At 68.3% G+C, this 56,150-nt stretch carries 52 protein-coding genes and 2 pseudogenes (2 of these 54 cut by a window edge); 24 read left to right on the plus strand and 30 right to left on the minus strand.

From position 1 onward, the window contains the following. From ACIA5H_RS11800 to ACIA5H_RS11830, 7 genes are all read right to left on the minus strand, one after another. On the minus strand, window positions 1-522 hold the 5' portion of the coding sequence (locus ACIA5H_RS11800; RefSeq protein WP_397075743.1) for an acyl-CoA dehydrogenase family protein. The gene continues 672 nt to the left of window position 1, outside the view; the window shows 522 of its 1,194 coding nt (coding positions 1-522); its start codon is at window positions 520-522; its stop codon lies beyond the left edge, outside the window. A 22-nt stretch (window positions 523-544) separates the two neighbouring features. Beyond that, window positions 545-997, minus strand: a complete 453-nt coding sequence (locus tag ACIA5H_RS11805) for a MaoC family dehydratase (protein WP_397075745.1) — start codon at window positions 995-997, stop codon at window positions 545-547. A 17-nt stretch (window positions 998-1,014) separates the two neighbouring features. Further along, window positions 1,015-1,776 (minus strand): 3-oxoacyl-ACP reductase FabG, encoded by a 762-nt coding sequence (gene fabG, locus ACIA5H_RS11810; protein WP_355074091.1) that lies wholly within the window; start codon window positions 1,774-1,776, stop codon window positions 1,015-1,017. Window positions 1,777-1,817: 41 nt separating this feature from the next. Beyond that, the gene (locus tag ACIA5H_RS11815) at window positions 1,818-2,801 is read right to left on the minus strand and encodes an NADPH:quinone oxidoreductase family protein (RefSeq protein WP_356964570.1); all 984 of its coding nucleotides are present in this window, start codon (window positions 2,799-2,801) and stop codon (window positions 1,818-1,820) included. 10 nt (window positions 2,802-2,811) lie between these two features. After that, on the minus strand, window positions 2,812-3,567 hold the full coding sequence (locus tag ACIA5H_RS11820) for an SDR family oxidoreductase (RefSeq protein WP_379253576.1): 756 nt from the start codon (window positions 3,565-3,567) through the stop codon (window positions 2,812-2,814). A 25-nt stretch (window positions 3,568-3,592) separates the two neighbouring features. Further along, complete coding sequence (locus ACIA5H_RS11825; protein WP_355074087.1) at window positions 3,593-4,810, minus strand: acetyl-CoA C-acetyltransferase; 1,218 nt, start codon at window positions 4,808-4,810, stop codon at window positions 3,593-3,595. A gap of 643 nt (window positions 4,811-5,453) precedes the next feature. After that, window positions 5,454-5,957: an SPW repeat protein gene (locus ACIA5H_RS11830; protein ID WP_379253578.1), complete on the minus strand. Its 504-nt coding sequence runs from the start codon at window positions 5,955-5,957 to the stop codon at window positions 5,454-5,456. Window positions 5,958-6,085: 128 nt separating this feature from the next. Here ACIA5H_RS11830 and ACIA5H_RS11835 point away from each other — a divergent pair, with 128 nt between their 5' ends. The 7 genes from ACIA5H_RS11835 (at window position 6,086) to ACIA5H_RS11865 (ending at window position 12,232) form a co-directional block, all read left to right on the plus strand. Beyond that, entirely contained in the window at window positions 6,086-6,523 is a 438-nt protein-coding gene (locus tag ACIA5H_RS11835; protein WP_379253579.1) for a MarR family winged helix-turn-helix transcriptional regulator, read from the plus strand. A 282-nt stretch (window positions 6,524-6,805) separates the two neighbouring features. Then, window positions 6,806-7,648, plus strand: a complete 843-nt coding sequence (locus ACIA5H_RS11840) for an ABC transporter permease (RefSeq protein WP_379253580.1) — start codon at window positions 6,806-6,808, stop codon at window positions 7,646-7,648. Then, entirely contained in the window at window positions 7,649-8,377 is a 729-nt protein-coding gene (locus ACIA5H_RS11845) for an ABC transporter ATP-binding protein (RefSeq protein ID WP_355074080.1), read from the plus strand. Beyond that, window positions 8,374-9,963 carry an FAD-dependent oxidoreductase gene (locus ACIA5H_RS11850; RefSeq protein ID WP_397075750.1) on the plus strand — a complete coding sequence of 530 codons (1,590 nt, stop codon included), beginning with the start codon at window positions 8,374-8,376 and terminating at the stop codon, window positions 9,961-9,963. Before ACIA5H_RS11845 ends, ACIA5H_RS11850 begins: the two co-directional genes overlap by 4 nt. Further along, window positions 9,963-10,304: a 4Fe-4S dicluster domain-containing protein gene (locus tag ACIA5H_RS11855; protein WP_397075752.1), complete on the plus strand. Its 342-nt coding sequence runs from the start codon at window positions 9,963-9,965 to the stop codon at window positions 10,302-10,304. Before ACIA5H_RS11850 ends, ACIA5H_RS11855 begins: the two co-directional genes overlap by 1 nt. A gap of 16 nt (window positions 10,305-10,320) precedes the next feature. Beyond that, window positions 10,321-11,322, plus strand: a complete 1,002-nt coding sequence (locus tag ACIA5H_RS11860) for an ABC transporter substrate-binding protein (RefSeq protein ID WP_397075754.1) — start codon at window positions 10,321-10,323, stop codon at window positions 11,320-11,322. Window positions 11,323-11,461: 139 nt separating this feature from the next. Then, window positions 11,462-12,232 carry a 2-phosphosulfolactate phosphatase gene (locus ACIA5H_RS11865; RefSeq protein ID WP_397075755.1) on the plus strand — a complete coding sequence of 257 codons (771 nt, stop codon included), beginning with the start codon at window positions 11,462-11,464 and terminating at the stop codon, window positions 12,230-12,232. 13 nt (window positions 12,233-12,245) lie between these two features. Here the strand turns inward: ACIA5H_RS11865 and ACIA5H_RS11870 are convergent, their stop codons facing one another. From ACIA5H_RS11870 to thrS, 6 genes are all read right to left on the minus strand, one after another. Then, window positions 12,246-12,863 (minus strand): TetR/AcrR family transcriptional regulator, encoded by a 618-nt coding sequence (locus tag ACIA5H_RS11870; protein ID WP_397075757.1) that lies wholly within the window; start codon window positions 12,861-12,863, stop codon window positions 12,246-12,248. Window positions 12,864-12,924: 61 nt separating this feature from the next. Beyond that, window positions 12,925-14,433, minus strand: a complete 1,509-nt coding sequence (locus tag ACIA5H_RS11875) for a flavin-containing monooxygenase (protein ID WP_397075759.1) — start codon at window positions 14,431-14,433, stop codon at window positions 12,925-12,927. Next, window positions 14,430-15,287 carry an SDR family NAD(P)-dependent oxidoreductase gene (locus ACIA5H_RS11880; RefSeq protein WP_356964416.1) on the minus strand — a complete coding sequence of 286 codons (858 nt, stop codon included), beginning with the start codon at window positions 15,285-15,287 and terminating at the stop codon, window positions 14,430-14,432. The genes ACIA5H_RS11875 and ACIA5H_RS11880 overlap by 4 nt, the downstream gene beginning before the upstream one ends. Further along, entirely contained in the window at window positions 15,271-16,176 is a 906-nt protein-coding gene (locus tag ACIA5H_RS11885; RefSeq protein WP_397075761.1) for an alpha/beta fold hydrolase, read from the minus strand. Before ACIA5H_RS11885 ends, ACIA5H_RS11880 begins: the two co-directional genes overlap by 17 nt. After that, window positions 16,173-17,516, minus strand: coding sequence for a cytochrome P450 (locus ACIA5H_RS11890; RefSeq protein ID WP_379254505.1), 1,344 nt, complete (start codon window positions 17,514-17,516; stop codon window positions 16,173-16,175). Before ACIA5H_RS11890 ends, ACIA5H_RS11885 begins: the two co-directional genes overlap by 4 nt. Window positions 17,517-17,626: 110 nt before the next feature. Further along, complete coding sequence (gene thrS, locus ACIA5H_RS11895) at window positions 17,627-18,847, minus strand: threonine--tRNA ligase (protein WP_397075764.1); 1,221 nt, start codon at window positions 18,845-18,847, stop codon at window positions 17,627-17,629. A gap of 251 nt (window positions 18,848-19,098) precedes the next feature. Between thrS and ACIA5H_RS11900 the strand changes: the two genes are divergently transcribed. From ACIA5H_RS11900 to ACIA5H_RS11925, 6 genes and pseudogenes are all read left to right on the plus strand, one after another. Then, window positions 19,099-20,397, plus strand: coding sequence for an ABC transporter substrate-binding protein (locus ACIA5H_RS11900; RefSeq protein WP_397075766.1), 1,299 nt, complete (start codon window positions 19,099-19,101; stop codon window positions 20,395-20,397). Next, window positions 20,394-22,208 carry a hypothetical protein gene (locus ACIA5H_RS11905; protein WP_397075768.1) on the plus strand — a complete coding sequence of 605 codons (1,815 nt, stop codon included), beginning with the start codon at window positions 20,394-20,396 and terminating at the stop codon, window positions 22,206-22,208. The genes ACIA5H_RS11900 and ACIA5H_RS11905 overlap by 4 nt, the downstream gene beginning before the upstream one ends. 31 nt (window positions 22,209-22,239) lie before the next feature. Beyond that, window positions 22,240-23,946 (plus strand): tetratricopeptide repeat protein, encoded by a 1,707-nt coding sequence (locus ACIA5H_RS11910; protein WP_397075770.1) that lies wholly within the window; start codon window positions 22,240-22,242, stop codon window positions 23,944-23,946. Window positions 23,947-24,046: 100 nt separating this feature from the next. Further along, a pseudogene (locus tag ACIA5H_RS11915) lies at window positions 24,047-25,033 on the plus strand (formyltransferase family protein); the annotation flags it as partial. A gap of 106 nt (window positions 25,034-25,139) precedes the next feature. Then, window positions 25,140-26,081, plus strand: coding sequence for an RNA polymerase sigma factor SigJ (gene sigJ / locus ACIA5H_RS11920; RefSeq protein ID WP_397075772.1), 942 nt, complete (start codon window positions 25,140-25,142; stop codon window positions 26,079-26,081). Window positions 26,082-26,162: 81 nt separating this feature from the next. Further along, window positions 26,163-27,350 carry an NAD(P)/FAD-dependent oxidoreductase gene (locus tag ACIA5H_RS11925; RefSeq protein WP_397075774.1) on the plus strand — a complete coding sequence of 396 codons (1,188 nt, stop codon included), beginning with the start codon at window positions 26,163-26,165 and terminating at the stop codon, window positions 27,348-27,350. A gap of 489 nt (window positions 27,351-27,839) precedes the next feature. Here the strand turns inward: ACIA5H_RS11925 and ligD are convergent, their stop codons facing one another. The 9 genes from ligD to ACIA5H_RS11970 all read right to left on the minus strand — a co-directional run bounded on the left by ligD (window position 27,840) and on the right by ACIA5H_RS11970 (window position 36,325). Beyond that, complete coding sequence (gene ligD / locus ACIA5H_RS11930; RefSeq protein WP_397076041.1) at window positions 27,840-28,781, minus strand: non-homologous end-joining DNA ligase; 942 nt, start codon at window positions 28,779-28,781, stop codon at window positions 27,840-27,842. Window positions 28,782-28,897: 116 nt separating this feature from the next. Then, a complete protein-coding gene (locus ACIA5H_RS11935) occupies window positions 28,898-29,557 on the minus strand; it encodes a TetR family transcriptional regulator (protein ID WP_379254496.1) in 660 nt (219 codons plus the stop codon). Then, the gene (locus ACIA5H_RS11940; protein WP_397075777.1) at window positions 29,451-30,959 is read right to left on the minus strand and encodes an MFS transporter; all 1,509 of its coding nucleotides are present in this window, start codon (window positions 30,957-30,959) and stop codon (window positions 29,451-29,453) included. The genes ACIA5H_RS11935 and ACIA5H_RS11940 overlap by 107 nt, the downstream gene beginning before the upstream one ends. A 287-nt stretch (window positions 30,960-31,246) precedes the next feature. Beyond that, on the minus strand, window positions 31,247-31,519 hold the full coding sequence (locus ACIA5H_RS11945) for a hypothetical protein (RefSeq protein WP_397075779.1): 273 nt from the start codon (window positions 31,517-31,519) through the stop codon (window positions 31,247-31,249). Between the two features lie 166 nt (window positions 31,520-31,685). After that, window positions 31,686-32,582: an RNA polymerase sigma factor SigJ gene (gene sigJ / locus ACIA5H_RS11950; RefSeq protein WP_356964400.1), complete on the minus strand. Its 897-nt coding sequence runs from the start codon at window positions 32,580-32,582 to the stop codon at window positions 31,686-31,688. Further along, window positions 32,579-33,763, minus strand: coding sequence for an NAD(P)/FAD-dependent oxidoreductase (locus ACIA5H_RS11955; RefSeq protein WP_397075781.1), 1,185 nt, complete (start codon window positions 33,761-33,763; stop codon window positions 32,579-32,581). The genes sigJ (ACIA5H_RS11950) and ACIA5H_RS11955 overlap by 4 nt, the downstream gene beginning before the upstream one ends. A gap of 83 nt (window positions 33,764-33,846) precedes the next feature. Continuing rightward, window positions 33,847-34,305, minus strand: coding sequence for a Tn3 family transposase (locus ACIA5H_RS11960; RefSeq protein ID WP_397075783.1), 459 nt, complete (start codon window positions 34,303-34,305; stop codon window positions 33,847-33,849). 312 nt (window positions 34,306-34,617) lie between these two features. Then, window positions 34,618-35,823, minus strand: a complete 1,206-nt coding sequence (locus ACIA5H_RS11965) for a site-specific integrase (RefSeq protein ID WP_355074040.1) — start codon at window positions 35,821-35,823, stop codon at window positions 34,618-34,620. A gap of 241 nt (window positions 35,824-36,064) precedes the next feature. Continuing rightward, window positions 36,065-36,325, minus strand: a complete 261-nt coding sequence (locus tag ACIA5H_RS11970; RefSeq protein WP_397075786.1) for a transposase — start codon at window positions 36,323-36,325, stop codon at window positions 36,065-36,067. Between the two features lie 427 nt (window positions 36,326-36,752). On the opposite strand from ACIA5H_RS11970, the gene ACIA5H_RS11975 reads away from it, so the two are divergent. Beyond that, window positions 36,753-38,303, plus strand: a complete 1,551-nt coding sequence (locus ACIA5H_RS11975) for a carboxylesterase/lipase family protein (RefSeq protein ID WP_397075788.1) — start codon at window positions 36,753-36,755, stop codon at window positions 38,301-38,303. 105 nt (window positions 38,304-38,408) lie between these two features. On the opposite strand, the gene ACIA5H_RS11980 is transcribed toward ACIA5H_RS11975, so the two are convergent. The 3 genes from ACIA5H_RS11980 to ACIA5H_RS11990 all read right to left on the minus strand — a co-directional run bounded on the left by ACIA5H_RS11980 (window position 38,409) and on the right by ACIA5H_RS11990 (window position 40,246). Continuing rightward, window positions 38,409-38,630, minus strand: a complete 222-nt coding sequence (locus tag ACIA5H_RS11980; RefSeq protein WP_397075790.1) for a hypothetical protein — start codon at window positions 38,628-38,630, stop codon at window positions 38,409-38,411. A gap of 236 nt (window positions 38,631-38,866) precedes the next feature. Further along, window positions 38,867-39,550 carry a type 1 glutamine amidotransferase domain-containing protein gene (locus ACIA5H_RS11985; protein WP_355074036.1) on the minus strand — a complete coding sequence of 228 codons (684 nt, stop codon included), beginning with the start codon at window positions 39,548-39,550 and terminating at the stop codon, window positions 38,867-38,869. A gap of 114 nt (window positions 39,551-39,664) precedes the next feature. Next, complete coding sequence (locus ACIA5H_RS11990) at window positions 39,665-40,246, minus strand: TetR/AcrR family transcriptional regulator (RefSeq protein ID WP_397075792.1); 582 nt, start codon at window positions 40,244-40,246, stop codon at window positions 39,665-39,667. 61 nt (window positions 40,247-40,307) lie between these two features. Between ACIA5H_RS11990 and ACIA5H_RS11995 the strand changes: the two genes are divergently transcribed. After that, window positions 40,308-41,591: an NADH:flavin oxidoreductase/NADH oxidase family protein gene (locus ACIA5H_RS11995; protein ID WP_397075794.1), complete on the plus strand. Its 1,284-nt coding sequence runs from the start codon at window positions 40,308-40,310 to the stop codon at window positions 41,589-41,591. A gap of 166 nt (window positions 41,592-41,757) precedes the next feature. Here ACIA5H_RS11995 and ACIA5H_RS12000 read toward each other — a convergent pair whose 3' ends face one another. From ACIA5H_RS12000 to ACIA5H_RS12010, 3 genes are all read right to left on the minus strand, one after another. Continuing rightward, window positions 41,758-42,699: a sigma-70 family RNA polymerase sigma factor gene (locus ACIA5H_RS12000; RefSeq protein ID WP_397075796.1), complete on the minus strand. Its 942-nt coding sequence runs from the start codon at window positions 42,697-42,699 to the stop codon at window positions 41,758-41,760. A gap of 10 nt (window positions 42,700-42,709) precedes the next feature. Continuing rightward, window positions 42,710-43,900 carry an FAD-dependent oxidoreductase gene (locus ACIA5H_RS12005; RefSeq protein ID WP_355074030.1) on the minus strand — a complete coding sequence of 397 codons (1,191 nt, stop codon included), beginning with the start codon at window positions 43,898-43,900 and terminating at the stop codon, window positions 42,710-42,712. Window positions 43,901-44,121: 221 nt separating this feature from the next. Continuing rightward, window positions 44,122-44,796 (minus strand): GntR family transcriptional regulator, encoded by a 675-nt coding sequence (locus tag ACIA5H_RS12010; RefSeq protein WP_397075799.1) that lies wholly within the window; start codon window positions 44,794-44,796, stop codon window positions 44,122-44,124. Between the two features lie 80 nt (window positions 44,797-44,876). Between ACIA5H_RS12010 and ACIA5H_RS12015 the strand changes: the two are divergent. The 6 genes and pseudogenes from ACIA5H_RS12015 to ACIA5H_RS12040 form a co-directional block, all read left to right on the plus strand. Continuing rightward, window positions 44,877-45,404 (plus strand): annotated as a pseudogene (locus tag ACIA5H_RS12015) (YbhB/YbcL family Raf kinase inhibitor-like protein); the annotation flags it as partial. 572 nt (window positions 45,405-45,976) lie between these two features. Beyond that, window positions 45,977-46,150 (plus strand): phosphotransferase, encoded by a 174-nt coding sequence (locus ACIA5H_RS12020; RefSeq protein ID WP_397075801.1) that lies wholly within the window; start codon window positions 45,977-45,979, stop codon window positions 46,148-46,150. 362 nt (window positions 46,151-46,512) lie between these two features. Continuing rightward, the gene (locus ACIA5H_RS12025; RefSeq protein ID WP_397075803.1) at window positions 46,513-47,448 is read left to right on the plus strand and encodes a hypothetical protein; all 936 of its coding nucleotides are present in this window, start codon (window positions 46,513-46,515) and stop codon (window positions 47,446-47,448) included. Between the two features lie 148 nt (window positions 47,449-47,596). Continuing rightward, window positions 47,597-48,229, plus strand: a complete 633-nt coding sequence (locus ACIA5H_RS12030) for a 1,4-alpha-glucan branching protein (RefSeq protein ID WP_379254473.1) — start codon at window positions 47,597-47,599, stop codon at window positions 48,227-48,229. 92 nt (window positions 48,230-48,321) lie between these two features. Beyond that, entirely contained in the window at window positions 48,322-48,918 is a 597-nt protein-coding gene (locus ACIA5H_RS12035) for a DUF308 domain-containing protein (RefSeq protein WP_379254472.1), read from the plus strand. A gap of 44 nt (window positions 48,919-48,962) precedes the next feature. Beyond that, window positions 48,963-50,393 carry a S8 family peptidase gene (locus ACIA5H_RS12040; protein ID WP_397075806.1) on the plus strand — a complete coding sequence of 477 codons (1,431 nt, stop codon included), beginning with the start codon at window positions 48,963-48,965 and terminating at the stop codon, window positions 50,391-50,393. A gap of 269 nt (window positions 50,394-50,662) precedes the next feature. On the opposite strand, the gene ACIA5H_RS12045 is transcribed toward ACIA5H_RS12040, so the two are convergent. Both ACIA5H_RS12045 and ACIA5H_RS12050 read right to left on the minus strand, forming a co-directional pair. Then, window positions 50,663-51,499 (minus strand): alpha/beta fold hydrolase, encoded by an 837-nt coding sequence (locus ACIA5H_RS12045; protein ID WP_397075808.1) that lies wholly within the window; start codon window positions 51,497-51,499, stop codon window positions 50,663-50,665. Next, window positions 51,496-52,080, minus strand: a complete 585-nt coding sequence (locus ACIA5H_RS12050) for a TetR/AcrR family transcriptional regulator (RefSeq protein ID WP_379254468.1) — start codon at window positions 52,078-52,080, stop codon at window positions 51,496-51,498. Before ACIA5H_RS12050 ends, ACIA5H_RS12045 begins: the two co-directional genes overlap by 4 nt. 194 nt (window positions 52,081-52,274) lie before the next feature. On the opposite strand from ACIA5H_RS12050, the gene ACIA5H_RS12055 reads away from it, so the two are divergent. The 3 genes in view from ACIA5H_RS12055 to ACIA5H_RS12065 are tightly spaced (each overlapping or abutting the next) and all read left to right on the plus strand, a layout consistent with a single transcriptional unit that may run on beyond the window. Continuing rightward, window positions 52,275-52,772: a MarR family winged helix-turn-helix transcriptional regulator gene (locus ACIA5H_RS12055; protein ID WP_379254466.1), complete on the plus strand. Its 498-nt coding sequence runs from the start codon at window positions 52,275-52,277 to the stop codon at window positions 52,770-52,772. Further along, complete coding sequence (locus tag ACIA5H_RS12060; RefSeq protein WP_397075811.1) at window positions 52,765-55,353, plus strand: MFS transporter; 2,589 nt, start codon at window positions 52,765-52,767, stop codon at window positions 55,351-55,353. The genes ACIA5H_RS12055 and ACIA5H_RS12060 overlap by 8 nt, the downstream gene beginning before the upstream one ends. Further along, window positions 55,350-56,150 carry the 5' portion of a YceI family protein gene (locus ACIA5H_RS12065; protein WP_397075813.1) on the plus strand. It continues 21 nt past the right edge of the window, so the window shows 801 of its 822 coding nt (coding positions 1-801); its start codon is at window positions 55,350-55,352; the stop codon falls past the right edge of the window. Before ACIA5H_RS12060 ends, ACIA5H_RS12065 begins: the two co-directional genes overlap by 4 nt.

The raw sequence follows: 56,150 nt of genomic DNA on the forward strand, positions 1-56,150 counted from the left end.
CCCCGCATGCTTGGGCCGGCTGGGGTCGGTGCGTGCCACGAGGATCGCCAATTGCGCTTTGTGCGCGACCGAAGTCCACACTTTCTGCCCGTTGACGACCCAGTCACCGCCGTCACGCACTGCCCTGGTGGCGATCGCGGCCAGGTCCGAGCCTGCCCCCGGTTCACTGAACAGCTGGCACCAGATCTCCTCCCCGCTCCACAGCGGACGCAGGAAGCGCTGCCGTTGTTCCGTCGTGCCGTGGGCGAGGATCGTCGGCGCGGCCATACCCAGACCGATACCGTTGATCGCCGCGTTGTTGTCCGGAGATCCGGCCTGCTCGAACAGGGCGTCGACGAACGGTTGCAGTTCCCGGTCGACGGCCCGGCCACCGAGCCCGATCGGAAAGTGAACCCAGGCCAGGCCCGCGTCGAACCTGGCTCGGTGAAAGGTCACGGCATCGGTGGTGGCCGGATCGTGCTTTTCGAGTACGGCTTCCACCCCGCGCCGCAGATCGTCGCGGACCGCGTCGGGTCGAGTCATCTGTCATCCTTCTGATCGGCCGTCACGGCACCAGCATCGCGACCGTCTCGGCCACACACGCGGGCTTGTCCGAGCCGTCGAGTTCCACGGTCACTCGGAGCACTGCTTGCGACCCGATCGTGCCCGGCACGAGCGAGACCAGTTCGACACCGGCTCGGACCCGGGATCCGGCCGGGACCGGAGTGGGGAATCGCACCTTGTTGGTGCCGTAGTTGACACCCATGGACAAGCCCCGCACGGCGTATACCTGACCGGCCAGCATCGGCACCATCGAGAGGGTGAGAAACCCGTGTGCGACGGTGGTGCCGAACGGTCCGGCGGCGGCTTTCGCGGGATCCACATGGATCCATTGGTGATCCCCGGTAGCTTCGGCGAAGCGATCGATCTGTTCCTGGGTCACCGTGTGCCAATCGCTGTATCCGAGGTGGGTGCCGACCGCGGCCTCCAGCTCGGACAGGCCCTGGAATATCTGCACAGCTCTCCTTCCTCCGTTCAGTTCCGTGGGCCGCCGGCCACGTAGATCACCTGGCCGGACACGAAGCCGGCCCCCTCGCTCACCAGGAACGACACGGTGTGCGCGATGTCGGCGGGAGTGCCGGTACGGGCAACCGGAATCTGGGCGGCCATCGCCGCCTTGAGCTCCTCGAAGGAGATGTTCATCCGGGCGGCCGTGGCCGCGGTCATCTCCGTCTCGATGAAACCCGGGGCGACCGCGTTCGCGGTGACGCCGAACTTGCCGAGTTCGAGTGCGAGCGTCTTGGTGAATCCCTGCAGCCCGGCCTTGGCGGCCGCGTAGTTGGCCTGGCCACGGTTGCCGAGCGCCGAGGTGCTGGACAGGTTGACGATGCGACCCCACTTCTGCTCGATCATGTGCGCCTGCGCTGCCCGGGCCAGCAGGAACGAACCGCGCAGGTGCACGTTCATGACGGCATCCCAGTCGTCGGCACTCATCTTGAACAGCAGATTGTCACGCAGGATCCCGGCGTTGTTGACCAGCACCGTCGGTGCGCCGAGTGCGGCGGCCACGCGATCGACCGCCTGGGTAACCGCGGCCTCGTCGGAAACATCGACACCGACCGCGAGCGCGCGTCCACCGGCTGCCTCGATGTCGTCGACGACCGTCTTGCAGGCGGCCTCGTCCAAGTCGAGCACGGCTACTGCCATACCGTCGGCGGCCAGCCGCCGGGCGACAGCGGCGCCGATTCCGCGAGCCGCGCCGGTGACGATGGCGGTCCGCTGTGTCGGATCGGTCATGAATACTCCTCGAAGATGTGATTGCGGGGGAATTGCTGAGTTCAGGGGGTGTAGACCACGCGACCGACGGTCTTGCCGTCCGCGAGTCGCTGCACGGCGCCGGCGACCTCCTCCAGTCCCAGCCGCGCGCCGACCAGAGGACGGATCGCGCCGTCGGCGGCAAGTGCGGTCAGCGCGCGATGGCATTCGGCGACGGCGCCCGGGTCCTGGGTGTTGTACAAACCCCAGTGCAGGCCGAGGATCGAATAGTTCTTGACCAGCGCATGATTCAATGCCGGTGCTTGGATCTCGCCGCCGGCGAATCCGACGACCACGATGCGGCCCTCGAAGGCGATGCATTTCGTGGACCGTTGGTACACCTCGCCGCCGACCGGGTCGTAGATCACGTCGGCGCCACGACCGCCGGTTACGTCCTTCACGACGTCGACGAAGTCCAGCTGATGCCGATCGATGACCACGTCGGCGCCCAGATCCTCGGCGTAGGAGGCTTTTTCGGCGCCACCGACAACTCCGATCACCCGGGCGCCCGCGGCCTTGCCGAGCTGGATCGCGGCGCTGCCCACGCCACCTGCCGCGGCATGCACCAGGAGGGTCTCGCCCGCGGTCAATCCGGCGCGCCGATGCAAGCCGAACCAGCCGGTCTGGTAGCCGATGAACAGCGAGGCCGCCTCCGCGTCATCCAACGACGGCGGCGCTGGGAAGGTCTGGGCGGCCTCCAGCACGGCGAATTCCGCGAAACCACCGTGCGGCAGCGCCGCGCCTCCGAGCACCCGGTCACCGGCAGCGATCCCGGCCACGTCGGCACCGACCGCCACCACTTCGCCACACAACTCGACGCCGGGCGTGAACGGCAACGGCGGCCGGACCTGATAGAGGCCGCGGCACATCAGTACATCGGGAAAGTTCGCCGCGGCGCCGCGGACCCGCACGACAACCTGGCTCGGGCCGGGCTCCGGAACTTCCACCTCCTCCAGCCGCAGCACCGTGCCCGGTTCGCCCAGCTCATGGACTCGCCACGCTTTCATCCGCGCCATGTCAGATTCCGCCTGTCAGCGTGACGCCGCCGTCCACGACCAGCAATTGCCCCGTCAGCCAGCTCGCGTCGTCGGAGAGCAGAAACGCCACCACACTGCCGATGTCCTCGGGCACGCCGAGCCGCTTCAGCGGGTACGCCGCGGCGACCTCGTCCTCCCTGCCGTCGTAGAGAGCAGTGGCGAACTTCGTCTTCACCACCGCCGGGGCGACGGCGTTGACCCGTAGGTTCGGGCCGAGTTCGACCGCGAGTTCCTGAGTGATGTGCGTGAGCATCGCCTTGCTCGAACCGTAGAAGCCGATGCCCGGCGCCGGCTTGAGACCTGCGACCGACGACACGTTCACGATCGCGCCGCCGAAGTCCTTCATCCAGGCCCGATACGCCTGCTGCACCCACGACAGCGCGGCCAGGCAGTTGACCTCGACTATCTTGCGGGCCACGTCCAACGGCAGATCGACCATCGGCCCGAACGCCGGGTTGATGCCGGTGTTGTTGACGAGGAGGTCGGCGCTACCGAACGTGTCGATCGCGCGAGCGACGGTCTCCGCCTGGTGCTCGACGTCATCGGCACGGCCCGCGACGGCCAGCGCGCGGGCCGGCCCGCCCAGTGCTTCCACCGCTTCGTCGAGCGCGTCCTGTTTGCGGGCGGTGATCACGACTCGCGCCCCCTCGTCCACCAAGCGCTGCGCGATGCCGAGCCCGATGCCCCGGCTCGCACCGGTGACTATCGCTGTCTTGCCTTCGAATCTGTTCATCATTGAGTCCCTTTCGCGGAGTCAGCGGTTACGACAGGCGCTCCAGCACCATCGCCATGCCCTGACCGCCGCCGACGCACATCGTTTCCAAACCGATCTGCTTGTCATGGAACTGCAGGGAGTTGATCAGGGTGCTGGTGATGCGGGCGCCGGTCATGCCGAATGGGTGACCCACCGCGATCGAGCCGCCGTTGATGTTGAGCTTGTCGAAGTCGACGCCCAGCTCCCGCGCCGAGGGGATGACCTGGGCGGCGAAGGCTTCGTTGATTTCGACCAGGTCGATGTCATCGATGGTCATCCCGGCCCGGGCCAGCGCCTGCTTCGACGCCTCCACCGGCCCCAGGCCCATGATCTCCGGCGACAGCGCGCTGACTCCCGTCGCGACGATCCGAGCCAGTGGCGTCAGGCCGAGTTCGGCGGCCTTGGTGTCGGACATGATGACGACCGCGGCGGCGCCGTCGTTGAGCGGGCAGCAGTTCGCGGCCGTCACCGTCCCGTCGGGCCGGAACACCGGCTTCAGTTCGGCGACCTTCTCCAGGGTGACTCCAGGCCGCGGGCCGTCGTCGTGCGAGACGACACTGCCGTCGGGCAGGGTGATCGCGGTGATGTCGCGCTCCCAGAATCCGTTGGCGAGGGCGGCCTCGGCGAGGTTCTGGCTGCGGACACCGAAAGCGTCCTGTTCGGCACGGCTCACACCGCACAGTTGCGCCACGTTCTCCGCGGTCTGCCCCATCGCGATATAGACGTCCGGCAGTAGATCCTCGGTGCGCGGGTCGGTCCAGGCCTCGCCGCCCGCAGCGAATTTCGCCGTACGGCGCACCGCGTCGGCGAATACGGGGTTCTCGGTGCCGGGCAGGCCGTCGGCACTGCCCGTGACGTAGCGGCTCACGGTCTCCACGCCGGCGGAGATGAAGACGTCTCCCTCGCCGGCCCGGATGGCGTGTAGCGCCATGCGGGTCGTCTGCAAACTGGACGAGCAGTACCGGTTGACCGTTGTGCCGGGCACCCGATCCAGGCCCGCCAGAATCGCCACGACTCGAGCGAGGTTGAAGCCCGACTCACCGGCGGGCTGGCCACACCCGAGCATCAAGTCGTCGATGCCGTTCGGACTGAGGGCAGGCACCTTCGCCAGCGCGGCCCGGACGATCTGCGCCCCCAAGTCGTCGGGCCGGAGATCCCGCAACGAACCCTTGCCGGCGCGACCGATCGGCGAGCGGGCGACAGAGACGATGACGGCTTCGGGCATGACTGTGAACCTTCCAGCAAGTAACTGAGCGCTTGTTAACCTATCGACACCATGCTGGACGGACCGTCGATGGTCAATACGTCACAGTGAATTGGGACTGTGACACAGGGCACAGGCCGGCGCGGTCGCTCAGCAGACGGCTTGCGTCCGACGCAGCAGCCATCATTGGATGAGTACAGCGACGGTCGAATGGATGGCCTTGTGGGGCAACGGATCGCCAGCCCTGTGCGGCAGCGGCTCCGGCGGGACCTTCACCACACGATTCTGAGGCACACCCGCCGCGCTCGCTGCGGGTGTGCCTCTGCTGGTCACCACCATCGATGAGGGTCGGGACCTGTCGTCGACGTGCGGGATACCGGCCGACGGCTCCTATCGTCTGCTGCCGGCCTGACGGCTCCGCCTCACTTCAGGCGCCGGGCGAAGAATCGGATCCCGTCGTCCGCCCCGAGCGCCCGCACCGCGAACCCTGATGAGGCAGGTGGCGAAGCCGAGCATCAATTCGGTGGAGCCGGTGTCTGCGTGGGAAGAACAGTGGCCCGCGCTCGCCGAGGGCCTGGACCGGACACGCGTGCCGGCCAGGGCCGAATCAGCACGCGCGTAGTGTCAATTCGCTCACTCGGCAGAGCGCTCGGGAACTGCGTTTTCACCGTGTGGAGGTCTCCGGCCCGAGCCCGGACGGGCGCTGGGTTCGCGTCGCTTCCGCTCGAGGTGCTGGGCCGGTGAGTCCCCCGGTCCTGCGCATTCCGAGGAACATCGAGGCCAGGCCGAGCAGCACGGCGACGGCGCCGGCGACGACGTTGTTCCAGATCGTCGAGGTGGTATCGACGTTGCCGCTGACGATCCAGGGGGCGACGATCGTCCAGAGGCCGATCAGGGGAGCGGCCCAGACGATGCCGTGCGTCCGGCCGTACACCGAGGCGAACCCCAGTGCGAGCATGGCCAGAGCGATGCCGACGATGAGGTTGTTGACGGTCAATGTGGAGAGTCCGTTGAACCCGACGACCCAGGGGGAAATCGCGATGTAGAGCCCGGTCAGGAACATCAGGCCGGTGACCGCTTGGGCGTCGGGCGCCTCGGAGGCGCGCTCGTACTTCTCCCGCAATTCCACGATGTCGGGATGCCGGCTCATCATGGTTTCACTACTCATGTTTCCACCACCCTTCGGACGTAGTGGCGTATCGAAGCTCTCCCGAGCCGGGCGGCTCGCGATCGGTTCAGGAACGCGACCCGTCCTGATCGCCGCTCACTTATATCATCCTGTGATAATATCACTCCATGATGGAAGGGTCGATGTCCTCGTCGGGCCACCTCACCGACCAGGAATACACGCGGCTGCTGGCGTTTCGTACCGTGCTGCGCCAGCTGCTGCGCTGGAGTGAGCGCGGGGCGGCCGAAGTGGGACTCACCGACACCCAGCACCAACTCCTGCTGGCGATCCGAGGGCACTCCCACCCCGGCGGGCCGAGCATCGGGGAGGTCGCCGGTTACCTGTCCGCCCGCCACCACAGCGTGGTGCAGCTGATCGATCGCACCGAGCAACTCGGCCTCGTCACTCGGAAACGAGGGCAGGGCACCGACCGTCGCGTCGTACACCTCACGCTGACCGAGGCAGGCAAGGAAACGTTGGCCTTGCTCAGCGCCACACATCGGGAAGAACTAGAGCGACTGACTCCCCTCATCGGCGCGCTGGATGATCTCCCCGCCGTAGGGTGAGCGTTGCTCGGTCCGGGTAGGGCCACACGAGCCGGGATCACCTCGCGATCCGCTCTGGTGGGCCGGGTGTGCCGAGAAAGGTGCGCCCCTCAGCGGCCGAGCAAAGCGCTTGCCCCGTACGGATTTCGCCCGTCCATGCCCGCGTCGTGCCTGATGGGGTGGTGCGGCAGGAGCGGGAGGACCCGCGCTCGGGTTCAGGATCGCGCTGATCGCAATCATTCTGTGAACCGTCTGCGCACCTTACTGTTCCGGACAGTACTTCTCGTGTGAGGACCGCGTCAGATGACATTGCAGTTGGATCCGACCACATCCGCGCCGCCTTCCGCCCCTGCCGAGGCGGTCGTCGAAAGCCCGGCCCCGTTCACCCGGAAGCTGATCGGCCTGGCCAGAGCGTCTTCCGGGCTGATTTTGGCGGTGGTCGTCTGGCAGCTGGGCGCCCGATCCTGGCTCGGCACGACCACTCCGGCGCCGACGGAGGTGCTCGAGGCCGGGTGGGAGCTGATCAGGTCGGGCGAGCTGTGGCAACATCTGGCCGCCTCCGGGCGTCGGGTGGCGGTCGGGTTGGCGATCGGCATCGGCATCGGTCTGGTGTGCGGGGTGGCGGCCGGGTTGTTCCGCGTCGCCGAAGATCTGGTGAACGGCCCGCTACAGGCGTTGCGAATGTTGCCGACGCTGGCGCTGGTGCCGGTGTTCATCATCTGGTTCGGCATCGGCGATTCGTTCAAGATCGCGTTGATCATCGTCGCGCCGATCTTCCCGATCTATTTGAACGTGCTGGCCGGGATCCGGGGTGTGGACCGGCGGTTGGTGGAGGCGGCGGAGTCGCTGGGCCTCAACCGGTTCGAGTTGACCACCAAGATCATCCTGCCCGGTGCGTTGCCGCAGATCTTCGTCGGTTTGCGGCAGGCACTGGGCATCGGCTGGCTCACCTTGGTGGTCGCGGAGATGCAGACCACGCCGGTCGGTCTCGGGTTCCTGATGAACGATGCCAAGGAGTTCCTGCGGACCGATCAGATCTTCTTGGTCCTGGTGATCTACGCGGTGCTGGGGTTGCTCACCGATCTGTTCGTGCGCGTGCTGGAACACCGGTTCCTGGCCTGGCGCACCGGATACGAGGGGAAGTAGATGACCGCCACCATCGGGACCGGTGTCCGTATCCGCGGGGCGGTGCGCGCGTTCGGCGGGCGCACGGTACTGCGCGGGGTCGACTTGGATATCGCGCCGGGGGAGTTCGTCGCCCTGCTCGGCGCCAGCGGGTCCGGTAAGAGCACGCTGCTGCGCGGCATCGGTGGGCTGGACCGCGGCTTCAGTGGGTCGTTCGACGTGCCGGGATCGAAGGCGATCGTGTTCCAGGAGCACCGGTTGATTCCGTGGATCACCGTGTGGCGCAACGTCGTTCTCGGCGTCGACCGGGCCGGCAAGGCGCGTGCGTTGACGGCGCTGGAGGAAGTGGGGCTCGTCGCGAAAGCGGATGCGTGGCCCGCGACCTTGTCGGGCGGGGAAGCGCAGCGGGTCGCGCTGGCCAGGGCGCTGGTCCGCAATCCGGAACTGCTGCTGCTCGACGAGCCGTTCGGTGCCCTCGACGCGCTGACCCGGTTGAAAGTGCAGGCTCTGGTGGCGCGCCTGTGGACGCTGCACCGCCAGTCGGTGCTGTTGGTGACCCACGACGTGGAGGAGGCGCTGCTGTTGGCCGACCGTGCGCTCGTGCTGCGCGAGGGCCGCATCGCCGAATCCTTCGACATCACCGTCGCCCGCCCGCGTTCGGTGGTCGACCCCGAATTCTCCGCACTCCGGCGCCGGTTGCTGCTCGCACTCGGCGTGAATCCCGAGGCACCGACAGGAGCAGACGTATGAGTGAACCGTTGCAGATCAGTACGGACGTCTTGGTGATCGGCGGCGGGCCCGCCGCCTGCTGGGCCGCGATCCATGCCCGCGAGGCCGGCGCCGAGGTGACGTTGGTGGACAAGGGCTACTGCGGGACCAGCGGCGCCACCGCCCCGTCCGGCACCGGCGTGTGGTACGTGGCGCCGGAGGCGACCGCGCGGGCCAACGCGAAGGCCAGCCGGGAAGCGCTGGGTGGGCATCTGGCCGATCACTATTGGATGGACCGGGTGCTGGATCAGACCTACGCGAACATGAATCGGCTCGCGGTGGAGGGACGGTATCCGTTCCCCGTCGATCCGGCCACCGGTGAGCAGATCCGCACCGGCGTGCAGGGCCCGGAGTACATGCGCCGGATGCGGGCGTGGGTGAAACGTGCCGGGGTGCGCATCCTGGACCACTCGCCCGCGCTGGAGTTGCTGGTCGACGACGACGGCGTGGTGCGCGGCGCGGCGGGCTACCAGCGCCAGGCCGACCGGGACTACCGCATCGCGGCCGGTGCGGTGGTGCTGGCCACCGGCGGTTGCGCGTTCCTGTCCCGGGCGCTGGGCACGAATGTCGACACCGGTGACGGCGCGCTGATGGCGGCCGAGGTGGGCGCCCGATTCTCGGGGATGGAGTTCTCCAATGCTTATGCGATCGTGCCGAAGGGGTCGACGATCACCAAGACCGCCTACTACGGTTACGCGACGTTCTTCCACGAGGACGGGCGCGTGCTCGAGGGCGCGGGCTCGACCAAGGGCCGTTCGGTGATCGCGCGAACACTGTTACGGGAGAAGGTGTTCGCGCAGCTCGACCGTGCCGACGCGGCGGTGCAGGCGCAGATGCGGCTGGGGCAGCCCAATTTCTTCCTCCAGTTCGATCGGCGCGGTATCGACCCGTTCACCGACCGGTTCGAGGTGGATCTGCTCGCCGAGGGCACCGTGCGCGGCACCGGCGGCATCGATGTGGTCGACGACGACTGCGCCACCTCGGTCGCGGGGTTGTACGCGGCGGGTGACGCGGCGACCAGGGAACGGATCTGTGGCGGTTTCACCGGTGGCGGCAGCCACAATTCGGCGTGGGCGATGTCGTCGGGCAGTTGGGCGGGCCGCGGCGCGGCGTTGTTCGCGCTGAGCTCCGGTGGGGCGCGGAGCGCCGATCTGCGCGGTGCCGGGCGCACCGGGTTGCGGCCGGAGAGCGCCGAGTCGGTCCGGGCGGCGGACGTGGTCGAAGCCGCGCAGCAAGAGCTGATCCCGTTCGAGAAGAACTACCTGCGCCACGGCGACCGGGTCGGGCCTGCGCTGGAGCGGCTGGACAACGTGTGGGAGCAGGCCACCCGCGGCTTGGGCGGAGGCACGGGGGACGAGCGGGTGCGCGCTCGGCAGGCCGCGGCCATCACCGCCGTGGGACGGTTGATGTACCGGTCGACGCTGGCGCGGACGGAGACGCGCGGGATGAGCAAACGCGTCGATCATCCGGATCTGGACCCGAAGCAGCACCATCACATCCTGTCCGGCGGGCTGGACGAGGTGTGGACGGCGACGTCCGCGGCGGCGACCACTTCGGCGGTGGCGTGATGATCGAGATCTTGCGCGCTGGTGACTGCATCGCCTGCGACAAATGCGTGGACGTGTGCCCCACGAATGTCTTCGACCGCACCGACAGCGGAATCCCGGTCATCGCACGGCAGTCCGATTGCCAGACCTGTTTCATGTGCGAGGCCTACTGCCCCACGGACGCGCTGTACGTCGACCCCGAGTCGACGCCGCTGGCCGATCACGACGCCGTGCGCGGCGAGCACATCGGCCGCTACCGCAAAGAGCTGGGCTGGGGCCGCGGCCGCCAACCGGGCAGTCTGGTCGCGGTGGGGCCGCGTCTGCCGCACGGCACTCCGCCGCCGCGGTTGTCGGAACTCTGAACAACGAAAGCGAATCATGCGCATACTCCGGCTGATCGTGCCCGCCGTCGTGTCCGCCCTGCTGCTGGTTCTCACCGGCTGCGGGTCGGACGACGCGGGCTCGGCGACCCGCGCCGAGATCAAGACCCTCCGCATCGGCACCATCGGCACCGGCAACGTGCTGACCGGGCCGGTCGGCTTCGCCCATCAGCGCGGAGCCCTGTTGCCCGCGCTGAAGCCGCTGGGGGTGGACGCCATCGAGGTCTACAGCTTCCCCAACGGTCCCGACCTGAACCAGGCGCTGGTCGGCGGCCGCCTCGACGTCGCCACCTACGGTGACACGCCCGCTCTGGTCGCGCGTGGCAGCGGGTTGAAGACGCGGCTGCTGGCCATCGCGGCGGTGAATTACAACGCGGGCGTGGTGGCCAAGGATCCGGCGATCCGGACGCTGAAGGATCTGGCGGGCAAGAAGATCGGCGTGCAGTCGGGCTCCTACATCGATCGGTACCTGCAGGGTGCGTTGAAGGCCGAGGGCATCCAGGCCCAGCTGGTGCATCTGCTGGCCACCGACGCGGAGGCTCCGCTCAACGGCGGCGATATCGCGGCGGTCGCGCTGCCGGATGTGAACCCGTCGTCGTCCTTCCACGCGTTCCTGGCCAAGGGTTTCCACCAGGTCGACTCGATTCACGACAACCATCCCGATCTCGCGGGTACCAGTTCCTCGGTGAGCAGCCAGGACTTCCTCGACAGCCATCCGCAGTTCGGTCCCGCGTGGCAGTCGGTGATCGCCGAGGCCAACCGGTATGCGAAGGCGCATTGGGACGATTACGTGAACTACGAGGTGTCCCAGTCGAAATCGCCGGAAGCGGTGGTGCGCGCCACCGCGCGGGAGAGCTACATTCCCGACGAGATCTTCGCGCCGCTGGGCATCCAATTGCTGACGGGAACCAAGCAGTTCCTCGTGGATCAGAAGAAGATCCGGGAGGATTTCGGTTTGGAGGAGTGGTTCTACCGGCCCGATCGGCCCAAGCAGGGCTGAGCCGAGCCTCGGTCGCCGAATGCGCGGGGCCGGGCGGCGGTGACCCGTTCATGTGGGGCGAGTACGCGTTCGCCCAGGTCCAGCGGCGGACAGCGTCATTCGTGGCAGACCTCGGCGGTGTCGATCGGGAGGGGAGTTCGTGGCGGAGATCGCGCAGTGGGCGCGGCAGCGGCCGTGGGGGGTGCGGCTGGAGTGGGGGCTGACCGGTGCGATGGCGCTGGGGCCGGGGAGCGCGTGTGTGGTGGTGGTCGACGTCCTGTCGTTCACGACGTCGGTGTCGGTCGCTGTCGAAGCCGGGACGCGAGTGCTGCCCTATCCGTGGCGGGACGGCGGTGCCGCGGAATTCGCCGCGCGGCACGGCGCGGAGCTGGCGGTGGGGCGGCGGGCGGTGTCCGAGCGGCAGCCGTGGTCGCTGTCTCCGGCGGCGTTGCGGTGCGCGCCGGTCGCCGAGCGGCTCGTGTTGCCCTCGCCCAATGGTTCGGCCATCTCCGCGGCCGTCAGCGGTGTGCCGGTGGTCGCGGCGCGCCTGCGCAACGCGAGCGCGGTCGCTCGCTGGATCGCCGGGCGGGGATGGGGAAGCGCGCGCCAGCCGGTCGCCGTGATCGCGGCAGGTGAGCATTGGCCCGGCCGCGACGGGCTGCGGCCCGCGGTGGAGGACTGGCTCGGCGCGGGAGCGGTCGCCGCGGCACTGGCGCGCGGCGCAGCCGGGCCGCTGTCTCCGGAAGCGCACGCCGCCGCGGTGGCGTACGGCGGGATCGCCGATGTGGCGGCGCTGATCCGGAACTGCGCATCCGGCCGCGAACTCGCCGAGGGCGGGTTCGCGCAGGATGTCGCGGCGGCCACCGAACTCGACAGCAGCGGGGTGGTGCCGGTGCTGACCGATGGGGCGTTCGTCGACGCCGCGCGGTGAGCGCGGCCGGGCGCTAGCGGTGGGGGCCGATCAGCCCGATCGCGGATTCGACTGCCACGTCGATGATGTCCGCGATGTCGTTGCCGTCTTCCACGGTGGTGGCGATGAGTTCGCGGAAGCCGCCGAAGAGGATGGTCGCCACTTGGCGGGAGGGCGGCCGTAGTCCGGCGGCCGCGAATTCGGGTGTGTCGGCGAGCTTCTGGATGAGCGCCACGAACGACTCGCCGACCTCGCGCTGCAACTGGCGCGTGTCGTCACCGAGGGCGGGAACGACACGGATCCAGCTGAGAGTGAGGGATGGCTCTTGCTGGGCGGTGCGTATCCACGCTTCGATGGCTTGGCGCACCTGGGTGCGCCAAGCCATGTGCGGGTCGACCGCGGCATCGATCCGCCGGATCATGTCCTTGTGGTGCTCGCTCAGCAGGGCGATGAAGCAGTCCTGTTTGCTGGTGAAGTGCTCGTAGAAGGTGCGGCGCGAGGTGCGGGCATAACGAACCACGTCGGCGACGGTCGAGTCCTGGTAGCCGCGTTCGCGCACGGCGGCGGCCATGGCGTCGAGCAGGCGGCGGCGGAACCCCGAATCCGTGCCGTTGTCGGCGGAGGTGCGGGGTACGGGCGCGGCGCGGGTCACGAGAATCAGGTTAGTTACTCCTTTCGGTTCGTCGCGTCCGGCCCGAGTCCGGGGCCGGATGTCAGGCCGTGGATTGCCCGGAATCGTGTGCCGATGCCATCGCCTGGTCGTCGTCGGAGGGTGTGCCGCCGCGGGTGAAGCGGATGGTGCCGTCATCGATGCGGCCGTAGCGGAGGGTGAGCACGTCGTGGGCGTAGCTCATGCCCAGCCGCCACGGAGCCCGCGAACCCGCTTTGGGGAATCGGTCGATGTCGCGCAATACGTAACCGGCCTGGAAGTCCAGCAGCGGTGTGGGTGTCACGGCGGGGTCGGGCCACGGGGTGGTCTGCCGGTATCCGCCTGCGTCCATGTGCCGCAGCAGTCGGCAGACGAATTCGCTGACCAGATCGGCTTTCAGCGTCCAGGACGCGTTGGTGTAGCCGATGGTGAACGCGAAATTCGGCACTCCGCTGAGCATCATGCCCTTGTAGGCCATGGTGTGCTGCAGTGCGACCTCGTGCCCGTCCACCGTGAGGCGCAGGCCGCCGAGCGCGAGCAGTCGCAGCCCGGTCGCGGTCACCACCACATCGGCGTCGAGTTCGCGGCCGGATGCCAGGCGCAGCCCGGTCGCGGTGAACCGGTCGATGCGATCGGTGACCACGGTGGCGCGGCCGTCGCGGATGGCGCGGAACAGGTCGCCGTCCGGCACCAGGCACAGCCGCTGATCCCACGGCTGGTAGACGGGTTTGAAATGGGTGTCGACGTCGTAGCCTGCGGGCAGTTGCTTGACGGTCAGGTTACGGATGAATCTGCGCATCTGCCGGGGCCGCCGTCGGCTCAGCTGGTAGATCAGTGTGCTGACCAGCACGTTCTTCCATCTGACCACGGTGTAGGCCCGTTTCGGTCCCAGTAGTGCGCGCAGCCGGTTGGCCAGGGCGTCGCGGGCGGGCACGGGCAGGATGTAGGTCGGGGAGCGCTGCAGCATCGTCACGTGCGCGGCGGTGTCGGTCAGCGCGGGTACCAGGGTGACCGCGGTGGCGCCGCTGCCGATGACGACCACCCGCTTGCCCGCGTGATCGAGGTCGGTGGGCCAGTGCTGCGGATGCACCAGCTGTCCGCGGAAGTCGCCGATGCCGGCGAACTGCGGGGTGTAGCCCTCGTCGTAGTGGTAGTAACCGCTGCACACGAGCAGGAAGTCGCAGGTGAATTCGCGGGTGCCGCCGTCGTGTTCGGCCGACACCTTCCAGCGTGACTCGGCGCTGGACCAGGATGCTTCGGTCACCCGGTGCCCGTACCGGATGAACCGGTCGATGCCGGCGTCGGCGGCCGTTTCGCGGATGTAGCGCAGGATCGCGGGACCGTCGGCGATGGCTTCGGCTTGCGTCCACGGGCGGAATCGATATCCGAGGGTGTGCATGTCGGAGTCCGAACGCACTCCGGGGTAGCGGAACAGGTCCCAGGTACCGCCGAGAGTGTCGCGTGCTTCGAGGATCGCGTAGGTGCGGTGCGGGAAGGCGGCCTGCAGGTGGTGGGCCGCGCCGATGCCGGACAGGCCCGCTCCGATGATGAGGACGTCGAGGTGTTCGCTCATGCCCGTGCTCCTTTCGGTTCCCGGGTGCGCAGGCTGCGCTCCAGCAGCGCGACCACACCGTAGTAGTGGGTGGGTGTCACCCGTGCCAGGGCGTCGAACAGGTAGGCGTCGGGGCCGACGAGGATGCGGGACTTGCCGTGTTCCACTCCGCGGCGGATGATTTCGGCCGCCTTCTGCGGCGTGGTCAGTGCTATGGTCTCGAATTCCGCCGCCATCTGCTCGTGCGTCCGGCCCCGGCCCTCGGGGTCCTTGCGGACGCGGGCGTTGCGGGCGATGTTGGTGCTGATGCCGCCAGGGTGGACGTTCACCGCGGATACACCGGTGCCGCGCAGTTCCTGGCGCAGGGCGTCGGTGAATCCGCGGACGGCGAATTTGGCCGCGCAGTAGGCGCTTTGGTTGGGCATGCCCAGCAGCCCGAACACGCTGGAGGTGTTGACGATCACGCCGTGGTCCTGCTCGACGAGAATGGGCAGGAAGGCGCGGGTGCCGTTGACGACTCCGTCGAAGTTGATGCGCCGCAGCCATTCGTCGTCTTCGGCGACGGCGTCGAGCACCGAGGAGGAGACCGCGACACCGGCGTTGTTGAACACCGCGGCCAGCGGCGCGGACAGCCAGTCGCGGACTTCGTCGGCGAAGGCGAGCTGATCGGCCGCGTCGCGCACGTCCAGGACGCGGGTCAGCACCGGCCCGGTCAGCGACGCCGCCGTCTCCTTCAGCCCGGCCTGGTCGATATCGGCGATCGCGACGGGAGAGCCCGTGCGGGAAAGCAACTGGGCGAGGCTGCGCCCGATCCCGGAGGCCGCGCCGGTGATCATGACCGGGCGGCCGGATAACGGCCTACGGATGCGGGGCATCGATGCTCCTGCTTTCGGACGTGCGGATGTGTTCGTGGATGAGGTCGGCGAGTGTCGGCCACACCGCGGCGGGCAGGTCGTGGCCCATACCCGCGAGGGTGTGCAGGCGCGCGTGCGCGATCGCGCGAGCGGTGGCGCGGGCGCCGGTCGGGGCGACCATCCGGTCACGGTCGCCGTGCAGCACCAAGGTCGGGGCGGTGACCGCGCGCAGTTCGCGGGTCCGGTCACCGGATTTCACGATGCCCGCCAATTGCCGGCCGACGCCCGCTGCGGGCCCGGGGTCGCGATCCCAGGTGCGGGCGGCTCGCGCGCGCACGGCGGACTCGTCGAAAAGGTATCCGGCCGAGCGGATGTGCCGGTACATGCGCACGGTGCGATCGATGTGCTCGTCGCGGGTGCGTGCCGGTCGGGCGAACATCAACCGCCAGGTCGACCAGGCCGGGCGGCCGACCCGCGCGGCGCCGGTGGTGGACATGATCGAGGTCAGGGACGCGACCCGGGCGGGATGGTGGGCGGCGACGGTCTGGGCGATCATTCCGCCCATCGACATGCCGACCAGATGCGCCGAGGGCAGCTCGAGCGCGTCGAGCAATCCGACGGTGTCGGCGGCCAGATCGGCCAGCGTGTACTGCTCGCGATGCCAGCGCCGCCGCAGCATCTGCACCGGCGCCGGTGGCGGGAAATTCGCGTGCGTCGAGCGGCCGACGTCCCGGTTGTCGAAACGGACGACCTGGCAGCCGCGCGCGACCAAGAGCTCGCACAACCCGTCGGGCCACTCGTGTAACTGTTGACCCAATCCGGCGATCAACAGCAGTGGGACACCGCCGGAGCCGTGCTGCTGGTAGGCGAGGGTGACGCCGCCGCCGACTTCGGCGAACCGCTCGCTCATACCGCCGCCTCGGCGGTGCGGTCGAGCGCTCGCCCACTGGACGGCGGTGTGCGACGGCGCACCACGGCGCGGCCCTTCTCCGCCGGGACGAGCGCGACGCCGCGGAAGTGCGTTCGCTCGTCGCGGGCATCGGTGGGTTCGAGCGTGAAATCGCGCAGCAGCGTGCGCAGCACGACGTTCATCTCCATGGTGGCGAACGCGGCGCCGATGCAGCGGCGGCTGCCGCCGCCGAACGGGATCCAGCTGAATGTGCCCGGACGGACGCCGACGAACCGGTCGGGGTCGAAGGCGCGGGCGTTCGGGAAGAGTTCCTCGTTGTCGTGCATCAACCGGATGCTGGCCACGACCTTCTGGCCCTTGGGCAGGGTCCACCGGCCAAGCTGCAGGGTTTCGGCCCGGACCTGCCGGAACGTCGCGTCGATGACCGGCCGCACGCGCTGCACCTCCAGCAGCGTCGCCTCGCGCAGTTGCGATCCGCCCGCATCGGCTTCGGCGACCAAGCGGCGCAGGATATCCGGGTGCCTGCGCAGCCGCTCGATCGTCCACGACAGCGTCGTCGCCGTCGTCTCGTGTCCAGCGGTGAGCAGGGTCAGCAATTCGTCGGCGATCTCACTGTGTGACATGGCCGAGCCGTCCTCGTAGCGTGCTTGCAGCATCATCGCGAGCACGTCGTCGCGCTCCTCGATCCGGTCGCTCGCGGCGCGGTCGATGAGTTGTCCGACGATCTCGTCGTAGCGGCGGCGGTAGGCCGCGAAGCGGGCCCAGGGGCCGAACCGGCCCAGCGCCCGCTGGGGAACCGGGATCGCGGCGAGACCGGAGCCGATCAGCACGAGTCTGGGCAGCAGTCGGCGCAGTTCTTCGAAATCCGCGCCTTCGGCGCCGAAGACCGCGCGCAGGATCACGTTCAGCGTGATCCGCATCATCGAGTCCATCGTCGCGAACTCGCGGCCCGAGGGCCACGACGCCATCTCGCGGACGGCTTCCTCTTCGATGAGCGATTCGTACACTGTCAGCCTGCGGCCGTGGAAGGGTGGGGTGAGCAGTTTGCGCTGCTTGCGGTGTTCGTTCCCGCTGAGCGCGAACAGCGAACCGGGACCGAGGAATTGACCGAGGTTGATGTCGATGTTGTCGACGAGGTCGGCGCTCGCGGTGAACAGGGCTTTGATCTCGGCGGGGTCGGCGAGTACGACGGACCGCCCGAATCGGGGCATCTGGATGGTGAAGGCCGATCCGTAACGGTCGTGCATGCGCCGCCAGGTCCGGGTGCGCCCCGTCAGGATCTGCAGGTTCTGCACGATCGGCGGGGTGGATGGCCCGTCGGGAAGTCGCACAGCGGGCATACGCCCACCTCCTCGTGTGGTACTTCGATGTACCACCCGTACGGTACGCGCACGTACCACGTTGTGGCAAGGCTCACATCATGCCGACCCGGACCGCCGCCGCGATCCCGTCAGCAGTCGTCCCACAATGCCGCGCTGTGGGCGGCGAGCAGAGCGGCGATGCGGTCGAGCGCTTCGGCGGCGGGCAACGGGTCGAGGCGGCGGCCGTCACGCAGCCGCAACGCCACACGGTCGGCGGTGAGTTCCGCCGCGCCGATGATCGCCTGATACGGCGCGAGCCGGTGCTCGCGGATGCGAGCGGCGAGGCTGCCGCGATCCGGCGACGCGACCGCCGCCCGCAGCCCGCTCTCGCGGCAACGGCGTTCGAATCGGGCGGCCGCGCAGTGCTGGGCCTCGGTCACCGGTAGCACGACCACCTGGGTCGGCGCCAGCCAGGCCGGGAACCGGCCGCCGTGGCATTCGATCAGATGGGCCACGGCCCGTTCGATGCTGCCGATGATGCTGCGGTGCACCATGACCGGACGGTGCGCGACGCCGTCGGCGCCGGTGTAGCGCAGATCGAACCGCTCCGGTTGATGGAAATCGACCTGCACGGTGGACAGGGTGGCCTCCCGTCCCGCGCTGTCGCGCACCTGCACGTCGATCTTCGGGCCGTAGAACGCGGCTTCGCCGTCCACCGCGTCGTAACGCAGGCCGCGCTCGTCCAAGGCGGCGGTGAGCACGGCGGTCGACCGCTCCCACAAACCCGGAGCGGCAACGTATTTCCCGCCGCGACCGGGCAGCGACAACCGGTAGCGGGCGGCGCGGATGTCCAGTGCGGCATAGGCGTCGGCGATCATCGCCAGCGCTGCGGCGACCTCGTCGGCGGCTTGATCGAGGGTGCAGAAGATATGCGCGTCGTTGAGCTGGATCCCGCGCACCCGGGTCAATCCGCCCAGCACGCCAGAGAGCTCGGAGCGATACATGCCACCCAATTCCGCTATGCGCAGGGGTAATTCGCGATAGCTGTGCGCACGGGAGCGGAACAGCAGCGCGTGATGGGGACACAGGCTCGGGCGCAGCACCACCTGCTCACCGCCGAGATCCATCGGCGGGAACATCTCGTCGCGGTAATGCTCCCAGTGTCCGGACAATTCGTAGAGTTCACGTTTGCCGAGCACCGGCGAATACACGTGGTGGTAGCCCGCGCGGCGTTCGGCGGCGCGGATGTAATCCTCGAGGGCGTGGCGCACGGCCGCGCCGTCCGGCAGCCAGAACGGCAGTCCCGCGCCGATGAGCGGGTCGGTATCGAACAGATTCAGCGCACGGCCGAGGCCGCGGTGTTCGGGCATGATGGTCTCCTCGTCGACACAGGGCGAGTGACCACGAGACGAAACCCCGGGGCACTCGCCCCGGAGCTGGAATGAACGTGGATCAGCGCGCCGGGACGAATTCCGGCGTCGTCGTCACAGCTGCGCGCTCCATGCCGGTGACGCTAGCAGAGGCGCCCGCGCCCGCGCACGAGAGTTCTCAAAGCGGCCACCGGCGCGACGACTCTGACGCATAATCGAGTTCGACTGGCACGCAATGACATCGGGGGTCGATGGGGACGCGCAGAGCGGTGCTGCAAGCGGGAATGGTCCTCCCGCTGGCTGCCGCGTGCGCGCCGGAGGTGCTGCTGGGCAGCTCGGATGCGGTGCGCGTCGGCGTGTCCTGGAGCGGCCAGGAACTCGCCGCCTTCCACGCCGTCCTGGACGGGCTGGACCTCGGCTTCGAGGTCGAGGTCATCCCCCTCGGCGACAACACCGACACCGCGTTCACCGCAGGCGGCCGCTCCGCGCCGGACGTGGTGCTGCTTCCGCAAGCCGGGCGGGTGCGCGAACTCGCCGACGCGGGCAAACTGCGGCCCCTCGCCGAGACGGTGTGGGCCGATGAACTCGGCACCCGCTACGCCCAACCCTGGCAACTGTTGCTGCGCTACCAGAGTCGGCTCTACGGTGTGCCGTTCAAAGCCGCGGACAAATCGCTGGTGTGGTTCGACCGCCAACAGTTCGACACCCACGGCTTGGGTGAGCCGGCGGCATGGACGCTCGACGGCTGGGTCGACCGGATGGAGGTGCTCGCGCAGACGCCGACCCGCCTGCTGGCGCTGGCCGCCGCCGACGGCTGGGTGCTCACCGATTTCTTCGAGAACGTCCTGCTCGCCGAATCACCCCGCATCTACGACGAATTGGCCTCCAAGAACCACCGGGAACGGGAATGGGACAACCCGGCGGTGCGGGCCGCCTTCGGTCATCTGGGGATTCTGTGGGGACAGCGGCACGCGTTCCCCGGTGGCGTCGGCGTCGCGCTGACCAGGCAGTTCTCCGACGCCATCCGAGAGGTGTTCCAGCATCGCCGGGCCGCGGCGGTCGTGGCGCCGGACTTCGCCGAACCGATCGTGCGCAGCGCGGTCCGCGCGTCCGGGCGCGAGATCGACGACGCCGTCGGGGTGGTGGCCTTCCCGCCGGTGGACACCGCGCCGGGGCGGCCGAAGATCGTCGGCGGTGACGTGATCGTGGTGACGCGGCAGGCGACCCCGCGCGCGGACGAACTGGTCGAGAAACTGGCCGCCGCTCGCGCCCCCCTGCCGTGGATCGAGCGCTACGGCGGCTTTCTCGCCCCGAACCTGCGCACCGAGGCGGACTACTCGCCGCTGCTGGCGCCCTCGGCAGGTGAGCTCGCCGCGCGCAGCACCTTCGATCTGTCCGACCGGATCGGGCCGGTGGGCGGACGGGAAGGATTGTGGCGGGTGCTGACGGAGTTCCTCATCGCGATCGGCGACGGCGGGCAGGCACGAACGACCGAGGCCACCGACCGTGCCATCGCCGCGCTGGACGACGTCGATCGGCGGGGCCGATGACGATGCCTCCGGATTTCGACGTCAACGGTCTGCGCATCGAGCTGGCCACCCGCCGCATGCGCGGGCCGCTGGTCGCGGGCGGCAGGCCACGGCGCTGGCTGGGCTGGGTGGCCGGGCTGCCGGCGACGCTGCTGACGGTGGCGCTGCTGGTGCTACCGGCGGGATGGACCGTGCTGATCGCCGCCCGGGCCAGCCCGTTGTCGGTGCTCGCGTGCGCGGTCGCGGCGACCGGTGCGCTGCTGCCCGCCGCGCTGCGCAGGCGGCGGGGTGTGCCGTGGATCCGAATTCTGCTGTGGCCGTCGTCGATCGGTGCCACGATCGCCGGACTGTGGCTGCTGGGCGGCACGATGAACGCCGACGGTCGCGGCGCGTACCTGCGCACACTGTTGTGGGTGGCGTTCGGGATCGGGCTGCTGCTCGTGGCGCTGGCGATCGCCTGGTGGGGCCGGGCGGCGCGCTGGTTGTGGCTGCCGCTGATCGTGCCGTTCGGGGTGTCGGCGTTCGTGTCCGGGGTGGCGTTCCGGGTGATCTTCGGCAACGGCGCGCGGTGGCTGGACATCGAGGACGTCGGGCTCTACCGGTGGTGGCTGGCGGCGATGCTCGGGTCGGCGTTCCTGTGGACCTGGCTGGGTTTCCTCACCGCGCTGTTCCGCGCGGGAATCCATGCGATCGAAGCCGATCCGGCGCGCGCCGGGTACCTCTACCGCGACGACGGCAGACCGCTGGCGGTCCGGCTGTACGAGTTGCTGCGGCCGGTGCTGCTGATCGCCGGACTGGCCGTCGGCGTCGCGGCCGCGCGGGTGTTCGACGTGGTGCTGATCGGGGTACCGGGGGCGCTCGAATACCAGGTCGACAGCGCGACCGTGCACTGGTGGCGGCTGGCCGCCGACGCCGAACCCGGCGCGGCGGCGGCCTACGCGCTGCCGCTGGCTGTACTCGTGGGCGCGGTCGCCTGGCTGCTGCAAGTGGACGTACGCCATCACCGCGCGAGTTGGTCGGCGGTGCGCGCGATCTCGGTGGCGGGACGGCGGCGCATCGGTCCGGTGCGGGCGGCGGGCATCGTGCTGGTGTCGGTGCTGGTGCTGTACCCGATCGGCGTCCTCGCCTATACCGGGTTGCGTACGCACGACGGCTTCGGCTTCTCGGCCATAGCTCTGGTGTCGGGCGACGACGGACTGTGGCGTTCGCTGCAGACCACCGCCTGGGTCGCGGGGATCGTCACGGTGGTCGTGGTCACCGCCGCCGCGCCGGTGGCCTACCGGCTGGCCGCGCTGCGACCCAACGGCACCGCCGCACGACTGGCCGTCGTAGCGCTGGTGGTGCTGGCGGTGACGCCCGCGCAGACCTACCTCGGGCCGATCGACGGTCTCGTCGACACCTACGAACTGTCCGGAACCCGCATCCCGCTGATCCTCGTGCACGCCGCCGCCGGACTGCCGATCGCCATCCTCGTGCTGCGCGGCGCGATGCTGTCCCCGCCGGGCAGCACCGCTGCGGACGCACTGCACGGACTGGCCAGTCCGGGGACCATCGCCCAGCGCGTGCTGGCCTCCTCCGGACCCGCGCTGGGAGCGGTGGCGGTACTGGAGTTCGTGCAGGTGTGGAACGACTTCTTCATCGGCCTCGTGGTCAGCGGAGCGGGCGCGAGCCCGTGGTCGCTGCTGCTGTGGGGCGAAGCACGGCAATTCGGCGAGAACAGCGCGCAACTGGCCGCGGGATCGCTGGCGTCGGCCGTGCTGCCGGTGGCGCTGCTGCTGGTGACCTGGCGGCGCTGGGTGGTGCCGGGCCTGACCGGTGGAGTGCTGCGATGACGCGAGCCGCCGGCGGCGAGGAAGGAATCGGGTGAGCACCTCGACCGAGCACACCGAACCGGTCGGGCAGACCGCCACACCCAGATCCTCGATCTGGATCGGGTTCCTTGGCACCGCGTCGCTGGTCGCCTACACGGTGTTGTTCGAACTGGTGCGCACCCTGGTGGTGAATTCGTTCGGCGAGAACGCCGTCGTGCAGTTCTTCAACGGGCCGCTGCGCTGGTTGTCGGTGCTGTTCATCGCCGCGGCGGCGACCTACGCGCTGTACCGGTTCGCACGCGGGTATCGCACCAAGATGCGCACCGCCCGCGACATGGACCTCATCGCCGGTCTCATCGAGCCGGGCCCCGCGCTCGCGGACCGGAGGCCCCGGGAAGCCGCGCCGCCGCGACGGACGGTCGCGGCGCTCGACGGGCATCTCATCGCCGCGGTCCTGCGGGACCTGCCGGTGCACGACTATGAAACCGTCGCGCTGCTGGCGGTGCTCAACGCCATTCGGGACACGCCGGGACGGTTGCCGCTGGCACGGGAACCCTCGGCCCGCACCGCGGCGAGACTGCTGGACGGTCTGCACCGCCGCGGAATTCTCGCCGGGCACGGTGCCCAGCGGTGGTGCGTGCGACAAGTGCCCAGGCTGCCGGATCGAGCGACGGTCACCGCCGGACCGCAGTGGGCCGCGGCGCTCACCGCGCTGCTGCACCACTACGCCGACCGCGCGGGGCGCTGGGCCATCGCGCTGGAGTCACGGCGTTTCGCGGTGGGCGCTCGGCGCTGGTTCGAAACCGAGGAACCGTACCTGCGCGCCCTGGTGGACGCGTGCGCGGCTCGAGGCGTGGATTTCCCCCCGGCGGCCGTGGCGCACCTGGTCGACATCGGCAACGCGTTGGACGTGTGGTACGCGCGTATCGGCCTGGGGGAGAACGGGCGCGGAGTGGCCGACGATCTGTGCGCGCTTCCCGAAACCGACGAGCTGAACCGCGATCTGCTGTTGTTGCGGGCGGGACGGCTCACCGAGCGGCCGCGCGGCTACCGGCCGCGGCGATTGTCGACGAGCTTGGCCGCCCGCTGGGAGCATCAGGCGGCGCTGCGGGAGCTGGACGCCGGCTCGCCGGTGCTGGACAAGGTGGCCGAGCAGCTGGAGACCGCGTGGTGGCTGCTGCCGCGTGACGACGTCGCCGGTGAGGTGTGCGCCCTGATCAATCTCGCCGTCGTGCACATCCGGCAAGGACGCCTCGACGCCGCGCAGGATCGTCTCGAACTCGCCGAGTCCCTCACCCGCGCCGGCCTCGATCCCGACGGACGCGCGCAGACCCACGAGACCATGGGCACGATGTGGTGGGCCCGCGGCGAACCCCGCCGAGCCCTGCGCTGCTGGCAGCTCGCCCTGACCGCCTACCGCGTCCTCGACGACGACCTCGGCATCGGCCGCTGCCTGCAACACCTCGGCTCCGCGATCGTCGTCGACCCCGACCACGCCACCCTGTTGCTGCCCACCGACCCACCCCTTACCCGCACCGAAGCCCTCCGCCAAGCCACCGGATGGCTCGCCGAAGCCCGGCGCAGGCATCCCACCGCCCGCCACACCGAACACTATGCGGCACGGGCACATTCGCAACTGCGCGCCGATCGCGGCTTCCGCGACCTCCTCCGATCCCGCCTCCGCACCCCGCCGGTTCGGATCGATCAGTGGCCCGCGTCCGTCGAAGATCACGCCCACCGGCCGCAAGACCTTCGCTGACCTGCCTGCGGCCCGGCCGTTCGAGTTCGCAACCCGCAGCAGGAGAAGCGAGCCCGGCCGCTGCGCCCTTCGCGACGTCCAGCGTCGATGCACACCGACCATGGCGGACTACGAAGCCGTGCCGGAACTTCGCGTCGCGGTGATCGACTCCCACAACGGATCCGATCTGCGTGCGCTGCACCGAGCTTCCCTCGTCGCGGACGCGCGGTTCCGGATCGTGCTCGTCATCAGCGACAACAGCGACTCCGGTGCGCTGCGCTACGCCCGCGACAACGCGATTCCCGCCCGCCACCTGTCCGGACGCACCCACGACGACCCCGACGAAGCCATCCGCGCCGCGCTCGTCGAGCACTCGGCCGACTGGGTGGTCACCGCCGGATACCTGAAGAAGATCGGGCTGCGCACCAGAGCGGAGTTCTCCGGACGGATCATCAACGTCCACCCCGCACTGCTGCCCCGACACGGCGGCCCCGGTATGTACGGCGGGCACGTGCATCAAGCCGTCCTCGACGCCGGAGATCCCGTCAGCGGCGTATCCGTCCACCTCGTCTCGGACGAATACGACACCGGACAGATCATCGCCCAGGTAGAGGTACCGGTCCAGCCGGGTGACACCGTCGAGACACTCGGCGCGCGGGTGCTGCACGCCGAACACACGTTGCTTCCCGATGTGGTGCGACGAATCGCTACCCGGCACACGGCCCGCTCCACTCTCGTCCTGGTCCGTCACGCTGAGCCGTTCACCCCTCGCGCGGGAGGGCCGGGCGACTACGAGCGGTCACTGACCGCGGCAGGCGAACAACAAGCCGAGCTGCTGGTCACCGACCTGGCAGCCCTGTCGCCCACCGTGATCTTCTCCAGCCCCTACCTCCGCGCAGTCCGAACCATCCAACCGCTCGCACGTCGCACCGGCTTGCCCATCGAAACCGACCACGATCTGCGCGAGTGGGAGTCCGGGATCGGCCCGACACCCGACTATGCGCGCTACTACTGTGAAAGCTGGGCCGAGCCGTCGCTCGCCAGGCCCGGTGGCGAGAGCCTGCGACAGTTGTCCGACCGGGCCGCGGCGATCCTGACGACGCTGGCGCACCGGCACCCGGTCGCGGCCGGCACGTGCGCGACGCCTCCGAGCAAGCTGGTTGGGGACCGCTACCGCTGGACACGACCGGTGCGCATGGCCGACCATGACCGACATGTTGCTCACGCGCGAGGTCGATCTGTTCGAACGCTCCAGGGGTCGCCTGGAAGCGATCGCCTACCGCTTGCTGGGCTCGGCCGGCGACGCCGAGGACGCGGTGCAGGAGACGTATCTGCGCTGGCAGGCCGCCGACCGCGAATACGTGGAGACGCCCGAGGCGTGGCTGACCAAGGTGCTCACCAATCTCTGCCTCAACCAGCTCACCTCCGCCCGTGCGCGCCGGGAAACCTATGTGGGGCAATGGCTTCCGGAGCCGCTGCTGGCCGGCGCCCCGATGCTGGGCCCGGCCGACACCGTCGAACAACGCGAATCGGTGTCGATCGCCATGCTCACGCTCATGGAACGGCTCACCGCCAAGGAACGCGTGGTGTATGTACTGCGCGAGGCCTTCGGCTACTCGCACCACGAGATCGCCGACCTGCTCGACATCACCGAATCCAATTGCCAGCAGGTCTATCGCCGCGCCAAACAGCACTTGGCCGTGGAACGGGCGCGTATCGAGGTGGACGAGACCGCCGCCCGCCGGATCGTGGAGGAATTCCTGGCCGCGGCGGTCAGCGGCCGAACCGACGAGCTGGTGCGGTTACTCACCGATGACGCCGCCATCATCGGTGACGGCGGCGCCTTCTTCGCCACCTTGAACAGGCCGCTCGTCGGCGCCGAGCGCATCGCGATGTTCGTGCGGCTGGCCATCAAACCTACGGGTGCCAAGTGGGACAAGCTCGGCGGCAAGCCCACACCCTTCGCCGCGATCGTCAATGGCAGGCCCGCGCTGATCCTGGTGGCCGAGGATCGCATCGTCGGCGTCGTGGTACTGGAGGTGACCGCCGACGGCATCGCCGCCGTGCACGCCCACGTCAACCCCGACAAGCTGGCATTCGCCAATCGCCAGTGGGCCACCTACGCACCGGGGGCACCCCTGCCCGATTTATGGTGACCCACATCACATACTGCTCCTGTCAGCATTCGTGTGGCTGTCCGGTTCAAGCTCCGAACCCACCGAGACAGGAGCAACACCATGAAGCACCGCATCGTCGTCCTCGGAGCCGGGTACGCCGGAGCCACCGCAGCCGGCCGCCTGGCCAAGCGACTGCACCGCGACGACGTCGAGATCACCCTGGTCAACGCCGATCCCGACTTCGTCGAACGGGTGCGCCTGCACCAGCTCGCCGCCGGGCAGGACCTGCCGGTTCGTCCACTGCGGAAGATGTTCGCGGGCACCGGCGTCCAGGTGCGCATCGCATGGGTCGATTCGGTCGACGCCGACCGCAAGACCGTCGAACTGATCGGCGATCAGGGGGCTGAGACCCTCGCCTACGACACACTCGTCTACGCCCTTGGCAGCACTGTCGCCGATTTCGGCGTGCCCGGCGTTGTCGAACACGCCCACCAGGTGGCGAGCAAGCAGGCGGCGCTGCGGCTGCGCGAACGTCTGAGCCGGCTGCGGGCGGGGGAGACCGTGCTGATCGTAGGTGGTGGCCTGACCAGTATCGAGGTCGCCACCGAGATCGCCGAGGCGCGCCCGGACCTGAAGGTCGCGATGGCCGCGCGCGGCGGCGTCGGCGACTGGCTCGACGAGAAGGCACAGAGCCACCTGCGCGGCGCGTTCGAACGCTTCGGTATCACCGTCCACGAGCACGCCGACGTCATAAGGGTCACCGAAGATGGCGTGGCCACCCGATCGGGAGCGCAGATCTCTTCGCAAATGACCGTCTGGACAGCGGGATTCGCCGTGCACCCGATCGCGGCCGCCAGCACTCTGACCGTCTCCGAGACCGGGCGGATCGTCGTCGACGCTACCCAGCGCTCGGTCTCGCACCCGGATGTATACGCCGTCGGCGATGCCGCGCACGCCGCGGGAGTGGGTGGCAGGACGTTGCGCATGGGCTGCGCCACCGCCTCCCCGATGGCCTGGCTGGGCGCCGATGCCATTGCCGCTCGGCTGACCGGACGTGCGATTCCCGATGCCCCCATCGGCTACAACAGCCAGTGCATCAGCCTCGGCCGCCGCGATGCCATCGTGCAGAAGGTGACCAAGGAGGATCAGCCGACCTCCAAGGTCGACGTGGGCCGCAAGGCCGCCCGCGTGAAGGAGTTGATCTGCTCGATCGCGGCCTGGTGCGTGAAGCACCCAACCCTACTGGCGCCGAGCCGGCGTCGCCGCGTCGTCGCGACCGGCGCGGGGGCTCCCGTCGCGACCGTCTGAGCGCGCGGGCGCGGAACCGGTGCAGGTCCGCCCCGGCCGGACAGGCTGGGCCGGACTGCCCGGGCCGCGGGATTTCCGGATGCGTCGGCTGTGTGGCACGGTCGGCGGCTACCTTGATGGTGATCATTTTCGACCATGCGGACACCACAGGCATTCGACGCCGTGCTGAAGCGGGCCGAAGCCGCGGGCAGTCGATACGCCGATCTCGACGCCGCCGCGGGAGCGGCGAAACCGCGATCGGTACCGCTGGAACGATGGCATGCTGGTCGAGCCGAGGTGGCGGCGACGCTGCGATGTTTTACTACGCCATGGGTTTCCGTGGTACGGCTCGCAGCTGACCGCCGCGCCCATGGTGCCGCTTCGACTGATGGAAACGTGGGCTCACGGGCAGGACGTTTTCGATGTGCTGGGCGTCTCACACCGTCCGACGGATCGGCTCCGGCATGTGGCCTCGCTGGGAGTCGTAGGACGAGAGCTGTGCATCTGGGTCTATAAAGGCATTTTCGCGTCACGCGGAGACTTGTCGGGGCGCAGCCCGCGCCAGCTGGGGTGGCGCAGGCCCTCGGAGGTGGCTTCGCGATATTCGATGTCGCCGACGAGGACCGGCTCGACCCAGTGGGCGGATGCCGCCACCGCGCGCGGCGGAGGGACATCGAAGGGCGTATCCGAGCGGGACAGCTCGTTCAGGCGAACTTGCAGCGAACGGCGGTCGCGCATGGTCCAGCCGGTGCCGACATTGCCGACGTGCACCAGCTGATCGTTGTCGTCGTAAGCGCCCAGCGCCAGCGAGCCGAACGTCGCGGAGAAACGGCCCGTACCGGGCAGCCAGCCCGCTACGACGACCTCGGTCGTCTTGCGCAGCGGCGTCTTGATCCACAACGGAGACCGCCGCCCGGGGTAGTAGGCGGAGTCGAGACGCTTGGCGACTATTCCCTCCAGGCCGTGCTCGCGAGCGACGTCGAGCAGCGTGTCGGCGTCGATATCGCGGTAGTACGGCGGAGTCCGGACCAGAGGCCCGTCCAGCGCCAGTTCCGCCAAACGCTCGCGACGCTCGGTGTAGGGCTGGTTCATGATGGACGCATCCTCGACAGCCAGGAGATCGAACGCCAGATACTGCGCCGGGAATCCTCGCAGCAATTCCGCGCTGGGGGAGACGACATGCATCCGCCGTTGCAGGCGAGCGAACGACGGCGCCCCCGTCTTCGGATCCGGCGCCACGATCTCCCCGTCGAGGATCAGCTCACCCCCCTCGCCCAGTTCGGCGAGAACCGCCGTGAGCTCAGGAAATGACCCACTGAGATCCCGATTGTTGCGACTGTAGAACCGGCATTCCCCCGCCCGGCACCGCGCGAGGGCGCGAATGCCGTCCCATTTCATCTCCAACGCCCACCGGCCGTGCTCCCGCGGTGGCCGTCCGGAGACGGCCAGCATCGGCGCCTGGACTGACAGCACTCAGTCAGCATATCGTCAGCAAATATCAGGTACGGGCTCCTCTCCACGGCACTTACACAAGGCCACTGACACGCCGCCCAGTGGGGTCCGGCCAGTCAGCTGCACGCAGTGGCCTCGCCGCAGAGCAGAGGTTGCAGGAGCGGGACGTACAGGTCGGCGACTTCGTCGGGGTCCAGTTGGGTGAGCTGGTCGGCTTGGACGGTGGCATAGAGGGCGCCGAGGCCGAGCAGCACACCGATGGCCATCTCCGCTCGCAGCGGGGCGCCCGGGCCAGGGAGGCGGGCGGCGAGGGCGTCGATGACCTGCGTGCGGAAGTTGGCTCGTGCCTGCCCGCCGAGTTCCAAGTGGTGGCGGGAGAAGGCGATGCGCAGGATCGGGTCGCGGGTCTTTCCGCGTTGGGTGGCGATCAGATGCAAGACCATGTGCCGGGCGAGGCGGTCCAAGGGGGCGTCGAAGAGGGCGGTGGCGTCGGCGTCGAAGGTGAAGACCTGGGTGAACAGGTGTTCCTTGGTGCCGTAGTACTTCATCACGAGCGCCGGGCTCACGCCTGCGTCGTCGGCGATGGCGGCGATGGTGGTGTCGGCGTAGGCGTGGCGTGCGAAGGCGCGCCGGGCTGCGGCGAGGATGTCCGCACGGCGGGCGTCGGCATCACGCGGTCGTGCCGATCGGTCCTGGGCCGGGTCGGGCTTCGGCGGATCTATGGACCTCGATCGCAGGCGGGCGCTGCGCGGAGAGGGGGAGTTCGGGTCGGACATCTTGTTCAGGCTCCTGGAGGAGGAGGGACGGCGCGGATCGCGGCTGGCGCGGGACGAGGCAGGCGGCCGCGCAGGCCAGCAGAGCGACCGCGCCTGCGACGGCGAAGGCCATCCGGTACCCGTTCAGGGTCGGCGCCGCCACGGCCACGCCCGCCGTGTCGGCGAACGGGCGGGTGTGCTGGGCCAGCACGGTGGCGACCACCGCGCTGCACAAGGCTTGCCCGATGGTGCGCATGAGGACATTGAGGCCGTTCGCTGCGGCGGTCTGCTCCAGCGGCACCGCCCGCATGACCAGCAGGGGCAGGGCGGAGTAGGCGAGTGCCGTGCCGACCGAGACCACGGCCGCGCCCACGATGACCGCCCCCAATTGCCGACTGTCGGCGATGCGTAGGCCATAGCCGCCCGCGATGATCATCGTGCCCAGGATGAGGGTGGCCTTGGCCCCGCGAGCGGCGGACAGGCGGGCGGACAAGGAAGCACACAACACCATGATCACACCGCTGGGCAGCAGGCATACACGCGCCGCCACCACCGAGAGCCCCAGACCGTACCCGGTGGCCCGAGGCGCCTGGACCAGTTGCGCGGTGACGAGGGAGTTGGCATAGAAGGCGAACCCGGCCAACGACGCGGCCAGGTGGGGCAGCAGAACCGCCGGACGCATCGCGAGGCGCACGTCCACCAGTGGCCGCGACACGCGGCGCTGGTGGACAGTCCAGCCCGTCAGGATCAGCAGCGCCGCCCCCGACAGGCCCAGAACCCGCCAACTGCCCCAGCCCCACTCACCTGCCTTCGACAAAGCCAGCAGCAAGAACACCAGCCCCGCACTCAGCCCGCACGCCCCGAGTAGGTCGAAACGCCCCGGCGACCGGACCGGCTCTTCCCGCAGCAGTCGCCACGCCAGGGCGAGCACACCCGTCGAGAGCATGGTCATGGCCCAAAACATCGCGTGCCAGTCCGCGTACTGCACCAGCAGCGCGGCCAGCGGCAGACCAAGAGCCGCGCCGATGCCCACCGTCGAACTCATCAGCGCCACCGAGGAACCCGTCCGCTGCGGCGGCAGCATACCCCGCAGGAAACTGATCGACAGCGGCACCACCGCCGCGCCCACACCCTGCAGCGCCCGCCCTACCAACAGCCACGGGAGGGTGGAGGCGAATGCGCACACCAGCGACCCGGCGGCGAGTGCCCCGAGCGCGAGCAGAAGCATCGGCCGCTTGCCGTACATGTCCCCGGCACGCCCGAGCAGCGGGGTGGCGACGGCGCCGGTCAGCAGCGTGAGTGTGACCACCCACCCGACATCGACCGGTGCCGCGCCGGTCAGCCGGGGCAGCTGCGGCAGCAGCGGCACGACCGCGGTCTGCACCAGCGTGGTGACGATGCCGCCAGCCGCCAGAACGGCCATGACGCCACGGTCGGCAGTCGGAGACGTCGACGGATGCGAATCAATGGGCACAGCGAAACCCTCTCGGAGGTGAATGGCGTTCACCACCATAGGTGAACGGCATTCACCTCACAAGGGCCGGCCACCGGCGTTCGACCCGCTATCTACCGGCACGCAACATGCTCGCCGGGGTATCAACCGGCTCGAACAACCCCGCGCCGTCGCCGGCCGCTACGAGAGAACGCCAGCCGCCACCTTGTCGTCCCGCTCGATATGAGCGATCGCTTCGTCGGTCAGTTCCGCCGAGGTTACGTCACCGGCACGCAATGAAGGCCGCGCACTCTTCGGCCGACCGAAAATTCCCTCCGTGAATTCGACGGTATCGGCCTGTCGCAGCGGACATAAAATGCCGCTTCGCAGCGGTGGATGGTGGAGCGGCCGACGCTGTATTCCTCGGCGAGGTCTGCCAGGCTCGCGTCATCGGCGGGGTCGTGGTAGCGGCGGTGGATCGTTTTCCGCTCGGCGAGAGATGGTTTCGGCTGCTTGCCCTCGAGGCGGCCTTTCGCGCGGGCCTTGGCCATGCCCTCGCGGGTCCGCAGGTGATCGGGTTAGCCTCGAATTCGGCAACCATGGTAAGGGTTTGCAGGAACAGCATGCCGAACGGGTCGGCCCAGTCGTAGACCTGGCTGCCGAGCCCGGTGTTCCGGTGGCGGATCGGCATACGGAACACCACGACATCGTCCGGCCTTACCGGCTGATCCTGCGCGGGACCGTCACCGTGGCGAGTTTGTCCGGGTTGCGGATGGCGTAGAGGTTGGTGATCTGCCCGTCGGAGATCTCGATCAGGAAGACACCTTCGAGCAGGTCGCCGCGGTAGGCGACCATCGCGGGCGTGTTGTTGCAGGTGACCATCTCTATCCGCATGTCCGACGTCGGCTGCCTGGCGTGGAACAGTTTGATGAGGACTGCGGCCACCTTCTCCGCGCCCACCACCGGTCGCCGCGCCGCGGTGGCCTTGCCGCCGCTGTCGGCGGTCCAGGTGACCTCGGGAGCGAGGAGCGAGAGCAGCCCGGCCGTGTCACCAGTGGTCGCCGCTGTCATGAACTGTTCGGTGATGTGCGCGATCTCGGCTGCGTCGACGGGCTCGAAGCGTTTACGCCGCGCGTGTACGTGGGAGCGCGCACGGTGGGCCACCTGGCGCACCGTCATCACGGATTTGCCCACCGCTGCGGCGATCTCGTCATAGTCGAAGCCGAACACCTCGCGCAGCACGAATACCGCACGTTCGTGTGGAGTGAGTGTTTCCAGCAAAACGAGCATCGCCATCGATACCGACTCGGCGAGCACCATATCCGCCGATGCGTCGTGCTCGTCGACCAGCAGTGGTTCAGGCAGCCACGGGCCGATGTAGTCCTCACGACGGCGCGTGCCGGCGCGCACAGAGTTGAGCGCTTGACGGGTCACCAGCCGGGCCAGATACGACTTGGTGTCGCGCACCGTCGCAAGGTCCACCTCGGCCCATCGCAGATAGCTGTCCTGCAGCACGTCGTCGGATTCGGTCGCCGAGCCCAGGATTTCGTAGACGATCGTGAACAGCAACGGCCGCAGCAAGGTGAAACGCTCGGTGTGCTCGTCGGTCGTCATGCGGACCCGACCACCTGTCCGGTGGAGAACGACTGTTCAGGACGCGGGCCGCCCTTGAGCCAGGCCAGCGAACCCGGCTTGCGGGCCTCCCGGCGGATTTTGCTTACCCCGATCTTGCAGGTCATCTCCTTGATTCTCGCGCCCGCACGACCGCCGATGTAGAGGTTGATCGCGATGTCGTCTCTGCGCGCGAGCTGCCGGATACCGACATGGCGGCCGAGGCTGACGCAGGTTCCCAACAGGGCCAGGTCGATCGCCGCGGGTTCGGTGCCCGCGACGTGGCTCAGCACGGTATCGGCGGCCTGCGCCCCGAGCGGGCCCGCGCCCTGGCCACTCATCCGCAGCGGCTGCCCTGAGGGTGCGGCGGCGTCGCCGGTCGCCACGATGCGCTCGTCGTCGATGCTCGTCAGTGTCTCGTCGGTGAGCAACCGGCCGAGGGCATCGGTGCGAAGCCCGCTGTCTGCCGCCAGCTTCGGCACGCCGAATCCGGTCGTCCAGATGGTGAGCGTGCTCGGACGCATCCCCCCGTCGGCGAAAACGACCGCATCCGGCCGGACTTCGGTCACCTTGCTGGCCTCGAGCACGACGACATTGTGTCGCGACATCCACTTGGCGACGTAACGGCGACCCGGCGCACTCAGTGACGGCATCAGGCATCCACCACACACCAGAGTGACCATGCGTCCTTGTTCGGCGAGTTCAGCGGCCGTTTCGATACCCGTTGCCCCGCCGCCGACCACGGTGACCGGAGCATCGAGGGGCAACTCGTCCAGCCTGGCGCGCAGCCGCTGCGCAGCCTCGAATTCAGCGATGGGGAAAGCGAACTCGGCCGCACCAGGCACCGACGGTATGGCCGCCGTGCTGCCGACCGCGTAGATGACATGGTCGTAGTCCAGCGCGCCCCCCGACGCCAATCGCACCGTGCGGGCGGCGGTGTCGATGCGCGTGGCGCTGTCGACCACCAGCTCGATGCCTTCACCGAGCAGCGTGCCGTAATCGACCGTCGCATCGCCGGTACCGGCAACCAACTGGTGCAGCCGGACTCGATCGACAAACCTCGGGCGGGGATTCACAAGCGCGATATCGACGTCGGTGCGCAGCCGCAGATGATTGGCCGCGACTGTGCCGGCATAACCGCCGCCGATAACGACGACCTTGTGGTGTGTGTTGTGTTCGGTCATGCCCTCAAGACACCGCGGATCACCGAGACATGACACGATGCGATGTGATGTGCGCCACTCACACTCGATGGAGTGAGTCGGAGTCATCCGCCGAGAGCAAGGCGGATAGTCATGTTGAGTTCGACCTCGCCGTACGGCAGTACATGCGACCAGAACAGCGGGGTCAGGCCGCGCTCGTCCTCGGCGGTAAGTACGCCGTCCCAGTCCGGATCGGCGAGAACGTCTTGGATCATCAGGACATTCACGTAGACCAGGGCGGCCTGGCAGATGAGCAGGCGCAGCACACTCATCTCCTGCTCGTCGCGCCGGTTGGACGCGATCTCGGAGGTCTTGCCGTAGTAGATAACCGAGTTGGCACTGTTCCAGGAGTCGACCACGTTCAGGCCGCTGTTGATCTCCCGCTGCAATTCACGACTTCGGTAGCGCGGCTCCAGCGCCTTAAGTAGCCCTAGCAGCTTGATGGCGCCCTGCCGGCGCTCCTTGATCTCCAACCAGGGACAGTGCGGCAGTGCGGTGTGCAGGGCGTCGAGTTCGGCGCGCATCTCCTCGCGCAGGTCATTGATGAATTTCGTCGGATCCAGGGCTTTGCCCAGCTTCTCGTAGTGCGAAATGCGGCGTTCCTCGAAGTCGGCCGGCAGATCCCCGGCGGGGCTTTTACGACAGCTTCATGTACCAGGTGACACGATCCTTACCGGCACGCCGAGGCAGGTGGACCCGTGCACGGCCGGAAAATGTAATCAAGGGCGCGATTTTCGCGGTGACCCGCGAGGGTGGCAATTGCTCTCGATGTGCGTCGCAGCCTTCATCGCGAGAATGCGGTGTTGCATTGAATGCGATTCATCCTGATTCCGGGCTCACAATCCGAGCTTGGTCACCGCGTTGTCTTCCAGGGGGTTGGCGGTGCGGATGTAGCCGTGAACGGTGCGCGGGTTGGTCCAGCGTCCCTGACGCATGATCTCGCGGTCGCTGGCGCCGCCGAGCGCGGCCTGTGTGGCGAAGCCGGCGCGCAGCGAATGTCCGGAGAACAGGTCGGGGTCCAGCCCGGCCCTGGCGGCATAACGCTTGACCAGTTCGGCGACCGCCCGCCCGGACATGGCGCGGTCGCCGATCGCGCCGTGCCGGTTGACGGTGGGGAAGAGAGGTAGGTCCGCGTCGGTGAGCGTGGTGCCGGTGAAGCCGTGGCAACGGTGGATGTCGGCCGATCTCGCGGGAAGGTCGGCGAGCCAGGACCGGACACCGATAGTCCCCGCGGCGGCGTGTGTTTCGCGTAGGCGCAGCCAGTCGGCGAGGGCGCAGACCGGGCAGGTCGCGGGACGGCGGCCACGGGGGAGCGCCACGCGCTGTTCGGCCGCGCCGGTAGGGTCGGTCTTCGTCGCGGGCAGCCGGATCAACAGAATCGGTTCGCCGGTCGTGTGGTCGAGACCGACTTCGACGTCCCCGATGCGCAGACCGGCCAGTTCACTGCGGCGAAGAGCGCCGGCGAAACCGACGAGCAGTACGAGCGAATCCCGGCGCCGGGCGGGTTCGGCGGGCCAGCCCGGTTCGGGTAGTCCGCCCAGCAGTTGATCGAGAGTGTGCAGCAGGACAGGGCGTTTGCGTCGGGGTTGCGCCCGCCGGGTGCGGCGGATGCCGCGCAGCGTCAGGCGCACCACATCGGATCGAGTCGGTGACGGCAGGCCGTTGGCCGCGTGCACCGCGGCGATCGCGGCCGACTTGCGTTCCAAAGTCGCGGGACTGAACGCCCATTCGCCGCCGGCGCGGCGCGCGTCGGCCGCCGCCGCGAGATAGACGGCCACGTCCAGCGCGTCGGCAGGCAACGCCTGACGCCCCTCGGTGGCACACCACGCCGACCACGCCACCCAATCGGCCCGATAAGCGCGCAGCGTGTTCGCCGACTGCGACGCTTCGAGATACCGCCGCAGCGATCCGGCTTGATCGTCGTCGAAACGGTCACGCACCAGCCGCAGTGCCGCCGCATCGACCAGCACGCTGCGCACCCCACGGCGCAACTCGGTGCGCACCGACTCCGGAACCGCGACCACACTGGATCGATCGTCCATGGTTCGGGCTCCCGCGTTCCTAACGATGACGGACTTGTTCGCGCCACGACTTTCGGCGCAGGAATGCCAGCCTACGGCACCGAAGCGGCGGCACTTGCGGAGTCTGTCGAGTGACAATTCGCCTGTGTTAGTGCCGTCCGATGCGCGCTGGCGCACGGAAACACCATGCGTCACAGTGACGTTATAGGTCCGTTCGATCAGGTGTTGTCACCGGCCGCGCCGACGCGGCCCACCGATCCGGTCATGCCGTGAAGAGTCGGGGCGTGCGAACTTTCGGCTGCGGAATCGGCCGGGCTTGCGATCCGCGATCGGTACGCAGGATGCCGCCGGACACCGGCTTGGTTCCCTCGTCGACGTCGGCCTGGCGCATCCATTTCGACAGCGTCACCGGGTGGATCCCGAAATCGGCGGCGATCTGCTCCAGGGTCACCTCGGCGTTGCGAGCGACACGGCCGACGTCCTCACGAAGCTCGCGGGGGATACGGCTTTGGGCAGAGGACATCCTTTCGGCCCGTCCCGACAGCAAGCCACTTCGGTTATCACCTATCCCGGCAGATCAGATGAGAACTGACATTTGACGTCAGCAGAGGGGGTACCTAGTTTTCTCTCTTTTCGTCGCGATTTAGTTACGTCACGACCAACGATACGAAACGTAATTATCACAACGGTAGCCGGGCATGAAGCTTCGTCCTGACCCCCGATAAGGTTCACTTATCGGAGGTCAGAACTGGAGAGCTGATTTCGGAGATGACTGGACCTGGAGTGTTCCGTCTCGAGGAAACTGGCCAAGTCTCAGTGAATCTGGCCACCGTAGATGTGGACCTGGCCGATGTCTCGAAATTCCTGGCCACTGTGGCATGATCACCCGCGATCTGGCGTCGGCGAACGGCATGGACGGGGTGGTGGGTGTGACTGGCGGGGGTTCTGGTGTGCGCGTTGAAGGTTGGGGGAGTTTCGAACCAGAGATCCGAACGACTGCGGGGGTTGTGCGCGGCAGGTGGGAGAACGCAGTCGCGATCTTCCGGGGCATCCCCTTCGCCGAGTCACCATTCGGCGCGCGTCGGTTCGCGGCTCCCGTTGCAGTACAGCGGTGGGATGGTGTCCGCGACGCGCTGGAGTTCGGTCCACCGGTTCCCCAAGCGAGCCATCGAGGTTCGGTGATGTCGTCGGTGTCCGGCAGCACCGATGATGATTCCGCGGACTGTTTGACGCTCAACGTCTGGTCACCCGAGCTCGGTACCGTCCGGCTGCCGGTGATGGTGTGGATTCACGGGGGCCGATACCTCGAGGGCGCCGCCAGCAACCCGCACCAGGACGGTGCGACTCTCGCCGCGTGCGGTGTGGTGATGGTCAGCATGAACTATCGAGTGGGCGTGGAAGGTTTCGCCCACATCGCCGGGGCCCCGGACAACCGCGGCATTCTCGACCAGATCGCAGCCTTGCGGTGGGTACAGGACAATATCGCCGCGTTCGGCGGCGATCCCGGCAACGTCACTGTGTTCGGCCAGTCCGCAGGAGCTGGTTCTGTCGCGGCGCTGCTCGCTATGCCCATGGCAGCGGGGCTGTTTCGTCGTGCGATATCGCAGAGCCTGCCGGGCACGTACTTCTCCCCACGGCTCGCCGGCGCGATCTCCGCGACGATCGCCGCGGAACTCGGTGTGCGCGCCACCGTCGATGAGCTCGCCGGCATCCCGCCGCGTGCGCTGATCGAGGCGACCGACGCGGTGATTCGGAAGATGCCCGAATTCGTCGAATCCTGGGGACCCACGGCGCTGACGCCTACGCCGTTCTCACCGGTTGTCGATGGCGTCGTACTGCTTGCTTCGCCGTGGCATGCGCTCGCCAACGGTGCCGCGCGGGGTATCGATCTGCTCATCGGACACACCCGTGACGAGTACTCGCTGTTCAACGCCTGGCGCGGCACAGAGATGACCGATGAGCATGCGACCGCCGCACTCGAACGTCTCGCGCCCGTCTCGGACAGCAGCGGCGGATACCGCGCCGCCTACCCGGAGGCCGCCCCTGAACAGCTGTATGAGCTCGTCAACTCCGACTGGCTGCTTCGGATGCCGAGCCTGCATCTCGCCGATGCCCAATACGCCGGGCATGGACCCGTGTGGCTCTATGAACTGTGCTGGAGCTTCCGCCGGGATCAGGGTGCCTCGCACAGCCTCGACATGCTGCTTGTGTTCGGCACGCTCAGCGCCGACGAGGTGCGTGGCCACCCCTTGGCCTACCCGAACGCCGCGAATGAGGTCCTGGAGGTCTCCTATCAAATGCGCAGCGACTGGGTGCGTTTCGCGACCACCGGAAACCCTGGCTGGGCGTCCTACGATCCGGGAAGGCGATCCACTCGTGTCTACAGCGCCGAGCCGACTACCCAGCCTTATCCCGAGGAACGCTCACGCCTTATCTGGCATACACACCGGTTCGACTCCCTGGACCTATGTCAAAGCGTCGGAGCGGGAGCTGGTCGGTGACCAGCCAGGGGCATGGTCTGCACCTGGCGCCCAACCGCAGCCGTGGGTCACCCCGACGCCGTCGTGCGTGAAGCCCGGTATCCGGTGGTGGACTACACCTGCTTGTCACGGGCCGAGGAACAATCGTTCGTACGGCAGGCGGGGCAGCGGTAGATGTTCTTCGATGGTGTCGCAGATCAATTCGATTGTGACCCAATGCTTTCGGCTCCAGTCATCGATCACATTGCGAGCCGCCACGGCGGTGGCCGCGTAGTCGAAGACCATGCCACCCAACCAGATCCGCAGGTGCACATCGCGTCCGGGCGCAAACCGTTCATCGGTTGTCATGGCCTGGCGGCCCGGTTCGATCTTTCCGGACGAGGCACTGGGAGCGAACGGGAGTTGCCAGGGGTTGTCGGCAGTCGATCTCTGGCTCGAAGGATCTCCGGTGCCTGGTGTCAGTTCCGCGCCGGCTCGCCTAGCCGGGAGCCGAACGCCACTTTGCCGAACGCTTGCGGTTGGCATCCGCCCGGCCCGGCGGCGCGTGGGCCATCCGCTTCGGGTCGGACGCCGGTGCGGAGGGGTCACAGCAGGGCGGCGACCTTCTTCGCCGTCTCCTTGGCTGATCCGGGATTCTGGCCGGTCACGAGGTTGCCGTCGACCACGGCGTAGGAGAGGAACGGCAGCTTGCCTTTCTCGTAGCGGGCGCCGCGCTTTTTCATCTCGTCCTCGGCGTTGTAGGGCACGAGCTTGTCTACGCGGATGAGGACTTCCTCCTGCCAGGCAAACCCGGTCACCCTGCGGCCGGCAACAAGGTGGGACCCGTCGGAGAGCTTGGTGTTGAGCAGGCCGCAGTAGCCGTGGCAGACCGAGGAGACGATGCCGCCGCGCTCGTAGATCTCCCGGGTGATGCGCTGCAGGCCCTCGCTGTCGGGGAAGTCGTACATCACCGCATGCCCGCCGGTGAAATAGATGGCGTCGTAGTCGGCCGAGTCGATCTGGTCGGGGCTGACGGTGTTCTCCAGCAGCGCCATCCGTGCCGGATCGGCACGCCAGGCTTTCGCGGTCTTGTCGTAGTTGGGGAACTTCAGTGACCGCGGTTCCAGGGGAGCGGGGCCGCCCGCCGGGCTGATGATGGTCTGCTCGAATCCGTGCTCTTCGAAGACCTGCCAGGCGTGGGTGAGCTCGGACAACCACAAACCGGTCGGGTGGGACGGGTCGTCGTAGTGGCCGACGTTGGTGACGACGTTCAAGATGCGTTTGCTCATGGTCGGTCATCCTCCTGAATGTTTACATTGCGCACATTGGCAAGGCTAGGTCGGGATGTGAGCACTGTCAACACCTGCGTCGGTGTGAGTGGGCACACTCTGGGCGGCGCTGGCCTACTGTGTGCGCGCGGAAACGATCGCGGCGAACGCGGCGCGCACATGATCGGCCACTTCGTGGCTCGACTCCGCCGGGAGCTTGCCGTCCAGGTGCAGGTATGCCATGCCATGGGCCAGGGCCCACCATGCCGAGGCCAGCGCCTGGGGGTCGCCGTCCGGGAAGACCTGCTTCATCGCGAGTTGTACGAGATCGTGGATTTCCTCTGCCGCCTGGACCCGCTCCTCGTTGCCCTCGTCGCAGGCGTTGCCGAACATCAGGCGAAACAACGCCGGCCGGCGCAGGGCGAACTCGACATAGGCGACCGCCAGCTCGCCGAGCCCCGCCGCCGATGCCGGGAGCTCGCGTCCGTCGCTCAGGTCCGCCTTCAGGTCACGTAAGCCCTGCACGGCCAGCGCGGACTCCAGGGCGTCGCGGTCGGCGAAGTGTCGATAGGGCGCGGTCGGCGACACGCCTGCCTCGCGAGCGATGGCGCGTAGCGAGAACGGTTCACCGACTTCGAGTAGGTGCATCGCCGCCGTCAGTAGCGACGCCCTGAGGTTGCCGTGATGGTAGCCACTCCTCTTCGCCGAAGTTGACATCGCTTACATCCCTTTCTAGGCTCATGTTAGCAATGTAAACTTACCGCATTCAGGAGCGGCGATGCCATCAACAGCCCCCATCCCCGCGAGGTCAGGCGGCGCGGAGCGGACTTCACCGGTCTTCGCGCCGTTCACCCTCCCGAACGGCTCCGTGGTCGCCAACCGGCTGGCCAAAGCCGCTATGGAGGAGAACATGGCCGCATCCGGTCAACTCCCCGACGAGTCCCTGTTCCGGCTCTATCGACGTTGGAGTCGAGGCGGGGTCGGACTGATCATCACCGGCAATGTCATGGTCCATGCCGAGGCGCTCACCGGGCCGGGCGGAGTCGTCCTGGACGCGCAGTCGCCGCTGGAACCGTTCCGTCGGTGGGCCGTCGCCGCGAAGAGCGGCGGCGCGCGGGTGTGGATGCAGATCAACCATCCCGGCCGGCAGGTGCGCGCGGACATGCCCGGCGTCGCCTGGGCGCCGTCGGCGATCCGTGTAGATGTCGGCAAGAACAGCAAGCGATTCGCCGACCCGGTCGAGATGACCCCGCGGCAGATCGAGGAAACTGTGCAGCGCTTCGCCGAGACGGCGCGTCGGGCCGAGGCGGCCGGGTTCGACGGTGTGGAGATCCACGCCGCCCACGGCTATCTGCTGTCGCAGTTTCTCTCGCCGCTGACCAACCGGCGCGCCGACCAGTGGGGCGGCAGCCTGGAGAACCGGGCCCGGCTGCTGCTCGATATCGTGCGTGCGGTGCGGGCCGCGGTCGCTTCCGGCTTCGCTGTCGCGGTCAAACTCAACTCCGCCGACTTCCAGCGCGGCGGCTTCGATGCTGACGACGCCGCGACCGTGCTCGCGATGCTGGCCCCGCTCGGCGTCGACCTCGTCGAGCTCTCCGGGGGCAGCTACGAGGCCCCTGCCATGACCGGCCAAGCCAGTGACCAGCGGACCCGAGCCCGCGAGGCCTACTTCCTCTCCCTCGCCGAAGAACTCGCGACAACCAGCCCGCTGCCACTGATGCTGACCGGAGGTGTCCTCCGGCGGCCGGTGGCCGAGGAGGTCCTGGCCGGCGGCATCGATCTCGTCGGCATGGGCAGCGCGCTGGCCGTCGACCCTGACCTGCCGAACCGGTGGCGCCGCGACGCTGACGCCAAGGTCGAACTCACACCCGTGGAGATCAAGGACAAGGCTGTCGCGTCCGCCGCGAGCATGGCCCGAGTGCGACAACAGCTTCGCCGCCTCGGCGCCGGACGGCGCGCGCGTCCCGGGATCAACCCCAAGGTCGCTCTCCTCCACGAGACCGTGCTCCAGCGTCGCGCACTGTGCCGCTACCGCACCTGGCTGAACAACCGTGCCGCGTAAGGCCATCGGCCCCTTTCCCGGCAAATCGATCGCATCCCCATGCCTTCGGCAATCTCCTGTTCCACGCGCCGATCCGCCCCGTGTTGATCTTGCGCATCAGCTCGAACAGATCCACCAACGCGTCAGTGGCCACCGACGAACGTGAAATCGACTGTCGGACAGCCGCTTACCACGATTCGATCAGCGGGGCGGCATGCTCCTGCCGCTGCCATTCTTGGGTGAGGCGACCGAGTCGGTCCGGCGCGGCGATGCCGCGCATGCCTGCGATCTTGTCGTCACGGATCTCCAGGACCACCACGCCCACGACGCGGTCGTCGAGCGTGGCGAGCATGGCGGGGCAGCCGTTGACCACGGCGGCATGGATCGAGGGCGAGCCACCGGCGAGTCTCCGCTTGGCCGGAGACGGCTTGAAGCCGGCCCGCACCACGCCGGCGATCCGCTGCGGGGTCGAGTACCGGATCAGCTTCTCGGCCAGACCCAGCCCGGCGCCGTCGGAGATGCCGGTCGCGTCGTCGGTCAGCAGCGCCAGCAGCCGTTCGGTCCGGCCCGAGGAGGCGGCGTCGACGAACGCCTCGACGATTCGGCGCGCCGCGGCTCGGTCGACGTCGGTGCCATTGCCCGCGGCGGCGATTCGGCGCCGGGCTCGGTGGGTGTGTTGCTGACTGCCGGCCTCGGTGATGCCGAGAATCTCGGCGATCTCGGCGTGGCTGTAGGCGAAGGCCTCGCGTAGCACGTAGACGGCCCGTTCGATCGGCGACAGACGCTCCATGAGCGTGAGCACCGCCAGGGTCACCGATTCGCGCTGCTCGACGGTGTCGGCCGGACTCAGCATCGGGTCACCGTCGAGGAGCGGTTCGGGCATCCAGGCGCCGACCGCGCGTTCGCGGCGCACCTTCGCCGAACGGAGCCGGTCGAGCGCCAGATTGGTGACGATCTTGGTCAGCCATGCCTCGGGCACATCGACGTACTCCTGGTCGGCGGCCTGCCACCGCAGGAACGCGTCCTGCACCGTGTCCTCGGCATCGGCGGCCGAGCCGAGTAGACGGTAGGCGAGGGAGGCCAGCCGATTGCGGCTGGCCTCGAAACGCGCCACGGTGGCAGTGTCCATGAGCACGACCCTATGCGGCGACCACGTGGGGCGAGTGCTCTGCGGTGGTGGCCGAGCGATAGTGGCGACTCGGCTTTCCGAAGGTCGGGTGGCTCACGCTCCAGGCGGCAGTCCGAAGGATCGCCGACTTGACGCGCGCGGCCGTCCCGCCGCACAGAGCCCACGACTTCGCACGTGCGTCACCGTCGACCAGCTGGAAGATCCCATCCTTGCGGCCGAGACTGATGTGGTTGCCGACATACGCCAGCGAGGTCGTCGAGACCTTGCGCCCGGTCCGGTCCCCGATGATCGCGGCGGTCGCCTGCATGCTGGTGAATCCCGCGGAAGCGCAGGACATCGGCAACGGCCGACCGTTGTCACCGATGACGAAGACGCTGTCACCGGCGACGTAGACGTCCGGGTGGGAGACCGACCGCATCTGACGGTCGACCGTGATCTGGCCGTTGGCCACCACCTCGAGGCCGCTGGCGGCGGCGATCGGGTGGACGGCGAAGCCTGCGGCCCACACGGTCGCGTCGGAGGCGAAAGCGGTGCCGTCGGCGGCGACCGCTGCCGCCTCCTCGACGCGCTCGATGGCGGTGTGCTGGTGGACCGTGATATCGAACCTGTCGAAGGCGCGCAGCAGGTGACGGCGAGCCTTCGTGCCCAGCCAGCCGCCCAGTTCGCCGCTGGTGGCCAGGCCGACCCGAAGGCCTGGGCGTGATTCGGCGATCTCGGTGGCGGTCTCGATCGCGGTCAGATTGCCGCCGACTACCAGCACCTTCCCGTCCCCGCCCAGCTCGTCCAGGCGTGCGCGCAGGCGCAGCGCGGACGGCCGCGCGGCCACGGGGAAGGCGTGCTCGTGGACGCCCGGAACGCCGTGGTCGGCGGCAGCGCTGCCGAGCGCGTAGAGGAGGGTGTCGTATCCGAGCCGCTCGACGCCCTCGGCGTCGGCGACTGTGACACTCCGGTGCTCGACGTCGACGTCGGTTACCCGCGCCAGTCGCAGCTGGATGCCGGTACCCGCGAACATCTCCGCCAGCGGCCGGTGGCGGAGATCCTGCCCGGCGGCGAGCTGATGCAGGCGCAACCGTTCGACGAAATCGGGTTCGGCGTTGACGACAGTGATCTCGAAGTCGTCGGAATGGAGTTGGCGCGCCAGGTATCCGGCGGAGAAGGCTCCGGCGTATCCGGCCCCGAGGACGACGATGCGGTGCTTCATGGTTCGCTCCTGTCTGGTTCGCGTGCTCCCTGAACGAGACAGCCCCCCAATCCCTGACAGCATCGACCAGTGACGTGAGTCACTCCCGAAACTCGCACGACCTCACGGCTATCGGGCAGGGAAGGCGATCCATTCGCCGAAGGAAGCTGCTGATGCTGTCCGCGTCCCCGGCGGCCCCACCGGGGACGGGCCGCGCCTATCCGGCACTCCGGCCTCACCGATCACGGTTCCAGTCCGGCGGCAGTCAGGGTGAGGTGCCGGGCCAATGCGTCGGCTGCGGCGTCGGCGTCACGGGCCAGTGCCGCCTCTTCCAGTCGGCGGTGTTCTTCGACGCCGTCGCGGTCGGGATTGCGGCGGGTCGACCAGCGGCGGGTCAGCTCGCTGGCGGTCCACAGCCGGTCGAAGGTCTCCAGTAGGACTGGGTTACCGCAGCCATCGATCAGGGCTCGATGAAAAAGCCGGTGTGATTCGGACCATGCCTCGCTGTAGTGTTCGCCGTCTCCCGGTAGGTAGACCGGAGTGCCGGCCATGCGGTGGTGGGCGGCTCGCACGCGAGCCTCCCAGTCCAGGTCGCCGCGCTCGATGGACATACGCAATAGGACTGGTTCGATGGTCCGGCGGGCCTCCGCGATCTCCTGCCATCGGCGGTCGGAGAAGGCGGGAACGGCGAAGCCGCGGTTGGGCAGCCGGTCGGCGAGGCCCTCGCCGACCACCCGCACCAGCGCCTCGCGGACGACGGCAAGGCTCACGTCCATCTTCTTCGCCAGATCCTGCGGCTTGAGGGCCTGACCGGGAGCGTATTCCCCGCGCATGATCGCGCCCCGTAGGTGCGCGTAGACCTGCTCGGAGAGCATCTTCTTTCCGGGTGAGTCCGGAGTGCGCGATGTCCGATGCATACCCAGATAATAGATCATCTAGAGAATAATCGATTATTTTTGTACCGTGGATGTCGGTAGATGAACGGAAAGAAGACACGATGAGCGCCAACGACCCCTTCGCCCGCCTCCCCGAGGCGGCCTCCTTCACCGTCACCAGCACCACGGTCACCAACGGCGGCGCTTGGCCGCCCGCGCAGTTCTCCTCCGGCGTTCCCGGCGGGAAGGACGTCTCCCCGCAGCTGTCCTGGAGCGGCGCGCCGGAAGGTACGGCGAGCTACGCCGTCACCGTCTACGACCCCGACGCTCCGACCGGGTCGGGATTCTGGCACTGGGCGGTCGCCGACATCCCGGCCACCGTGACCGAGTTGCCCGAGGGCGCCGGTGACGACACGGGGGCGGGTCTGCCGACCGGCTCCTTCCAGTTGCCCAACGACGCCCGCGCGGCCAGGTTCAGCGGCGTGGCCCCTCCGCCAGGGCACGGCCCACACCGATACTTGGTCGTGGTGCATGCCCTCGACGTCGAATCCATCGGCGTGCCGGTCGACTCCACCCCGGCCCTGCTCGGCTTCGCCATGACCTCGCACATCCTCGGCAGGGCGGTTCTCATCGCCACTGCGGAAACGCCGCCTGCCGAAGGGAAACCGGCAGACGCCGAACGGGTCGAGGTGTCCCGGCTCATCCCCGCATCCCCCGATGCCGTCTTCGCGGTGCTGACCGACCCGAAAGGGCACGTGGACATCGACGCATCGGGAATGCTGATCGACGCCGAAGGGAAGCCGGTCGAGCGTCCCGGCGACCGATTCCTGGTCCACATGGATCGCGAGGCCCTCGGGGACGTTCCCCTGGGCAGGTACGAGGTCGAGGTCGTCATCACCAGGCTCGTTCCGGACGAGGAGATCGCCTGGACAGTCGAAACCGGTGGCCGCCGATTCGGCCACATCTACGGCTACCGGTTGGCACCTGCCGAGGGCGGCACCCTCGTCACGTCGTATTGCGACTGGTCACAGATCGATGAGAAATGGAAGCAGCGGCTCAGCTTCCCGGTGGTTCCCCGGTCCTCCCTCAAAGCCACCCTCGGGATCCTCGAGCGCACCGTCCGCCGCCGAGCCGGCCTCTGACCACCGGGACCGCCGGACCCGGCCGGTGTGGGGGACCGTCCTCGACCGCGGCAGGGCAAACATCCGGCGCAGAACTGGAAGTGGTTGTCCGCGAAGGCATGCTCTCCGGCGTGCTCGATTTCGGCGAGCTGGGCGCTGGCGATCCGGCGACGGATCTGGCTGCTGCATGGCTGATTCTGCCGGTGGGCAAGTCCACGCGGTTCTTCGATGCCTACTCCGCTACTGCGGCCAGCCGGTGCCGAAACGTGACGTGAGCGCGTGAGCGCCTCCAATCCTTTCGGCCGCGCGGCGGATAGGGTCGCTGGTCAGCTCACGCTGGTCGTTGACCTCGTATTTACTGAGCCAGGACGGCCGCCGCACTGCCTGAAGTGCGTGATACGTCCTCGGTGGGGAAGCGAGGTTGCGCAGAATCGAACGCTACGATCTGGCCGTGTCGAAGGTGTGCAACTATCCGGGCTGTACGCGCCCGATTCCGAGCGGAGCAGGACCCGGTCGTCCCTCGGAGTACTGCGACCGGCCCGATCACACGCGCTGGCGTGCGTGGCGCGAGCGGCAACGGCAACAGCAGGAGGCCGAGACTGCGGCCACTGCCGTCACTGTGACGCAGCCGGGGCCGGTGACCGTTGCGCGATTGCGGGCCGATGAACTGCTCACCCAATTCCGGGGACTCGCCGAGCAGTTGAACACCACGCTGAACGCCGCGGTCGCGGAGTTGTCCACGCTGGCCGACCCGGCGGTCGCGGAAGCCCAGGTGCAGGCGGTTCAGGTGGACGCGGCGCGGCGGATCGCCGAGGCGGAAGGCGCGGCGGTAGTGGCCGAGCAGGCGCGGCGGGAGGCGCAGGAGGCGAGGGAACTCGCCGAATCCGCCGCCGACGACGCGGCCGGCGCCGCCGAACTCGCCGAAGGGCTGGTCGCCGAGGCGAATTCGGCGCGCGACGACGCGCTGCGTGAGGTCGAACGCGTCACCAAGCAGGCGGCCGATGACGTGTTCGCCGCACGCAGCGCAGCGGAAGCCGAAGTCCGCACTGTGCGCCGCGAGTCCGCCGAACAGATCGAACGCATCGAAAAGCAAGCCGCCGAACAAGTCGAGCGCGGCGAGCGTCGCGCGGAGACCGACATCGCACACGCCCGGCGTGAGGCGGAAGCCCTGGTCGCGGCCGCCCATTCCGAGCGCGATCTCGCCGTGCAGCGCGCGGCGGACGCCGAACGAGCGGCCGAACGAGCCGAGCGTGCCGCCGCGGAGCGCGCCGAAGCCGCCGACGAAGCGCGAGCCGAATGGCGCCGAGTACGCGCCGAACTCGACACCACCCGCGCCGAGCTCGCCGAAACCCGTCGCGCCGCGGCCGCCGAACTGGCCGCCGTCCGCGCAGAGGCCGCCGCGACTGTCGACAAGGCGCGCGCGGAAGCCGCTCAGCGGCTCGAAGCGCTGGACGAAGCTCGCGTGCAGACCCTCGCGCGCGCCGAACGCGCCGAGGCCCAGCTCGACGAACTCCTCGCCGAAGCTCGCCGCAAATCACCCGTTACCGAGCCCGACCGGCGCGACGACGCCTGAGCGGGCGTAGGGCTTCCGTACTAGGCTCTCGGTGCATCTCGGTGCATCTCGGTGCATCTCGGTGCATCTCGGTGCATCTCGGTGCATCTCGGTGCATCTCGGTGCATCTCGGTGCATCTCGGTGTGCGACGCGGAGGAGGACTCGAGCATGGCCGTCATCCATCGGACCACCATGGTTCCCACGAAGATGGAACTGCTGACCTCATGGCTGCCCGGCCGCGCGTGGTATCGCGGTGAAAAGCCACCGGATCTGCGCAAAGCCGGCGGTTTCCGGCTCGATGACCCGGACGGGGAAGTCGGGATCGAATTCGTGGTGATCACCGATCACTCCGGCGCGCAGCCGCACACCTACCACGTGCCGCTGACCTACCGGGGCGCACCGCTGCCGGACGCCGCCGAGGCACTTGTGGGCACTTCCGAACACGGTGTCCTCGGCACCCGGTGGGTGTACGACGCCACCCGTGACCCGGTCGCGGTGGCCCAGATCGTCTCCGCGCTCGTCGGGAACGCGCGGCCTCAGGCCCAAAGCGAGAGCGACACGCCGGATCCCTCGGTCACGGTGCACGTCGCGGATACGCTCTCTCTCGCAGGAGGTTTCGGTCCAGCTCGGGATGGATTGTTCTACACCGACATCCCGGTGGGCGATCGGATCCTTCGTATCCATCGCCTTCTGCAAGTGCCGGTCTCGCCTGTGGAGTCGGCGGTTGCCGGTCGGGTCGACGCGTGGTGGCGGCTCGACGACACCATTGCCACCGGCGTATTCATCAGCCTGGCTGCGTAATTCGAACGGAGCGGTGTGTCCGCGCGTGCACGGCGAGGAGCGGGATGGGGCAAACGAGCCGCTAACCGCGGCTCTGGTCATATCATGTAGCTATGCCCGAAACCGGAGTCGAAGGGCGTACGGAACCACTGGCCGGGGCAGCCCGGCAGACGGTACTGGTGGCCGGTGCCTGCTCGATGATCATGGGTGTGGCCCTAGCGGTGTGGCCGCACAAATCGCTGCCGACAGCGGAACTGCTGTCCGGCGGCTACCTAGTGCTCAACAGCGCCCTACAACTGGTCGTGGCGCTCGGTGCCCGCTTCGTGACCCCGCTGCGGATGCTGGTGCTGGTCAGTGGGGCGCTGTCGGCCCTACTCGCGGTGCTCTGCTTCGCGGGTGGGAATTCGGCTCCGCTGCTGTCGTTCTGGATCGGATTGGCGTGGGCGATCCGTGGGATCTGTCACGCCACCGTGGCGGTCTGGGTCGATGATCTGCCCGGGCGCGGACGGCAGGAGTTGTTCGGGCTGATCACGCTGGCACTCGGTCTACTGGTCGGTTCGGTGTCGTTCGAGTCGCCGGACACGCTCGGCTGGGTGGCCGGATCGTGCATGATCGCGATCGGGACGCTGGAGGCCTTGTTCTCCGTGGGCTCCCGGCGCGACACGGTCGCGCTGCCGGGGATGGTGCCGACCTTGCGCTTGGATGGCTGACCTCGAGGTGGCGAGCGGGATGCTATCCAGGTTGACTGGGCGCCATGGCATCCCAGCAATCCGAGCTCCGGTCGCCCGCGGAACTCATCGTGGTCACCCATGGCGCCGGTACCGCGATCACGCCGATCGCTCTGAGCGACAGTCACAGCGCGCAAGCTCGTCTGACGGAACTACTTCCGGCCGGGAGCGAACTGGTGCGCATCTTCGGACCGGCCAACCGCTTGGAGCGCAGGCTCACCGGCACCTCACGCCTGGAGACCGGAGCGGAGTATCTCAACTACTTCTACGTCCGCGGTGTCACCGGCCGACTCGACGAACTGGCCGAGCGGTTGCGTACCGCGGACGACGTGGCGGCGGCATATGTGAAACCGCCCGCCGAGCCGCCGATAGCGCCGGAGGGCGCGCGAGCGATCACCGGCCGTTCCGCCGCCGAGGCCCCGCCGGTCACGCCGGATTTCGCGGTGCGGCAAGGATATCTGGATGCCGCCCCGCAGGGGATCGACGCTCGGTGGGCGTGGACGGTGCCGGGGGGCCGCGGGACCGGTGTGCGAGTGGTTGATGTCGAGGGCGCGTGGCGGTTCACCCATGAGGACTTGCAGGTCAACCAGGGTGGGGTGATCGGAGGCACCCCGTCACCGGAGCAGGGTTGGCGCGACCACGGCACAGCGGTCGCCGGAGTGATCAGCGGTGACGTGAATGCCTACGGCATCACCGGGATCGTGCCCGAAGCGTACATCCGCGCGGTGTCGATCTTCGGGTCCGGATCGGCGTCCGCGATCCGCTCGGCTGCGGATGCGCTCAACCCCGGCGATGTGATGCTGCTCGAACTGCACCGGCCTGGCCCGCGTTTCGCCTACGCCAACCGGCCGGATCAGCGCGGCTATATCGCGATCGAATGGTGGCCCGACGACTTCGCGGCGATCAGCTACGCGGTCGGTAAAGGCGTCGTCGTGGTGGAGGCGGGAGGCAATGGCGGCGAAGACCTCGACGCCGCGATCTATGACTCCCGCCCCGCGGAGTTCCCGAGCACGTGGCGCAATCCCTTTCGCGGCGGCGAAGCCGACTCCGGTGCGATCATCGTCGGAGCCGGCGCACCCCCACCCGGCTTCCATGGCCGCGACAACGGCACGGCTCGCTCCCGCTTGCCGTTCTCCAACTACGGAAAGCGGGTCGACGTGCAGGGCTGGGGCCTGGAAGTCACCACCACCGGATACGGCGACCTGCAAGGCGGTCCGGACGAGGACCTCTGGTACACCGACGTGTTCAGCGGAACCTCGAGCGCGTCCCCGATCGTGGTCGGCGCGGTCGCCAGCTATCAGGGCATGAGTGCGGCCGCGGCCGGACGCAAGACCCCTGCGGAAGTGCGCGCCCGGCTGCGGGAAACCGGCTCACCGCAAACCGATGCCGCTGATCGGCCCGCATCCCAGCGCATCGGCAACCTGCCGGATCTGAAATCGATGATCTTGCCCCGGTAAGCCGCCGGGGCTCGGGATACATCGACTCGATGTGCGCAGCCGACCGATTCCATATGCCGGAATCCACTCATCACATAGTTGATGGACATGGAATCCGACCGAGTCGAGCGGCGACTCATCGCCCGCTGGCATCCGCCGCCGAATCGGCAGGTCCACGAGAAAGGTTCGAACCGCCGCGTTGACCGGGAGCGGCGGCGAGGTGGACAGCCCGTCTTACCCGCTGCCGGTTCTCCGCGCAGAGCCGCAATCGGTCGGTCGCGCCGCGCTGATCACTCCACGCGCGCGGCGAGGAGCAATTCGAGCAGCAGATCGGCGAATTCGGCAGGTGCGTCGGTGAATCCGCTGTGCCCGCCCGGGAACTCGGTGAGCGGAATGTTCAGCAGCTCGGCGAGCGCTTCCGCGGGACGGTGGGGGAGCTTGCCCTTGCTCTCTCGTCCTGCCCCGAGCACCAGGCGGTCGCTGACCGGCGCCAAGGCCGCGACGTCGGGGAGATGGGAGGTGATCGTGCGCAACTCGTGCGCCATGTTGCGCGGCGCGTTGGCGTGCAGGCGTTCGATCATCGCCGCGGCGCGCGGGGAGAGTTCGGCGGGATCGGGCATCCGCACACCTCCGCCGATGCCTTCGAGGAAGCGGGCGCCCGCGGCAGCGAGACCGTCGGTGACGAACAGTTCGTACACCTCGTCGACGAACGCTTTGTGCTCGGCGGCATCGGGCAGCACCCCGAAAGAGGGCGGTTCGTGCGCGATCACCAGACGCAACCGCTCGGGATGCCGGGCAAGCAGGTCGAGCGCGACCACCGCCCCGCCGCTGCCGCCGAACACGTAAGCGTTCTCGTCCTCGGGGGTGAGGTGTTCGAGGAGCATGTGGGCGTCCTCGCTCTGCACCTCGACCTCGATGTCGGCCGGTGGGCCGGGGTCGAGCACACTGCGCGAGTAGCCGCGCGGGTCGATGGTGACCACGGTGAAGTGTTGTGCGAGTGGCTCGAGGATGGGATCGAACACCGCCGCGTCGCCGCCGCTGCCCGGCAGCAACAGCAGCACCGGCCCGGCGCCGCTGACCTCGTAGTACAGGGTGGCTCCCGGGACTCGCAGGGTGCCGGATCTCATGATTTCTCCTTGTCGGTCGGCCACTGCTCTAGGGTGACGTGCAGGGCGTCGATGATGCGTTCCCAGGACGCGGCGGTCGAGCGCGTGTGCCCGAAGCCGCCGGTCGCCTCCAGAACGCTGTATCCGTGGAAGGCGCTGCGCAGCAAGCGGACCGCGTCGGTCCGGTCGGGTTCGGCCAGACCGTAGGCGCGCAGCATGCCGTAGGTCAGCTCGATGGCGTGCAGCGCGCCGGTCGCGGTGGGCGTCATTTCGGGATCGAACGGAAGCTGGGTCGCGGCGTAGCGGCCGGGGTGACGCAGGGCGTAGTCCCGCCAGGCGTGGGCGTAGGCGGCGAGCGCATCACGTCCGGCGCGACCGGCCACGGCGGACGCGATCAGTTCGGTCTTCTCCGTGGCCGCCAGAACGGACACCCGCGCGCGGAGGTCTCGCAGATTCTTCACGTGCGAGTACAGGCTGGCGTCCTGGACGCCGAACTTCTTGGCCACCGCCGACATGGTGACGTTCTCCAAGCCGATCTCGTCGGCGAGGTCGGCCGCGGCCCGCGTGATCCGATCCGCGGTCAGTCCCGCTCGGGCCATCATGTGCACACCTCCTCGCTCTTGGGTTCCTAGTTTTTATCCTAGAACCCTTAGGTTTGCAATCGGCGTCGTGGACTGGTGCCCTTCTTGTCGCGGCGGGCCGTCTAGGTCACCTGCGAGCGATTAATTGCTTAGCGCAAGTAAGCACGCTATAGTTGCGTAGCACAAGCAACTAATTCTCGTGCTGGGAGTAGGCCATGGCAGTATCACCCGATGCGGCTCGGAGCCTGATAACCGAGCTCTATTTCATGGGCCGTGCGATGCGCGCTGTTCTGTCGCACCCGGAAGAAGGGCACCTGCTTCCGGGTGGCGTCGGCGTGCTGGGCTCTTTGGAGGCCAGGGGGCGATGCCGGCAAGTGGATCTGGCCGTGGACTTGTGCATCAGCCCATCGACACTGAGCAGGCATGTCGCCGAGTTGGTGGGTTCCGGCGACATCGCCCGCCATGCCGATCCCAGCGATGGCCGGGCCACCCTGATCGAAATCACGGACCAAGGACGCGATCTGCTGCGACGCATCCGAGTGTCGCGGGCGCGGGGATTGCAGGCCGCTCTCGCCGATTGGAGTGAGGACGAGGCCGAGCAGGCCGCCGTGGTTGTTCAGAAGCTCAGGAATTCACTGGCCGCAGTCGCGCACCACACCGCGGTGGGCGCGAGCGGGCCGGTTTCGACAGAGAGTCAGGAAGTGGATGTCTAGTTCAGTCGAGTCGGTGACGCGACGCGACCCCGCCGCGATGACCCACCGCGAGGTCCTGGAAGCGATGACCGGGCTGCTGGCGGCGCTGTTCACGGCGCTGCTCAGCACCACGATCGTCGCCACCGCACTGCCCACCATCATCGGCGACCTGGAGGGATCGCAAACCGCCTACGCCTGGGTCATCACCACAGCGCTGCTGGCCAACGCCGCCTCCACCCCGATTTGGGGCAAATTCGCCGACCTGTTCAACAAGAAACTGCTGGTCCAATCGGCCATCGTCATCTTCGTCGCCGGCTCCATCATCGCCGGACTCGCCCACACCGTGCCGATACTGCTGGCCGCGCGCGTCGTGCAGGGCATCGGCATGGGCGGGCTGACCGCGCTCGTCGTCGCGATCATCGGCTCCATCGTCGCCCCACGCGAACGCGGACGCTACTCCGGCTACATGGGCGCGGTCATGGCGGTCTCGATGTCCGGCGGCCCCATCCTCGGCGGCGTCATCGTCGACAGCCCACTGGGCTGGCGCTGGTGCTTCTTCGTATGCGTGCCACTGGCCGTGATCGCACTGGCGCTGTTGCAGCGCACCCTGCGACTACCCACCGAACGCAAAGACGGCGTGAGGATCGACTGGCTCGGCGCCGCGCTGCTGACCGCCGGGGTCTCGGTACTGCTGATCTGGGTGTCCTTCGCCGGCAAAGCCGGATACTACGCGTGGATGTCGCGGGAAACGGCGATCTATGTCGCCGCCGGCGTGCTGCTGCTGCTCGCCACCGTATGGGTCGAGTCCCGCGCCGAATCGCCGATCATCCCGCTGCCGATCATCACCGAACCCACCACCGGCCTGGCGATCATCGCCTCCATCGCCGTCGGCGTCGGCATGTTCGGCGCGACCACCTTCCTGGGCCAATACTTCCAAACCGCACGCGGCTACTCCCCGACCATCGCCGGAGTCCTGACCATCCCACTCGTCGCGGGCATGCTGACCGCCTCGGTCGGCTCCGGCCAACTCATCACCCGACGCGGCAAATGGAAAAGCTTCGTCGTCTCCGGCGCCGCGCTGCTGGTCGCCGGATTCACGCTGCTGTCCACCATCGACCACGCCACCAACCTGTGGCTGGTCGGCGCCTACATCACCATCGTCGGCCTCGGCGTCGGCATGATGATGCAAAACCTGGTTTTGGCCGTACAGAACACCGTCAGCGTGCACAACATCGGCGCCGCCTCCAGCAGCGTCGCCTTCTTCCGCACCTTCGGCGGCGCCATCGGCGTCTCGATCCTCGGCTCGGTACTGGCCAGCCGCGTCAGCGAACTATCCGCCCAAGGATTCGCCAAGCTCGGTGTGCGGACCGGCACCACGGGCGGCGGCAATCTGAATCTCAATGCCTTGCCCACACCGATAGCCACCATCGTGCGCGCCTCCTACGGCGACGCGACCGGGCGAATCTTCCTCATCGCCGCCGCCGCAACAGCCGTCGCACTCATCGCGACCGCGCTGCTGCCGAACCGCCCACTACGCCGCACAATCGACCTCAACCCCGCACCCGACCCGACCACGAAAAAGTCTGCGGTGCGGGACGATCCGACTGCCACGGACGACATGGCCGCACTGGATGCCGAACTGGACGCATTCGCCGAGTCGAGCTGGGACGAAAACCAACTCTGGGAAGGCGCCGAGCGGGTGTTGCCCGAGCCGGTCCCAGCCGCGTCGATCGGGCAGCATGCGGTGGTAGAGCAGAACGGTCGTGTGTACCGGGTGGCCGCGCCGTCACAGAACGGTCAGTCGACCGGCGGCTTGTCGGGGTCGGACTTCGATGGTGGGGCGTTGCGTGGTCGTGTCCATCGTGAAGACGGTCGTCCGGTGCCGGGTGCGGTGTTGACGTTGGTTGATCACGGTGGCCGTCAGGTCGCGCGGGCGAACAGTGCTGCTGATGGTGGCTATGCGATCACCGCGCCGGAGACGGGTGGCTATGTGTTGATCGTGTCGGCGATGGGGCACCAGCCGACCGCGGTGAACGTGTCGGTCGGCCAGCGGCCCCATCGCCTGGATCTGACCTTGGTGGGCTCCGGCGAGTTGTCGGGTGTCGTTCGTACCGCCGGCTCCGGTGTGCCGCTGCCGGGTGCGACCGTCACGTTGACCGATTTGCGTGGCGAGGTGGTCGGGTCGGCTGTCGCAGGCGGCGACGGCGCCTACGTATGTCGCGGTGTGGTCTCAGGTGTCTATACCCTGGTCGCGGTCGCTGAGCATATGCGTCCCAGTGCCACCACATTGACGGTGCCGGACAGCGGTGTTTTGCGTCATGACATCGAGTTGTCCACGATGGCGGTGCTTGCCGGATCCGCGTGGGCCGAGGGCAGCCGAGCGGTGCCGGATGTCCTGGTCAGTGTGCTCGACGCCGCGGGGCAGGTGACCGCCACGGCACGCACCGACGAGAACGGCCGGTATGTCGTGACCGATCTGCCCGAAGGGCAGTACACCGTTGTTGCGCGCGGTTATCCGCCGGTGACCGGGCAGGTCACCGTGTCCGGTGGCGAGGTCGCCTACGATGTGCGGCTCGGTTACGAGATCGAGGATCGTCGATGAGCGGATTGACCGGTCGTGTTCGCACCGCACAAGGGTGGCCGGTGCCGAACGCGGTGTTGACAGTGACGGATATGACGGGGCGCCAGATCGCCCGTGCGGTCGTCGACGAGACCGGGGCGGTGGGCACTGAGCTGTTGCCCGCGGGTGTTCATACCGCGGTGCTCACCGCTGTCGGGTTCGAGCCCGTAGCCCGCACCGTGCGGATCTCTTCAGCAGGGACGGGTGTGCTCGGGGAGATGGTGTTGGCGCCGATCGCCGGGACGGTGGCGGCACCGCCACCGGGGCCGTGGACGATCGATCCGGTGCATTCGACGGTGATCGCAACGGTGCGTCATCTGGGTATAGCGAGTATCAAGGCCCGATTCGCCGAGGTGAGCGGGCGGCTCGATATCGGTGAGCCGTTCGAGCGGTCCACCGGACACGCGGAGATCAAAGCGGCGAGTATCGATACCGGTATCTCTGCGCGTGACAATCACCTCCGTTCGCCCGAGTTCTTGGATGTCGACACCTATCCGCTGATCACATTCACCGGCAGCGGGTTGCGCCGTACCGGTGGTGACACCTGGGTGATGCCGGGTGAGCTCACCCTGCACGGGCAGCGCCGCCCGGTCGATCTCGAGGTCGCCTACGGTGGCTTCGGAGCGGATCCATGGGGCGGCGTGCGTGCTGCGTTCCACGCCGAAACAGTGTTGCATCGCAACGATTTCGCGATCGATTACAACGCGGTCGTGCGCGCGGGAGTGGCCGCCGTCGGCACCACCGTCAAAATCGACCTCGACATCGAAGTCGTACAAGGC

The organism is Nocardia sp. NPDC051900, from assembly GCF_044452545.1.
GTDB lineage: Bacteria > Actinomycetota > Actinomycetes > Mycobacteriales > Mycobacteriaceae > Nocardia > Nocardia sichangensis.

Excerpts from the sequence above, each read along its gene's own strand:
- ACIA5H_RS11970 (WP_397075786.1), bottom strand. The coding sequence starts at position 36,325 with ATGTCCTCTGCCCAAAGCCGTATCCCCCGCGAGCTTCGTGAGGACGTC.
- fabG (WP_355074091.1), bottom strand. The coding sequence starts at position 1,776 with ATGACCGATCCGACACAGCGGACCGCCATCGTCACCGGCGCGGCTCGC.
- ACIA5H_RS11965 (WP_355074040.1), bottom strand. The coding sequence starts at position 35,823 with ATGGACGATCGATCCAGTGTGGTCGCGGTTCCGGAGTCGGTGCGCACC.
- ACIA5H_RS11905 (WP_397075768.1), top strand. The coding sequence starts at position 20,394 with ATGACGATGCCTCCGGATTTCGACGTCAACGGTCTGCGCATCGAGCTG.
- ACIA5H_RS11815 (WP_356964570.1), bottom strand. The coding sequence starts at position 2,801 with ATGAAAGCGTGGCGAGTCCATGAGCTGGGCGAACCGGGCACGGTGCTG.
- ACIA5H_RS12030 (WP_379254473.1), top strand. The coding sequence starts at position 47,597 with ATGGCCGTCATCCATCGGACCACCATGGTTCCCACGAAGATGGAACTG.
- ACIA5H_RS11980 (WP_397075790.1), bottom strand. The coding sequence starts at position 38,630 with ATGACAACCGATGAACGGTTTGCGCCCGGACGCGATGTGCACCTGCGG.
- ACIA5H_RS11890 (WP_379254505.1), bottom strand. The coding sequence starts at position 17,516 with ATGCCCGCTGTGCGACTTCCCGACGGGCCATCCACCCCGCCGATCGTG.
- ACIA5H_RS11860 (WP_397075754.1), top strand. The coding sequence starts at position 10,321 with ATGCGCATACTCCGGCTGATCGTGCCCGCCGTCGTGTCCGCCCTGCTG.
- ACIA5H_RS11840 (WP_379253580.1), top strand. The coding sequence starts at position 6,806 with ATGACATTGCAGTTGGATCCGACCACATCCGCGCCGCCTTCCGCCCCT.
- ACIA5H_RS12010 (WP_397075799.1), bottom strand. The coding sequence starts at position 44,796 with ATGCATCGGACATCGCGCACTCCGGACTCACCCGGAAAGAAGATGCTC.
- ACIA5H_RS12040 (WP_397075806.1), top strand. The coding sequence starts at position 48,963 with ATGGCATCCCAGCAATCCGAGCTCCGGTCGCCCGCGGAACTCATCGTG.
- ACIA5H_RS11960 (WP_397075783.1), bottom strand. The coding sequence starts at position 34,305 with ATGCGCGCCGAACTCGACGCCCTGCACACCGCACTGCCGCACTGTCCC.
- ACIA5H_RS11825 (WP_355074087.1), bottom strand. The coding sequence starts at position 4,810 with ATGCCCGAAGCCGTCATCGTCTCTGTCGCCCGCTCGCCGATCGGTCGC.
- ACIA5H_RS12055 (WP_379254466.1), top strand. The coding sequence starts at position 52,275 with ATGGCAGTATCACCCGATGCGGCTCGGAGCCTGATAACCGAGCTCTAT.
- ACIA5H_RS11990 (WP_397075792.1), bottom strand. The coding sequence starts at position 40,246 with ATGTCAACTTCGGCGAAGAGGAGTGGCTACCATCACGGCAACCTCAGG.
- ACIA5H_RS11850 (WP_397075750.1), top strand. The coding sequence starts at position 8,374 with ATGAGTGAACCGTTGCAGATCAGTACGGACGTCTTGGTGATCGGCGGC.
- ACIA5H_RS12000 (WP_397075796.1), bottom strand. The coding sequence starts at position 42,699 with ATGGACACTGCCACCGTGGCGCGTTTCGAGGCCAGCCGCAATCGGCTG.
- thrS (WP_397075764.1), bottom strand. The coding sequence starts at position 18,847 with ATGCCCGAACACCGCGGCCTCGGCCGTGCGCTGAATCTGTTCGATACC.
- ACIA5H_RS11925 (WP_397075774.1), top strand. The coding sequence starts at position 26,163 with ATGAAGCACCGCATCGTCGTCCTCGGAGCCGGGTACGCCGGAGCCACC.
- ACIA5H_RS11875 (WP_397075759.1), bottom strand. The coding sequence starts at position 14,433 with ATGAGCGAACACCTCGACGTCCTCATCATCGGAGCGGGCCTGTCCGGC.
- ACIA5H_RS11880 (WP_356964416.1), bottom strand. The coding sequence starts at position 15,287 with ATGCCCCGCATCCGTAGGCCGTTATCCGGCCGCCCGGTCATGATCACC.
- ACIA5H_RS11955 (WP_397075781.1), bottom strand. The coding sequence starts at position 33,763 with ATGACCGAACACAACACACACCACAAGGTCGTCGTTATCGGCGGCGGT.
- ACIA5H_RS12060 (WP_397075811.1), top strand. The coding sequence starts at position 52,765 with ATGTCTAGTTCAGTCGAGTCGGTGACGCGACGCGACCCCGCCGCGATG.
- ACIA5H_RS11885 (WP_397075761.1), bottom strand. The coding sequence starts at position 16,176 with ATGAGCGAGCGGTTCGCCGAAGTCGGCGGCGGCGTCACCCTCGCCTAC.
- ACIA5H_RS11855 (WP_397075752.1), top strand. The coding sequence starts at position 9,963 with ATGATCGAGATCTTGCGCGCTGGTGACTGCATCGCCTGCGACAAATGC.
- sigJ (WP_356964400.1), bottom strand. The coding sequence starts at position 32,582 with ATGACGACCGACGAGCACACCGAGCGTTTCACCTTGCTGCGGCCGTTG.
- ACIA5H_RS12050 (WP_379254468.1), bottom strand. The coding sequence starts at position 52,080 with ATGATGGCCCGAGCGGGACTGACCGCGGATCGGATCACGCGGGCCGCG.
- ACIA5H_RS11820 (WP_379253576.1), bottom strand. The coding sequence starts at position 3,567 with ATGATGAACAGATTCGAAGGCAAGACAGCGATAGTCACCGGTGCGAGC.
- ACIA5H_RS12035 (WP_379254472.1), top strand. The coding sequence starts at position 48,322 with ATGCCCGAAACCGGAGTCGAAGGGCGTACGGAACCACTGGCCGGGGCA.
- ligD (WP_397076041.1), bottom strand. The coding sequence starts at position 28,781 with ATGCTGGCCGTCTCCGGACGGCCACCGCGGGAGCACGGCCGGTGGGCG.
- ACIA5H_RS12005 (WP_355074030.1), bottom strand. The coding sequence starts at position 43,900 with ATGAAGCACCGCATCGTCGTCCTCGGGGCCGGATACGCCGGAGCCTTC.
- ACIA5H_RS11845 (WP_355074080.1), top strand. The coding sequence starts at position 7,649 with ATGACCGCCACCATCGGGACCGGTGTCCGTATCCGCGGGGCGGTGCGC.
- ACIA5H_RS11835 (WP_379253579.1), top strand. The coding sequence starts at position 6,086 with ATGATGGAAGGGTCGATGTCCTCGTCGGGCCACCTCACCGACCAGGAA.
- ACIA5H_RS11940 (WP_397075777.1), bottom strand. The coding sequence starts at position 30,959 with ATGGCCGTTCTGGCGGCTGGCGGCATCGTCACCACGCTGGTGCAGACC.
- ACIA5H_RS12045 (WP_397075808.1), bottom strand. The coding sequence starts at position 51,499 with ATGAGATCCGGCACCCTGCGAGTCCCGGGAGCCACCCTGTACTACGAG.
- ACIA5H_RS11830 (WP_379253578.1), bottom strand. The coding sequence starts at position 5,957 with ATGAGTAGTGAAACCATGATGAGCCGGCATCCCGACATCGTGGAATTG.
- ACIA5H_RS11900 (WP_397075766.1), top strand. The coding sequence starts at position 19,099 with ATGGGGACGCGCAGAGCGGTGCTGCAAGCGGGAATGGTCCTCCCGCTG.
- ACIA5H_RS11935 (WP_379254496.1), bottom strand. The coding sequence starts at position 29,557 with ATGTCCGACCCGAACTCCCCCTCTCCGCGCAGCGCCCGCCTGCGATCG.
- ACIA5H_RS11995 (WP_397075794.1), top strand. The coding sequence starts at position 40,308 with ATGCCATCAACAGCCCCCATCCCCGCGAGGTCAGGCGGCGCGGAGCGG.
- sigJ (WP_397075772.1), top strand. The coding sequence starts at position 25,140 with ATGTTGCTCACGCGCGAGGTCGATCTGTTCGAACGCTCCAGGGGTCGC.
- ACIA5H_RS11985 (WP_355074036.1), bottom strand. The coding sequence starts at position 39,550 with ATGAGCAAACGCATCTTGAACGTCGTCACCAACGTCGGCCACTACGAC.
- ACIA5H_RS11945 (WP_397075779.1), bottom strand. The coding sequence starts at position 31,519 with ATGGCCAAGGCCCGCGCGAAAGGCCGCCTCGAGGGCAAGCAGCCGAAA.